The sequence below is a fragment of the Candidatus Solirubrobacter pratensis genome (assembly GCF_000425945.1).
Classification (GTDB): domain Bacteria; phylum Actinomycetota; class Thermoleophilia; order Solirubrobacterales; family Solirubrobacteraceae; genus Solirubrobacter; species Solirubrobacter pratensis.
Genome location: NZ_AUEK01000009.1, coordinates 1 through 54,779, shown reverse-complemented (window position 1 = coordinate 54,779; position 54,779 = coordinate 1). Strand labels below are relative to the sequence as shown.

Annotated in this window: 58 protein-coding genes and 2 pseudogenes (1 of these 60 running past the window's edge); 32 read left to right on the top strand and 28 right to left on the bottom strand. The window is 73.4% G+C overall.

Annotation, left to right across the window (positions count from 1 at the left end):
• Both H958_RS37135 and H958_RS37130 read left to right on the top strand, forming a co-directional pair.
• Positions 1 to 3,238, top strand: partial view of a methionine synthase gene (locus H958_RS37135; RefSeq protein ID WP_081685858.1) — the 3' portion only. It extends 314 nt beyond the left edge of the window; only the last 3,238 of its 3,552 coding nucleotides appear in the window; the start codon falls outside the window, past its left edge; it ends in the stop codon at positions 3,236 to 3,238.
• An 85-nt stretch (positions 3,239 to 3,323) separates the two neighbouring features.
• A complete protein-coding gene (locus H958_RS37130; protein ID WP_051324226.1) occupies positions 3,324 to 5,630 on the top strand; it encodes a putative bifunctional diguanylate cyclase/phosphodiesterase in 2,307 nt (768 codons plus the stop codon).
• On the opposite strand, the pseudogene H958_RS48205 reads toward H958_RS37130, so the two are convergent.
• Both H958_RS48205 and H958_RS48200 read right to left on the bottom strand, forming a co-directional pair.
• A pseudogene (locus H958_RS48205) lies at positions 5,602 to 6,243 on the bottom strand (class I SAM-dependent methyltransferase); the annotation flags it as partial. The gene H958_RS37130 and the pseudogene H958_RS48205 overlap by 29 nt on opposite strands.
• Before the next feature lie 1,606 nt (positions 6,244 to 7,849).
• Positions 7,850 to 8,308, bottom strand: a pseudogene (locus H958_RS48200) (AAA family ATPase); the annotation flags it as partial.
• Between the two features lie 35 nt (positions 8,309 to 8,343).
• Between H958_RS48200 and H958_RS0113585 the strand changes: the two are divergent.
• Entirely contained in the window at positions 8,344 to 9,228 is an 885-nt protein-coding gene (locus H958_RS0113585; protein WP_051324224.1) for a patatin-like phospholipase family protein, read from the top strand.
• Here H958_RS0113585 and H958_RS43335 read toward each other — a convergent pair.
• Positions 9,225 to 11,552: a lysylphosphatidylglycerol synthase domain-containing protein gene (locus H958_RS43335; protein ID WP_051324223.1), complete on the bottom strand. Its 2,328-nt coding sequence runs from the start codon at positions 11,550 to 11,552 to the stop codon at positions 9,225 to 9,227. The genes H958_RS0113585 and H958_RS43335 overlap by 4 nt on opposite strands.
• A 114-nt stretch (positions 11,553 to 11,666) precedes the next feature.
• Between H958_RS43335 and H958_RS0113575 the strand changes: the two genes are divergently transcribed.
• From H958_RS0113575 to H958_RS0113555, 5 genes are all read left to right on the top strand, one after another.
• Positions 11,667 to 12,353, top strand: coding sequence for a chlorite dismutase family protein (locus tag H958_RS0113575; RefSeq protein ID WP_028059070.1), 687 nt, complete (start codon positions 11,667 to 11,669; stop codon positions 12,351 to 12,353).
• A gap of 41 nt (positions 12,354 to 12,394) precedes the next feature.
• Entirely contained in the window at positions 12,395 to 13,345 is a 951-nt protein-coding gene (locus H958_RS0113570; RefSeq protein ID WP_028059069.1) for an exopolyphosphatase, read from the top strand.
• A 76-nt stretch (positions 13,346 to 13,421) separates the two neighbouring features.
• A complete protein-coding gene (locus H958_RS37115; RefSeq protein ID WP_051324222.1) occupies positions 13,422 to 14,003 on the top strand; it encodes a DNA-3-methyladenine glycosylase family protein in 582 nt (193 codons plus the stop codon).
• Between the two features lie 65 nt (positions 14,004 to 14,068).
• Positions 14,069 to 15,067, top strand: a complete 999-nt coding sequence (locus tag H958_RS0113560; protein WP_028059068.1) for a hypothetical protein — start codon at positions 14,069 to 14,071, stop codon at positions 15,065 to 15,067.
• Positions 15,064 to 16,449, top strand: coding sequence for a hypothetical protein (locus tag H958_RS0113555; RefSeq protein WP_051324221.1), 1,386 nt, complete (start codon positions 15,064 to 15,066; stop codon positions 16,447 to 16,449). Before H958_RS0113560 ends, H958_RS0113555 begins: the two co-directional genes overlap by 4 nt.
• Positions 16,450 to 16,507: 58 nt before the next feature.
• Here H958_RS0113555 and H958_RS0113550 read toward each other — a convergent pair whose 3' ends face one another.
• Positions 16,508 to 17,785, bottom strand: a complete 1,278-nt coding sequence (locus H958_RS0113550; protein ID WP_156027966.1) for a hypothetical protein — start codon at positions 17,783 to 17,785, stop codon at positions 16,508 to 16,510.
• A gap of 96 nt (positions 17,786 to 17,881) precedes the next feature.
• Positions 17,882 to 18,235 carry a HesB/IscA family protein gene (locus tag H958_RS0113540; protein ID WP_028059065.1) on the bottom strand — a complete coding sequence of 118 codons (354 nt, stop codon included), beginning with the start codon at positions 18,233 to 18,235 and terminating at the stop codon, positions 17,882 to 17,884.
• Between the two features lie 71 nt (positions 18,236 to 18,306).
• Between H958_RS0113540 and H958_RS0113535 the strand changes: the two genes are divergently transcribed.
• Together H958_RS0113535 and grxD are read left to right on the top strand one after the other, a co-directional pair.
• The gene (locus tag H958_RS0113535; RefSeq protein ID WP_028059064.1) at positions 18,307 to 18,534 is read left to right on the top strand and encodes a BolA/IbaG family iron-sulfur metabolism protein; all 228 of its coding nucleotides are present in this window, start codon (positions 18,307 to 18,309) and stop codon (positions 18,532 to 18,534) included.
• A 2-nt stretch (positions 18,535 to 18,536) separates the two neighbouring features.
• Positions 18,537 to 18,893 carry a Grx4 family monothiol glutaredoxin gene (grxD, locus tag H958_RS0113530; protein ID WP_028059063.1) on the top strand — a complete coding sequence of 119 codons (357 nt, stop codon included), beginning with the start codon at positions 18,537 to 18,539 and terminating at the stop codon, positions 18,891 to 18,893.
• Here the strand turns inward: grxD and H958_RS37110 are convergent.
• On the bottom strand, positions 18,808 to 19,347 hold the full coding sequence (locus tag H958_RS37110; protein WP_196807343.1) for an amino acid permease: 540 nt from the start codon (positions 19,345 to 19,347) through the stop codon (positions 18,808 to 18,810). The genes grxD and H958_RS37110 overlap by 86 nt on opposite strands.
• Complete coding sequence (locus H958_RS47520) at positions 19,308 to 19,460, bottom strand: hypothetical protein (protein WP_196807342.1); 153 nt, start codon at positions 19,458 to 19,460, stop codon at positions 19,308 to 19,310. The genes H958_RS37110 and H958_RS47520 overlap by 40 nt, the downstream gene beginning before the upstream one ends.
• Here H958_RS47520 and H958_RS37105 point away from each other — a divergent pair.
• Positions 19,459 to 20,100 carry a type 1 glutamine amidotransferase gene (locus tag H958_RS37105; protein ID WP_051324220.1) on the top strand — a complete coding sequence of 214 codons (642 nt, stop codon included), beginning with the start codon at positions 19,459 to 19,461 and terminating at the stop codon, positions 20,098 to 20,100. The two genes, H958_RS47520 and H958_RS37105, sit on opposite strands and share 2 nt — an antisense overlap.
• Here H958_RS37105 and H958_RS0113510 read toward each other — a convergent pair.
• Positions 20,046 to 20,762, bottom strand: coding sequence for a hypothetical protein (locus H958_RS0113510; protein ID WP_028059061.1), 717 nt, complete (start codon positions 20,760 to 20,762; stop codon positions 20,046 to 20,048). The two genes, H958_RS37105 and H958_RS0113510, sit on opposite strands and share 55 nt — an antisense overlap.
• 92 nt (positions 20,763 to 20,854) lie before the next feature.
• Here H958_RS0113510 and H958_RS37100 point away from each other — a divergent pair, with 92 nt between their 5' ends.
• From H958_RS37100 to H958_RS0113490, 4 genes are read left to right on the top strand one after another with little or no spacing between them, the layout of a single operon-like run.
• Positions 20,855 to 21,982, top strand: coding sequence for a sensor histidine kinase (locus H958_RS37100; protein WP_051324219.1), 1,128 nt, complete (start codon positions 20,855 to 20,857; stop codon positions 21,980 to 21,982).
• Positions 21,979 to 22,638 (top strand): response regulator, encoded by a 660-nt coding sequence (locus H958_RS0113500; RefSeq protein ID WP_028059060.1) that lies wholly within the window; start codon positions 21,979 to 21,981, stop codon positions 22,636 to 22,638. Before H958_RS37100 ends, H958_RS0113500 begins: the two co-directional genes overlap by 4 nt.
• The gene (locus H958_RS43330; RefSeq protein ID WP_051324218.1) at positions 22,631 to 23,227 is read left to right on the top strand and encodes a class I SAM-dependent methyltransferase; all 597 of its coding nucleotides are present in this window, start codon (positions 22,631 to 22,633) and stop codon (positions 23,225 to 23,227) included. Before H958_RS0113500 ends, H958_RS43330 begins: the two co-directional genes overlap by 8 nt.
• Positions 23,224 to 24,237 carry a winged helix DNA-binding domain-containing protein gene (locus H958_RS0113490; protein ID WP_028059059.1) on the top strand — a complete coding sequence of 338 codons (1,014 nt, stop codon included), beginning with the start codon at positions 23,224 to 23,226 and terminating at the stop codon, positions 24,235 to 24,237. Before H958_RS43330 ends, H958_RS0113490 begins: the two co-directional genes overlap by 4 nt.
• Here the strand turns inward: H958_RS0113490 and H958_RS0113485 are convergent.
• Complete coding sequence (locus H958_RS0113485; protein WP_028059058.1) at positions 24,234 to 24,587, bottom strand: PRC-barrel domain-containing protein; 354 nt, start codon at positions 24,585 to 24,587, stop codon at positions 24,234 to 24,236. The genes H958_RS0113490 and H958_RS0113485 overlap by 4 nt on opposite strands.
• A gap of 59 nt (positions 24,588 to 24,646) precedes the next feature.
• Positions 24,647 to 25,027: a hypothetical protein gene (locus tag H958_RS0113480; RefSeq protein WP_028059057.1), complete on the bottom strand. Its 381-nt coding sequence runs from the start codon at positions 25,025 to 25,027 to the stop codon at positions 24,647 to 24,649.
• 212 nt (positions 25,028 to 25,239) lie between these two features.
• On the opposite strand from H958_RS0113480, the gene H958_RS43325 reads away from it, so the two are divergent.
• Both H958_RS43325 and H958_RS0113465 read left to right on the top strand, forming a co-directional pair.
• Positions 25,240 to 26,358, top strand: coding sequence for a M24 family metallopeptidase (locus H958_RS43325; protein WP_081685855.1), 1,119 nt, complete (start codon positions 25,240 to 25,242; stop codon positions 26,356 to 26,358).
• Positions 26,355 to 27,473, top strand: a complete 1,119-nt coding sequence (locus tag H958_RS0113465) for a hypothetical protein (RefSeq protein WP_028059055.1) — start codon at positions 26,355 to 26,357, stop codon at positions 27,471 to 27,473. The genes H958_RS43325 and H958_RS0113465 overlap by 4 nt, the downstream gene beginning before the upstream one ends.
• Here the strand turns inward: H958_RS0113465 and H958_RS0113460 are convergent.
• Positions 27,467 to 28,681 carry an RNA polymerase sigma factor gene (locus H958_RS0113460; RefSeq protein WP_028059054.1) on the bottom strand — a complete coding sequence of 405 codons (1,215 nt, stop codon included), beginning with the start codon at positions 28,679 to 28,681 and terminating at the stop codon, positions 27,467 to 27,469. The genes H958_RS0113465 and H958_RS0113460 overlap by 7 nt on opposite strands.
• The gene (locus H958_RS37085) at positions 28,678 to 29,070 is read right to left on the bottom strand and encodes a YciI family protein (protein ID WP_051324298.1); all 393 of its coding nucleotides are present in this window, start codon (positions 29,068 to 29,070) and stop codon (positions 28,678 to 28,680) included. Before H958_RS37085 ends, H958_RS0113460 begins: the two co-directional genes overlap by 4 nt.
• A gap of 129 nt (positions 29,071 to 29,199) precedes the next feature.
• Here H958_RS37085 and H958_RS0113450 point away from each other — a divergent pair, with 129 nt between their 5' ends.
• Together H958_RS0113450 and H958_RS37080 are read left to right on the top strand one after the other, a co-directional pair.
• Positions 29,200 to 30,063, top strand: coding sequence for a DegV family protein (locus tag H958_RS0113450; RefSeq protein WP_028059053.1), 864 nt, complete (start codon positions 29,200 to 29,202; stop codon positions 30,061 to 30,063).
• Positions 30,064 to 30,097: 34 nt separating this feature from the next.
• Positions 30,098 to 31,237 carry an AI-2E family transporter gene (locus H958_RS37080; protein ID WP_051324216.1) on the top strand — a complete coding sequence of 380 codons (1,140 nt, stop codon included), beginning with the start codon at positions 30,098 to 30,100 and terminating at the stop codon, positions 31,235 to 31,237.
• On the opposite strand, the gene H958_RS37075 is transcribed toward H958_RS37080, so the two are convergent.
• Genes H958_RS37075 through H958_RS37065 form a run of 6 tightly spaced genes read right to left on the bottom strand, consistent with a single transcriptional unit; the run spans position 31,234 to position 34,045 of the window.
• The gene (locus H958_RS37075; protein ID WP_037410098.1) at positions 31,234 to 31,473 is read right to left on the bottom strand and encodes a DUF3618 domain-containing protein; all 240 of its coding nucleotides are present in this window, start codon (positions 31,471 to 31,473) and stop codon (positions 31,234 to 31,236) included. The two genes, H958_RS37080 and H958_RS37075, sit on opposite strands and share 4 nt — an antisense overlap.
• Positions 31,470 to 31,877 (bottom strand): phage holin family protein, encoded by a 408-nt coding sequence (locus tag H958_RS37070; RefSeq protein WP_051324215.1) that lies wholly within the window; start codon positions 31,875 to 31,877, stop codon positions 31,470 to 31,472. Before H958_RS37070 ends, H958_RS37075 begins: the two co-directional genes overlap by 4 nt.
• Before the next feature lie 2 nt (positions 31,878 to 31,879).
• Complete coding sequence (locus H958_RS0113430) at positions 31,880 to 32,470, bottom strand: hypothetical protein (protein ID WP_028059052.1); 591 nt, start codon at positions 32,468 to 32,470, stop codon at positions 31,880 to 31,882.
• Complete coding sequence (locus tag H958_RS46260) at positions 32,467 to 32,604, bottom strand: hypothetical protein (protein WP_156027964.1); 138 nt, start codon at positions 32,602 to 32,604, stop codon at positions 32,467 to 32,469. The genes H958_RS0113430 and H958_RS46260 overlap by 4 nt, the downstream gene beginning before the upstream one ends.
• 11 nt (positions 32,605 to 32,615) lie before the next feature.
• Positions 32,616 to 33,218: a TetR/AcrR family transcriptional regulator gene (locus tag H958_RS0113420; RefSeq protein WP_028059051.1), complete on the bottom strand. Its 603-nt coding sequence runs from the start codon at positions 33,216 to 33,218 to the stop codon at positions 32,616 to 32,618.
• Complete coding sequence (locus H958_RS37065; protein ID WP_037410097.1) at positions 33,218 to 34,045, bottom strand: carbon-nitrogen hydrolase family protein; 828 nt, start codon at positions 34,043 to 34,045, stop codon at positions 33,218 to 33,220. The genes H958_RS0113420 and H958_RS37065 overlap by 1 nt, the downstream gene beginning before the upstream one ends.
• 59 nt (positions 34,046 to 34,104) lie before the next feature.
• Here H958_RS37065 and H958_RS0113410 point away from each other — a divergent pair, with 59 nt between their 5' ends.
• The 4 genes from H958_RS0113410 to H958_RS37055 all read left to right on the top strand — a co-directional run bounded on the left by H958_RS0113410 (position 34,105) and on the right by H958_RS37055 (position 37,461).
• The gene (locus tag H958_RS0113410; RefSeq protein ID WP_028059050.1) at positions 34,105 to 34,470 is read left to right on the top strand and encodes a hypothetical protein; all 366 of its coding nucleotides are present in this window, start codon (positions 34,105 to 34,107) and stop codon (positions 34,468 to 34,470) included.
• Entirely contained in the window at positions 34,470 to 35,678 is a 1,209-nt protein-coding gene (locus H958_RS0113405) for an SLC13 family permease (protein ID WP_028059049.1), read from the top strand. Before H958_RS0113410 ends, H958_RS0113405 begins: the two co-directional genes overlap by 1 nt.
• A gap of 66 nt (positions 35,679 to 35,744) precedes the next feature.
• The gene (locus H958_RS37060; RefSeq protein ID WP_037410095.1) at positions 35,745 to 36,152 is read left to right on the top strand and encodes a universal stress protein; all 408 of its coding nucleotides are present in this window, start codon (positions 35,745 to 35,747) and stop codon (positions 36,150 to 36,152) included.
• Between the two features lie 10 nt (positions 36,153 to 36,162).
• Positions 36,163 to 37,461 (top strand): cytochrome P450, encoded by a 1,299-nt coding sequence (locus tag H958_RS37055; protein WP_196807340.1) that lies wholly within the window; start codon positions 36,163 to 36,165, stop codon positions 37,459 to 37,461.
• Here the strand turns inward: H958_RS37055 and H958_RS0113390 are convergent.
• From H958_RS0113390 to H958_RS0113350, 8 genes are all read right to left on the bottom strand, one after another.
• Positions 37,400 to 38,152 (bottom strand): thioesterase family protein, encoded by a 753-nt coding sequence (locus tag H958_RS0113390; protein ID WP_028059048.1) that lies wholly within the window; start codon positions 38,150 to 38,152, stop codon positions 37,400 to 37,402. The two genes, H958_RS37055 and H958_RS0113390, sit on opposite strands and share 62 nt — an antisense overlap.
• 79 nt (positions 38,153 to 38,231) lie before the next feature.
• Positions 38,232 to 39,326 carry a CaiB/BaiF CoA transferase family protein gene (locus H958_RS0113380; protein WP_028059047.1) on the bottom strand — a complete coding sequence of 365 codons (1,095 nt, stop codon included), beginning with the start codon at positions 39,324 to 39,326 and terminating at the stop codon, positions 38,232 to 38,234.
• Positions 39,323 to 40,147, bottom strand: a complete 825-nt coding sequence (locus H958_RS0113375; protein ID WP_231379255.1) for a BKACE family enzyme — start codon at positions 40,145 to 40,147, stop codon at positions 39,323 to 39,325. The genes H958_RS0113380 and H958_RS0113375 overlap by 4 nt, the downstream gene beginning before the upstream one ends.
• 32 nt (positions 40,148 to 40,179) lie before the next feature.
• Complete coding sequence (locus H958_RS37050; protein ID WP_051324214.1) at positions 40,180 to 41,352, bottom strand: sensor domain-containing diguanylate cyclase; 1,173 nt, start codon at positions 41,350 to 41,352, stop codon at positions 40,180 to 40,182.
• Positions 41,353 to 41,439: 87 nt separating this feature from the next.
• Complete coding sequence (locus tag H958_RS0113365) at positions 41,440 to 42,987, bottom strand: acyl-CoA carboxylase subunit beta (RefSeq protein WP_037410094.1); 1,548 nt, start codon at positions 42,985 to 42,987, stop codon at positions 41,440 to 41,442.
• A 7-nt stretch (positions 42,988 to 42,994) separates the two neighbouring features.
• Positions 42,995 to 43,927 carry a diguanylate cyclase domain-containing protein gene (locus H958_RS43320; RefSeq protein WP_051324213.1) on the bottom strand — a complete coding sequence of 311 codons (933 nt, stop codon included), beginning with the start codon at positions 43,925 to 43,927 and terminating at the stop codon, positions 42,995 to 42,997.
• Positions 43,924 to 44,712 (bottom strand): arginase family protein, encoded by a 789-nt coding sequence (locus H958_RS0113355; RefSeq protein ID WP_028059044.1) that lies wholly within the window; start codon positions 44,710 to 44,712, stop codon positions 43,924 to 43,926. Before H958_RS0113355 ends, H958_RS43320 begins: the two co-directional genes overlap by 4 nt.
• Positions 44,697 to 45,482, bottom strand: coding sequence for an enoyl-CoA hydratase/isomerase family protein (locus H958_RS0113350; protein WP_028059043.1), 786 nt, complete (start codon positions 45,480 to 45,482; stop codon positions 44,697 to 44,699). The genes H958_RS0113355 and H958_RS0113350 overlap by 16 nt, the downstream gene beginning before the upstream one ends.
• A gap of 33 nt (positions 45,483 to 45,515) precedes the next feature.
• On the opposite strand from H958_RS0113350, the gene H958_RS0113345 reads away from it, so the two are divergent.
• The 5 genes from H958_RS0113345 to H958_RS37035 all read left to right on the top strand — a co-directional run bounded on the left by H958_RS0113345 (position 45,516) and on the right by H958_RS37035 (position 50,313).
• Positions 45,516 to 46,700, top strand: coding sequence for an acyl-CoA dehydrogenase family protein (locus tag H958_RS0113345; RefSeq protein WP_051324212.1), 1,185 nt, complete (start codon positions 45,516 to 45,518; stop codon positions 46,698 to 46,700).
• A gap of 59 nt (positions 46,701 to 46,759) precedes the next feature.
• Entirely contained in the window at positions 46,760 to 47,587 is an 828-nt protein-coding gene (locus tag H958_RS0113340) for an SDR family NAD(P)-dependent oxidoreductase (protein WP_028059041.1), read from the top strand.
• Complete coding sequence (locus tag H958_RS37040; protein WP_051324211.1) at positions 47,584 to 47,970, top strand: cupin domain-containing protein; 387 nt, start codon at positions 47,584 to 47,586, stop codon at positions 47,968 to 47,970. The genes H958_RS0113340 and H958_RS37040 overlap by 4 nt, the downstream gene beginning before the upstream one ends.
• A 9-nt stretch (positions 47,971 to 47,979) precedes the next feature.
• Positions 47,980 to 48,837 carry a hypothetical protein gene (locus H958_RS0113330; RefSeq protein WP_028059040.1) on the top strand — a complete coding sequence of 286 codons (858 nt, stop codon included), beginning with the start codon at positions 47,980 to 47,982 and terminating at the stop codon, positions 48,835 to 48,837.
• Positions 48,838 to 48,900: 63 nt separating this feature from the next.
• Entirely contained in the window at positions 48,901 to 50,313 is a 1,413-nt protein-coding gene (locus H958_RS37035) for an MFS transporter (RefSeq protein WP_037410093.1), read from the top strand.
• A gap of 3 nt (positions 50,314 to 50,316) precedes the next feature.
• Here H958_RS37035 and H958_RS0113320 read toward each other — a convergent pair whose 3' ends face one another.
• Entirely contained in the window at positions 50,317 to 50,736 is a 420-nt protein-coding gene (locus H958_RS0113320; RefSeq protein ID WP_028059039.1) for a hypothetical protein, read from the bottom strand.
• A 22-nt stretch (positions 50,737 to 50,758) separates the two neighbouring features.
• Positions 50,759 to 51,472 (bottom strand): lysophospholipid acyltransferase family protein, encoded by a 714-nt coding sequence (locus H958_RS0113315; RefSeq protein WP_051324210.1) that lies wholly within the window; start codon positions 51,470 to 51,472, stop codon positions 50,759 to 50,761.
• Positions 51,473 to 51,712: 240 nt separating this feature from the next.
• Between H958_RS0113315 and H958_RS0113310 the strand changes: the two genes are divergently transcribed.
• Genes H958_RS0113310 through H958_RS37030 form a run of 4 tightly spaced genes read left to right on the top strand, consistent with a single transcriptional unit; the run spans position 51,713 to position 54,444 of the window.
• A complete protein-coding gene (locus tag H958_RS0113310; protein ID WP_028059037.1) occupies positions 51,713 to 51,925 on the top strand; it encodes a biotin/lipoyl-binding carrier protein in 213 nt (70 codons plus the stop codon).
• Positions 51,925 to 52,698 (top strand): enoyl-CoA hydratase/isomerase family protein, encoded by a 774-nt coding sequence (locus tag H958_RS0113305; RefSeq protein ID WP_051324209.1) that lies wholly within the window; start codon positions 51,925 to 51,927, stop codon positions 52,696 to 52,698. The genes H958_RS0113310 and H958_RS0113305 overlap by 1 nt, the downstream gene beginning before the upstream one ends.
• On the top strand, positions 52,695 to 53,162 hold the full coding sequence (locus tag H958_RS0113300) for a RidA family protein (protein WP_028059035.1): 468 nt from the start codon (positions 52,695 to 52,697) through the stop codon (positions 53,160 to 53,162). The genes H958_RS0113305 and H958_RS0113300 overlap by 4 nt, the downstream gene beginning before the upstream one ends.
• Before the next feature lie 55 nt (positions 53,163 to 53,217).
• Entirely contained in the window at positions 53,218 to 54,444 is a 1,227-nt protein-coding gene (locus H958_RS37030) for an aminotransferase class I/II-fold pyridoxal phosphate-dependent enzyme (protein ID WP_081685853.1), read from the top strand.
• Positions 54,445 to 54,779 lie beyond the last annotated feature (335 nt).

Here is a 54,779-nt window from a genome sequence, read left to right as displayed (position 1 = left end):
GGACCGCTTCGTCGCGGGCTCGATCGGGCCGACCGGCTTCCTCCCCGCCTCCGAGGACCCGAGCCTGGGCCAGATCCGCTTCCGCGACCTGGTGACGGTCTTCACCGAGCAGGCCCAGGGCCTCCTCGAGGGCGGCGTGGACCTGCTGATCGTGGAGACCGCGCAGGACATCCTGGAGGTCAAGGCGTCGATCTTCGGCATCCGCGAGGCGTTCAAGCTGACCGGCCGCAGCACGCCGATCCAGGCCTCCGTGTCCCTGCTGCCGAACGGCGGCAAGATGCTGCTCGGCACGGACATCAGCGCGGCCCTGGCGACGCTGGAGGCGCTCGAGGTCGACGTCATCGGCCTCAACTGCTCCACCGGGCCTGAGGACATGCGCGACGCGATCCGCTTCCTCGGCGAGTTCTCCCCGCTGCCCGTCCACTGCATCCCGAACGCCGGCATCCCGCACCAGGGCCCGAACGGCGAGACGATCTTCCCCGAGCAGCCCGGCCCGCTGGCCGACGCGCTGGGCGACTTCGTCGAGCGCTACGGCGTGTCGATCGTCGGCGGCTGCTGCGGCACGACGCCGGAGCACATCCGCGCGATCCACGAGCGCGTCGCGGACCACCCGGTCGGTGCGCGCCCCGCGCCGCGGCCGCCGCACGTGTCGAGCATGATCGCCGCCGCGCCGCTCGTGCAGGAGCCCGCGCCGACGATCGTCGGCGAGCGCGTGAACTCGCAGGGCTCGCGCAGGGCCAAGGAGCTGCTGCTGGCCGACGACTACGACGCGCTGCTGCAGGTCGCCGAGGACCAGGTCGAGGGCGGCGCCCACGTGCTCGACCTCTGCGTCGCGCTGACCGAGCGCCAGGACGAGGACGAGCAGATGCGGCTCGTCGCCAAGAAGGTCTCGCTCACGCAGCCGTCGCCGATCCAGGTCGACTCGACCGAGCCGGACGTGATCGAGACCGCGCTGGAGCAGATCCCCGGTCGCGCGATCGTCAACTCCGTCAACCTCGAGGCGGGCCGCGACAAGCTCGACAAGGTCGTGCCGATCGCGATGGCGCACGGCGCCGCGCTGATCGCGCTGACGATCGACGAGGTGGGCATGGCCAAGACGCGCGAGCGCAAGCTCGAGGTCGCCAAGCGCATCCACGAGCTGGTCTGCGACGAGCACGGCATGGACCCGCAGCTGCTGATCTTCGACGCGCTCACGTTCACGCTCACGACCGGCGACGAGGAGTGGAAGCCGTCGGCGGTCGAGACGATCGAGGGCATCCGGCTGATCAAGTCCGAGCTGCCGGGCGTGAAGACCTCGCTCGGCGTCTCCAACGTCTCCTTCGGCATCGGCCTCGCGGCCCGCTCGGTCCTGAACTCGGTCTTCCTCGCGCACTGCGTCGAGGCCGGGCTGGACCTCGCGATGGTCAACCCGAACCACATCACGCCCTACGCGGAGATCCCGGGCGAGGAGCGCGAGCTGGCCGACGACCTCGTGTTCAACCGCCGCGAGGACGCGCTGGAGCGCTTCATCGCGCACTTCGAGGCCAAAGGCCCGGAGGCCGAGGCCGAGAGCGCCGACCCGACCGCGGGGATGGAGCCCGAGGAGGCGCTGCACTGGCACATCCTGCGGCGCAAGAAGGAGGGCGTGGAGGCCCAGATCGACGCGTCCGTCGAGAAGATCGGCGCCGTCCCGACGCTCAACACCGTCCTCCTTCCCGCCATGAAGGAGGTCGGCGACAAGTTCGGCGCCGGCGAGCTGATCCTGCCGTTCGTGCTCCAGAGCGCCGAGGTGATGAAGCGCGCCGTCGCGCAGCTCGAGCAGTACCTCGACAAGCTCGAGGGCTACACGAAGGGCACCGTCGTGCTCGCGACCGTGTTCGGCGACGTGCACGACATCGGCAAGTCGCTGGTGAACACGATCCTCACCAACAACGGCTACACGGTCGTGGACCTCGGCAAGCAGGTCCCGATCCAGACGATCCTCGACGCCGCCAAGGAGCACAAGGCGACGGCGATCGGCCTCTCCGCCCTGCTCGTCTCCACCTCCAAGCAGATGCCGGCGGCGATCCAGGAGCTGCACCAGCAGGGCCTGCAGTTCCCCGTGCTGCTGGGCGGCGCGGCGATCAACCGCAAGTTCGGCTACCGCGTGCTCTACCCGGGCGGGACGGCGTCCGACGAGGTCTACGACCCCGGCGTCTTCTACTGCAAGGACGCGTTCGAGGGCCTGGCCGTGATGGACCGCCTGATCGAGCCCGAGCGCCGAGCCGCGCTGGTGGCCGAGATCCGCGGCGCCGCCGCCAAGCTGCGCGAGGCCGGCGAGGAAGAGGAGGTGCTCGACACGACCGACGCCTCCGTGCGCTCGGCCGCGCGCACCGACGTCGAGGTTCCCGGGCCGCCGTTCTGGGGCGTGCGCGAGATCGAGGTCGACCGCGAGGAGCTCTACACGCACCTCGACACGCACGTGCTGTTCAAGCTCCACTGGGGCGGCCGCGGCGTCAAGGGCGAGGAGTGGCGCCGGCTGCTGCAGGAGGACTTCCGCCCGCGGCTGGAGCGCATGTGGAACGAGGCCGATTACCTGCACCCGCGCGCGCTGCTCGGCTACTTCCCCTGCTACAGCGAGGGCAACGACATCGTCGTGCTCGACCCCGACGATCGCGAGACGGTGATCGAGCGCTTCACCTGCCCGCGCCAGCCCAAGGGCGACCGCCTGTGCCTGGCCGACTTCTACCGGCCGAAGGACAGCGGCGACCTCGACGTCGTGGCGCTGCAGGCCGTGACCGTCGGCGACGAGGTGACCGAGCTGATGGCGCGCCTGGAGCAGGAGGGCGAGTTCGCCGAGCAGCTGTTCGTCCACGGCCTCGGCGTGCAGACCGCCGAGGGTCTCGCCGAATGGCTGCACTGGCGCGTGCGCAACGACCTCGGCATCGGCGTCCGCCAGGGCCGCCGCTACGCCTGGGGCTACCCGTCGATCCCGGACCAGGCCGAGCACGACAAGGTCGAGCGCGTGCTGGGACTCGAGCGGATCGGCATGTCGATCACCGACGGCTACGCGCCGCTGCCCGAGCAGTCGACGCTGGCGATCGTCGCGCACCACCCGCAGGCGATCTACTTCGGCATGCGCAACGGCCGCCTGCTGCCGGACGGCTCCCCGGACGACGTGATCCGCGGCACCGCGCGCGACCCCTCGCTGTTCGGCGAGTTGGGCGACGAGGACGAGGTCGCGGCGGGCGCGGCGGGCGAAGCGGCGGCAGCTCGCTGACACCTCGACTGCAAGGTGGCGCCCCGGCGGTCGATCACCCCGGGGGTCGATGTCGCCCACTCAGGGAAGTCACTCGGTCGATGACGTGTTGCGCGCCGCCGCGCGCGGCCACGGCCACACCGGCGCTCGCGCGCGTGCGCGCAGGTCGGCCTGGCTGCTCGTCGCCGCGCTCTCGGTCGTCCTGGGATCGGCCGCCTGGATCGCGGCGCTGCACATCGCCAGCTCGGGCGAGCACCGTCGCGCCGAAGCGCTGATCGCCCTCGACCGGCGGCTGGACGATCTCCAGCTGCTCCACTGGCGCGGCGTCGCCGGCGACCTCGACGCGCAGGCCTCGCTCGTGCGCGAGACGCTGCGCTGGCGCGAGTTCCGCGGCGAGGCGACGCGCATGATGCCGAACCTCGCCGGACCGCCGACCGCGGGGATCGAGGGACTGCTGGCGCAGACCGCCAGCGAGAACGCCGTGCCGCGCCGCAGCATCGCCGAGGTGCGCGCCGCCGGCCGGCCGCTGCTGGTCCGGCTCGAGACGCTGAGCGAGACGATCGACGGGGAGGTCAGCGCCGCCGGCCAGCAGGCCAAGGCCAGCCGCGCCCGGGCGTGGCGGCTGACCGCGCTGACCGGCGCGCTCGGGCTCCTGCTCGTCAGCGTCCTGCTCGCGACCTTCGCGCGCGCCCGCCTTGCCGCGCGCAGCGCGTTCGCCGCGGCGGCACGCGCCGAGGGCGAGCGCGGCGCGCTGCAGGCCTCCTCGCGCCGCTTCCACGCGCTGGTCCGCCACGCGTCCGAGGCGGTCGTCGTGCTCGACGCCGACGGCGCGGTGACGTTCGCGACGCCCTCCGTGGAAGGGCTGCTCGGCCGCGCCGACCTGGGCGGCATCGCCCTGTCCGGCTTCGTCGCGCCGGAGGACGCCGGCCGGCTCGAGGCGCTGATCGTCGCGGCGCGCGAGAGCGGAGGCGCCGCCACCGGCGAGCTGGCGCTGGTGCACCGCGAAGGCCGCCTCGTGCATGCCGAGGTGCGCGTCGCCGACCGCCTCTCCGATCCCGACGTCGCCGGCGTCGTGCTCGCCGTGCGCGACGTGTCCGAGCGCCGCCGGCTCGAGCGCCAGCTGCATCGCAGCGCCCGCCGCGACACCCTCACCGGCCTCCCCAACCGCGCCAGCTTCGAGGACCGCCTGCGCGCGGTGCTGGCCGAGCCCGAGCCGCGCGCCGCGGTCCTGCTGCTCGACATCGACGAGTTCGAGACCGTCAACGACTCGCTCGGCCACGTCGGCGGCGACCAGGTGCTGATCACCTGCGCGGCCCGTCTGCACGCTGCGGCCGGCGACAACGTCATCGCGCGGCTGGGCTCCGACGAGTTCGTCGTCCTGCTCGAGGGCGTCACGCAGGCCGAGCACGCCGAGCGCGCCGCGCGCGAGCTGGCCGCGGCGGTCTCGCTGCCCACCAGCATCGACGGCGCCGAGGTGCCGGTCACCGTCACCGCCGGCCTCGCGCTCGCCTCCCCAGGGCTCGGCGCCGAGGACCTGCTGCGCTGCGCCGACACGGCGCTGCACATCGCGCAGTCGCGCGGCGCGGGCGAGGTGCAGGCGTACTCCCCGGCGATGCACGCCAACGCCCGCCGCCGGCTGGAGCTGCGCGCGGCGCTGGCGCATGCGGTGCGCGCGCAGACGCTCGAGCTCGCCTACCAGCCGATCGTCGACCTCGCGCGCGACGAGGCCACCGGCGTGGAGGCGCTGCTGCGCTGGACGCTCGACGGCAAGGCGATCCCGCCGGCGGAGTTCATCCCGCTGGCCGAGGCCTCGGGGCTGATCGTCCAGCTCGGCGGCTGGGTGCTGGAGCGCGCCTGCGCGGACGTCGCGCCGCTGCGCAGCCCGTCCGGCGAGCCGCTGCGCGTGTCGGTCAACGTCTCCGCGGTGCAGCTGCGCTCCGCCGGGTTCACCGCGCAGGTCGCCGAGGCGCTCGTCCGCACCGGACTCGCGCCCGACCGGCTCACGCTCGAGCTGACCGAGTCCGCGGTGGTCGATGACGTCGCCGCGGTGAGCGAGCTGTTCAGCGCGCTGCGCACGCTCGGCGTGCGGATCTCGGTCGACGACTTCGGCACGGGCTTCTCGTCGCTCGCCTCGCTCGCCGACCTGCCCGTCGACGCGCTCAAGCTCGACCGCTCGTTCATCGCCGCGATGGACGAGGGCGGCTCGCGCGAGGCGCTGGTCGCGGGCGTCGTCTCGCTCGCCGAGCGGCTCGGCCTCTCGATCGTCGCCGAGGGGATCGAGACGGCCGCCCAGCTCGCCGCGCTGCGGCGGCTCGGCTGCGGCTTCGGCCAGGGCTTCCACCTGGGTCGCCCTGGCCCGCTGGCTCAGCGCCGCCGCCCGGCGGTCACGGCCGCGCCTCGAGCACGATATTGAACGGCGTCTCGGCCGCGCGGCGCACGCGGCTGAAGCCGGCCGCGGTGACGACGTCGCTCAGGCGCGCCTCGCCGGCCTGCGCGCCGAGCGCCAGCCCGACCTCCTGCGACAGCGAGGCGGGCGTGCACAGCAGCGTCGAGGCCGCGTAGTAGATCCGCCCCACCGGGTTGAGGTTGTCCTCGACGCGATCGTTGGCGAACGGCTCGACGATCATCCACGTGCCGTCCGGCGCGAGCGCGGCGCGCAGGTGGCGCGCGGCGCCGACCGGGTCCCCCATGTCGTGCAGGCAGTCGAACATCGTCACCAGGTCGTAGCCCGCGCCGGTGAAGCCGGACGCCGGGGCGACCTCGAAGCGCACGTTCGAGAGGCCTGCGTCCGCGGCGCGCTCTCGCGCGCGCTCGATCGACCCGTCGTGGTAGTCGAAGCCGGTGAAGTGCGAGGCGGGGTAGGCCTCGGCCATCAGCAGCGTCGACGCGCCGTGGCCGCAGCCGACGTCGGCGACGCCGGCGCCGGCCTGCAGCTTCTCCTGCACGCCGTCGAGCGCCGGCAGCCAGGCGCTGACGAGGTTGGCGACGTAGCCCGGCCGGAAGAAGCGCTCGCAGCCGTCGAAGACGCCGCTCGAGCTCGCCGAGCGCCTCCAGCGCGCACAGCTCCAGGAACGCGAGGCCGCGCCGGACGGCGAGCGCCATCGCCTCCTCGGCGTGGGCGCGGCACTCCGGCTCGCGGCCCTGGCGCGCCTCCACGCCGGCGAGCCAGGTGAGCGCGGCGCACAGCGGCATCTCCTGACCGGTCTCGCGCGCGAGGCCGGCGGCCTCCTCGAACAGCGCCGCGGCCAGCGCCGGCCGATCCGAGGTGGCGGCGTCGCGCCCCACCAGCGCGAGCGCGAGCGGCAGCGTCCCGAGCGCCGCGCGGGCGCGGGCGGATGCGACGCCGCGCTCGATCAGCGCCCGCTCCTCGCCGCTGTCGCGCAGCCACAGCGGAGCCAGCGCGGCGGAGGAGAGCGAGCGCGGCTCGGCGGACAAGGTCTCCGAGGCCTCGAGGATCGCCAGCGCCTCGCGGATCCGCGCCGCGCCGTCCTCGCGCACGCCGTTGTAGAGGCTCGCGGTGCCCAGCGCCAGGTTGGCGAAGAACCGCTCGCGCTCGCCGGCGCCCGGCGACAGCAGCTCCCACGCGCGGCGCGAGACCTCGAGCATGCGGCGCGGGCGGGCGAGGTAGATGCAGGCCTCGGCGGCCTCGGCGAGCATCACGACCGCCTTGGCCGGGTCGATGCGCTCGATCGCCTGCGCGCCGGCGACGAGGATCTCGTGCCCCTGCATCAGCTCGCCGGCGCGGATCGCCGCCTGCCCGCGGAGGTGGTCGAGCTCCGCGCGCAGGTGCGGCGCGGGGGCGAGCTCCAGCGCCTCCTCGATCGACTGCAGCGCGCGCGTGGCGTGCCCGCCGAGCCACGCGGCCTCGGCCGCGTCGTACAGCCGCCGCGCGCGCTCGTCGGGCGAGTCGCTGAGCGCCGCCGCGCGCTCCGCGGCCGCCGCCGCGGAGGCGTGCGCGCTGCGGGCGCGGGCGCGCCGGGCCGCGCCGTCGAGCGCGGCGGCCACGGCCGCGTCGGGACCGAGCGCGGCGGCGGCGAGATGCCACGCGCGCCGGTCGAGCTGCGAGCGGTGGTCCAGGACGCCGGCCAGCGCCGCGTGCAGCGCGCGGCGGCGGTCCGCCGCGACCGCACGGTACGCCGCCGACCGCGCGAGCGGATGCCGCCATGCCAGGACGCCGGCGGCGATCGCCGCCAGCCCGGCGCGCTCGCCGGCGTCGAGGTCGCCGGGATCGAGGCCCGCCGCCCGGGCGGCGGCGACGATCGTCGCGAGCCGGCCGGACTCCTCGGCCGCCGCGAGCGCGAGCACCTCCTGGGCGGCGATGCCGAGCGCGTCGATGCGGCGGCGGTAGGCCGCCTCGGCCCCGGACTCGAACGCGAGCGGACCCGCCAGCGGCTCGGTGTCGAGCTCGCCCGCTCCGCGAGCGAGCTCCACGAGCGCGAGCGGGTTGCCGCCCGTCGCCTGCACGAGCCTCTCGGCCGTGCCCGGCGGCGGCGTCGGGGCGCCGTGGCTGACGAGCAGCGCGGCTGCCGTCTCGGGATCGATGCCGCCGAGCGCGAGCTCCGGCAGCCGCGCGGCGGCGAGCGCGGGCGACTCCCCGGCGCGCGCCGCGACCAGCACCGCGACCGGGTCGGCGAGCAGCCGCCGCGCTGCGAACAGCAGCGCGCCCAGCGACGACTCGTCGAGCCAGTGCGCGTCGTCGGCGAGGACGAGCAGCGGCGCGCGCTCGGCGCGCGCGGACAGCAGGTTGAGCGTCGCGGCGCCGATCAGGTAGCGGTCCGGCTGGAGCTGCGGCCCGAGATCGAGCGCGCCGCGCAGCGCCTCCGCCTGCGCCGGCGGGAGCGCGTGGAGGTCGCCCAGCGCGGGCCGCAGCAGCTCCAGCAGCCCGCCGAACGGGATCTCGGCCTCGAACTCCGCTCCACGCGCGCCGAGCGTCTCCATCCCCGCTTCGGCCGCCGCGCGCGCCGCGTACTCGAGCAGCGCGGTCTTGCCGATGCCCGGCTCGCCGGCGATCACCAGGACCCCGCTCGCGCTGAGCCGGGCGTCGGCCAGCAGCCGGTCGATCCGGGCGCGCTCCTCGGTCCGGCCCAGCACCACGCCGCGATCCTATGCCGGGTAGCCTCGCGCGTGTGAAGGCGCTCTCAATCGACGGCGGCGGCATCCGCGGGCTGATCCCGGCGCTCGTGCTGGCCGAGATCGAGCGGCGCACCGGGCGCTCGGTCGCGAGCATGGTCGACCTGATCGCGGGGACCTCGACGGGCGGCATCATCGCCTGCGCGCTCGCGCTTCCCGACCCGATGCCGGCGTCGCGGATCGCGGAGATCTACGTCCAGGACGGCCCGCGGATCTTCGAGCGCAAGCTTGCCAAGGAGATCTCGTCGGCCGCCGGCTACATCGACGAGCGCTACGACGCCAAGGCGCTCGTGGAGAGCCTGCGCTCGCACCTCGGGGACACGCGCCTGGACCAGGCGACGGTGCCGGTCATCCTCGCCGTCTACGACCTCCAGGCGCGCGCGGCCCTGCTGCTGCGGTCCGGCCGCGACGCCGTCGCGATGGTGGACGCCGCCCATGCCACCGCGGCCGCGCCGACCTACTTCGAGCCGGTGCGCCTCGGCGCGCGCACGCTGGTCGACGGCGGCGTCTTCGCCGTCAACCCGTCGGTGTTCGCCTACGTCGAGGCCGGCGGCGAGCCGGAGCTGCTGCTCTCGCTCGGCACCGGCGAGCACACGCGCCCGCTGCCGTACGAGACCGTGCGCGACTGGGGCAAGCTGGAGTGGGCCGAGCCGATCATCGACGTCGTGTTCGACGGCGGCGCCGACGCCGTCGACATCCAGCTGCGGGCGCTGGCCGGCGATGCCTACCTGCGGCTGCAGACGCGGCTGGACGAGCCCTCCGACGACCTCGACGACGCGAGCGCCGGCAACCTGGCCGCACTGCACCGCGAGGCCGAGCGGCTGATCGCCGCGCGCAGCGCGGACATCGACCGCGCCTGCGCGATCCTGACGGCCGGTTAGGCTTCGTCGACCGCGGGCTTCGGGGCCGCCGCCGGCGCGCTCAGCGAGACCGGTGCGCTGTGGAGCGCGCGCAGCCGGACCTCGCGCCACGAGAGACCCTCCTTGACCAGCGCCGGGGCGCCCATCACGACCGCGGTCGCGACTTCGACGGCCTGCAGGATGATCCCGTAGCCGAGCGCCTGGGCCGGGGCGACGCCGTACGCGCCGACGAGCACGGCCATGCACGCGGCCTGGAAGACGCCGAGGTTGGACGGCGTGACCGGGAGCACGGCGCTGACGTTGACGGCGAAGAGGACCGCCGCGGCGGCTCCGAGATCGGCCTTCTGGTCGAGCCCGAGCGCGACCAGCAGGACGTAGCACGCGACCCACTGGAACGCCCACGCGCTGAGCTGCATGCCGATCGCGATCGCACCCTCGCGCGGGCGGGCGAACACGACCAGGCCGCGGCGCGCGCGGGCGAGCGCGAGCCGGCCTTGGACGAGCCAGCGCGAGACCCGCTGGGAGCGCGACGGCAGGCCGGAGCGGATCAGCGCCGGCGCCACGAGCACGAGGGACAACACCGCGAGCGGAGCGACCGCGTACCAGACCAGCGCCTGCTGCCGGCCGGCGAAGAGCCCGATCGTCGTGAACATCACGAACCCGAGGATCACCAGCGCGACGAGGTTGATCAGCGTCTGCGAGACGAGCGTGCCGAGCACCACCGGCAGGCGGTCGCGCGCCCGGCCGAGCCGGCGCGACACCACCAGCGCGCGCGAGAGCTCACCGAGGCGGGCCGGCAGCGTCGCCGACATCAGCACCCCGATCGTGATGCCCTGCATCGCGTCGACCATTCGCGGCCGCGCATCCGGCAGCGCGGCCTTCAGGATCGCGTGCCAGGAGACGGCGCGGAAGATCATCGAGGCGCACATCAAGCCGAGACCGAGCAGCACCCAGGCGGGCTGCGAGCGCACCAGCGCGTCGCCGATCCGGTGCGGCCCGATGTGCTTGACGGCAAGGTAGGAGCCGAGCACGGTCGCGAAGGTCGCGCCGCCGAGCGCGGCGCGGCGGGCGACCCGCACGGCGACGCGGCCGCGGCTGCGGGGCGCGGGATCGAGCGACGGCAGGCGGCGGGCGGGCACGCGCGGGAGGTTGTCGGCGGGCAGCGCGCCGACCTTCACGGCGATCCGGCGCGGCGCGGTCTCCGGCTGCGTCACGGCGCGCGCGTCGCCGTAAGCCTCCACGACCTGCTCGGCGATCCGCGGCCACGCGTAGCGCTCCGCGGTGAGCGCGGCGGCGGCGCCGAGGCGCTCCACGCGCGCGGGATCCAGCGCCAGGTCGCGCAGCGTCTCGGCCAGCCGCGTCGCGTCGCCGCGCGGAACGAGCACGCCGTCGCGGCCGTCGGTCACGACGGCGCGGTAGCCGGCGATGTCCGACGCGACCACGGGCGTTCCGGTGGCGAAGGCCTCGGTCAGCACCATGCCGAACGACTCGCCGCCGAGCGACGGCGCCGCCAGCAGATCGGCCTCGCGCAGGGCGGCGACCTTCGCCGCGTCGTCGACGCGACCGAGCGCGGTGATGCCGTCGGCCTCGACGAGCAGCGGCGCGAGCTCGTCCGACGTGGAGCCGATCACGACCAGCTCGGCGGGGACCTGCGCGCGCAGCGCCTCGAAGGCGCGCAGCAGCACGGGCAGGCCCTTGCGCTCGACGGCCTGGCCGACGAACGCGATCCGCAGCGGCTCGCCCGGCGCGCGCCGGCGCACGCGCGGGACGCCCTCGGACGGCAGCTCGACGCCGTTGGGGACGATCCGGTAGCGGCCGCCGTAGAAGCGCCGGGCCGTCCACGCGGCGGCCTCGGACACGGCGATCCGCTGCGTGAGGTGGTTGAGCTTGCGCCGCGCGCCCATCAAGTTGGCGATCCCGTGCGGCAGCCTGGACTCCGAGTAGGCGTGGAAGGTGCCCAGGAGCGGCGCTTCGGCGCTCGTCAGCACGTCCCAGCCGATCGTCGGCGCGACCGGCTCGTGCACGTGCACGACGTCGAAGCCGCCTGCGCGCAGCTCGCGACGCAGCCTCGAGACGCCCGTCGGCGTGCCGGCGAGATTCGACATCGCGCCGTTGGAGGGCCAGCCGATCGTTCCGCCCAGCGGAATCAGCCACTCGGGCATCCCGCGCCGCTGCGGCCGCGCGCCGCGGTGCAGCACGGCGGTACGGCGGGTGTCCTCGTCGTAGGGCGCGAGCACCCGCACGTCATGACCCTGGCGATCCAGCTCGACGGCCAGCGCCTCGATGTGGCGGGTCACTCCGCCGGGATAAGTCCAGGAGTACGGGGATACGAGGGCGACCCGCATGCGGTGATCCTACGAAGAGCGGCGGAAGGCCACGATACGGCTAACCGACGTTAAGCACCTGCGGCCAGCGGGCCTGGGCGGGGGCGGTCCCGCCCGACCCCCTAAGCTTGAGACATGCCCGAGCGGCATTTCGTCAAATACACCTTCCTCAAGGTGGATCCTGCGTGGCGGCGTCTGGATCCCGACGAGCGCGCGCGCCACAAGCGCGAGGTGATGGCCGCGTGCGAGGACTTCGCGTCCGATCGCCTGCTGCGCGCCTTCTCGCTCGTGGGCACCCGCGGCGACGCCGACCTGCTGCTGCTCACGCAGGCCACGAACCTCGAGCGCATCCACGAGTTCCACGTCGTGCTCGCGCAGAGCGGGCTGATGGCCTGGTGCGAGACGCCCTACTCGTTCCTCGCGATGACCAAGCCGTCGGAGTACTCCGACGAGTCGCGCCTCGAGGTCCGCCCGGCGCACTCCAAGTACCTCTTCGTCTACCCGTTCGTGAAGACGCGCGAGTGGTACGGGCTGGATCCGAAGGAGCGCTGGCGGATCATGCAGGAGCACATCCGCGTGGGCCGCGAGTACCCGAGCATCGACCTCAACACGAGCTACTCCTTCGGCCTCGACGACCAGGAGTTCGTCGTCGCGTTCGAGGGCGACGAGCCCGCCGCCTTCCTCGATCTCGTGCAGCGCCTGCGCACCACCGAGGCGTCCGCACACACCAAGCGCGACACGCCGACGTTCACGTGCATCGCGATGTCGGTCGAGCGCGCGCTGAACGCGCTCGACGGCGCCTCGGTCGCCGTCGAGGCCTAGCGCCGCTGAACTTTCCGCTCTTTCTGCCGATGTCCGGGGCGATGACCCCCGCCACGACCTCACCTCGCGCCGAGCGCTACCGGCTCGTCACCCGCTCGGACTTCGACGGGCTCGTCTGCGCCGCCCTGCTCAAGCACCTCGGGATCCTCGACGACATCCTCTTCGTCCACCCGAAGGACGTGCAGGACGGGAAGGTCGAGCTGGGCCCGAGCGACGTCACGACGAACCTGCCGTACCACCCGGACGTCGCGATCTCGTTCGACCATCACGACTCCGAGGTCCTTCGGGTCGGGGGCCCGAAGACCAACCACATCATCTGGCCGGGCGCCGACTCCGCCGCCCGCGTGGTCTACGAGTACTACGGCGGGGACGCGACGTTCCCGGGCATCGAGGAGCTGATGGAGGCCGTGGACAAGGGCGACGCCGCCCAGTTCACGACCGACGAGATCCTCTATCCGACTGGCTGGGCGCTGCTGAACTTCCTGATGGACCCGCGAACCGGCCTCGGCCGCTTCCGCGAGTTCCAGATCTCCAACTACCAGCTGATGATGCAGCTGATCGATGTCTGCACCGCGATGTCGATCGAGGAGATCCTGCAGACGCCGGACGTCAAGGAGCGGGTCGATCTCTACTTCAAGCACGCCGCGGCCGCCGAGCCGCAGATCCGCCGCTGCGCGACCGTGCACCGGAACCTCGTCGTGCTGGACCTGCGCGACGAGGAGGTCATCCACCCCACCAACCGCTTCATGCTCTACGCGCTGTTCCCGCAGTGCAACATCTCGATCCACGTGCTGTGGGGCTTCCAGCAGCAGAACACGGTGTTCGCGACCGGCAAGTCGATCATCGACCGCTCGTCGCGGACGAACGTCGGCGAGCTGATGCTCAGCTACGGCGGCGGCGGCCACGAGGCGGCCGGCACGTGCCAGATCGAGCACGAGGACGCACCGCGCGTCCTGGCGGAGCTGATCCGGACCATCACGCAGGACGGATAAGGGTTTCGCCCGCCAGGGCGACGTTACCCTGGCGACCCTGCACGCGCCCGACGCCCATCTCTCCAACGACCCGGTCATGGCCGGGCTCATCAGCGACTTCGGCGGCCCGCTCCCGCTCGAGCACGACTCCAGGGGCCGGCCCGCCGACGTCTACGGCGCGCTGCTGCGCTCGATCACCGGCCAGCAGCTCTCCGTCAAGGCGGCGCGCGCGATCTACGGGCGCCTGATCGAGCGCTTCGGCGGGCGCCCGCCGACCCCGCGCGAGATCCTCGAGGACGATCCCGCCGAGCTCAAGACCGCCGCCGGTCTCTCGCGCGCGAAGGTCAACTCGCTGCGTTCGCTCGCCGAGCACGTGCTCGACGGCGAGCTCCAGCTCGACGCGCTGCACGAGCTCGACGACGCGGAGGCGATCCGCGAGCTCGTCGCCGTCAAGGGCATCGGCGAGTGGACGGCCCACATGTTCCTGATGTTCACGCTCCACCGCGAGGACATCCTCGCGACCGGCGACGCGGGGATCCGCAACGCGATCATGCGCGCCTACGGGCTCGAGACGCCGCCCGACGCCGCCGCGATGACCGAGATCGCCGAGCCGTGGCGGCCGTACCGCACGCGCGCGTGCCTGTACCTGTGGCGGAGCCTGGACAACGAGCCTGTCTGATTCCATCTCGGCTCGGCGACCTCTTCATGCCCGTCTCGCCTCGCGTCGATTACCCTTGCGCGTTCATGCGACGCGCTCTCGTCCTCGCTCTCGCGCTGTTTCTCGCCGCGGCCTGCGGCGGCAGCAAGGCGTCCTCGGACCCCGTCCAGTCGGTACCCGACGACAACGGCGTGCGCGCGGCGGTCCAGAACGCGTCGGCGCCGGCCAAGGGCGAGTTCCCCTCCGCCGCCGGCAAGTCGCTCGAGCAGCTCGCCAACACGATCAAGGCGGGTCCGCAGCTCGCCATGGCGAGCTCGGTCTTCACGGTCGGCCAGAACCGGATCGCGTTCGGCGTGATCGCCAACGACGGCGTCCCGGTCTACGGCCAGACGGCGCTCTACGTGGCGCCGTCGCCCGACAAGCCCGCCGAGGGCCCGTTCACCGCGCCGGCCGACGTGCTGCTGACCGAGAAGCGCTACCGCTCCAAGCAGGCCGCGCTCACGAGCGACCCCTTCTACGCCGTCTACGGCGCCCACGTGCCGTTCAGCAAGTCCGGCCGGTACGCGGTGCTGTCGGCGACCAAGACCTCCGGCGGCGCGCTGACCGGCGCGACGGCCACCGTCGACGTCGTCGCCAAGTCCGCGGACCCGATCCCCGAGGTCGGCACCAAGGCGCCGAAGGTCCACACCGACACGCTGGCGAGCGCGAAGGGCGACGTGACCAAGATCGACACCCGCCAGCCGCCGAGCGACATGCACGCGGTCGACTTCGCCGACGTCGTCGGCAAGAAGCCCGTCGCGCTGCTGTTCTCGACGCCGCAGCTGTGCCAGTCGCGCGTGTGCGGCCCGGTGACCGACATCGCCCTGCAGATGAAGTCCTCCTACGGCGACCGAATGGACTTCATCCACCAGGAGGTCTACGTCGACAACAACGCGCAGAAGGGCCTGCGCAAGCCGCTGCTGGAGTTCCACTTGCAGACCGAGCCGTGGCTGTTCGTCGTCAACAAGCAGGGCATCATCACGGCGCGCCTCGAGGGATCGATCGGGGTGCGTGCGTTCGAGAATGCCGTGAAGACAGGGCTGTGAGACCGACCACGCGGGCAGTCGCGGCGGCGCTCGCCGCGCTCGTCCTGCTGCCCGCGTCCGCGGACGCGCACGGGCTCGTCCAGCGCGAGGCGCTGCCGATCCCCCAGTGGCTGTTCGCGTGGGCGGCGGCGGCCGTGCTCGTGATCTCGTTCTTCGCGCTCGCCGTGCTCTGGCCGCAGCCGCGGCTGGAACATGACCGCTGGCGCCCGCTGCCCGGCGGCCGGCTGATCGCGAGCGCGCCCGCACAGGCTGCCTTCGGGCTGATCGGCGTGTTCCTGCTGGTCGTGACGATCGCGGCCGGCTACGTCGGCTCCGGCACGGCGCTGGACAACTGGGCGCCGACCTTCATCCTGATCACGTTCTGGGTCGGGCTGGTGTTCCTCTCGATCCTGTTCGGCGACGTCTTCCGCGCCTTCAGCCCCTGGCGGGCGATCGGTCGCGTGCTGCCGTCGCTGGAGCGGCCATACCCGGAGCGGCTGGGGCGGTGGCCGGCGGCGGCGGTGATCCTCGTGTTCACGTGGATCGAGCTCGTCTCCGGCTGGGGCGACCATCCCGCGCGGCTCGTCACCGCGGCGCTCCTCTACACCGCCGGGACGCTGATCGCCCAATACGTCTACGGCGTCGAGACGTGGTCGCGCCGCGGCGAGGGCTTCGGGGTCTACTACAACCTGTTCTCGCGCATGTCGGTGTTCGAGACGCGCGACGGCGTGGTCGGCGTGCGACCGCCGCTGGCGGGGCTGCCGCGCCTGGATCCCGCCGCGGGCACCGTGGCCTTCGTCACGGTCATGATCGGGACGGTGACGTTCGACGGGCTCAGCCAGGGCCCGCTGTGGCGCAACCTCTCCGCCGACATCGTGGATGCGCTGGACGGCACGTTCAGCGCCCTGACGGCGTCGCAGATCGCGTCGACGCTCGGGCTGTTCCTCGGCGTCGCGATCGTGGGGGGCTTCTACCGGCTCGGCATCGAGGGCGCGCGCTCGGTCGGCGGCGACCTGTCGGTCGAGCGGCTCCAGGCGGGCTTCGCGCACACGCTGCTGCCGATCGCCGCCGTCTACGTCGCCGCGCACTACTTCACGTTCCTGATCTTCGAGGGCCAGGCGATCAACTACCTGGCGAGCGATCCGTTCGGCCAGGGCTGGGATCTGTTCGGCACCGTCGCGTCCGGGATCGACTACTCGATCTTCCCGCAGAAGGACACCTGGTACGTGCAGGTGGCGTTCGTCGTGATCGGGCACGTGGCGGCGCTCACGCTCGCCCACGACCGCGCGCTGACGCTCTACGGCGACGCGCGACTGGCCGTCCGCTCGCAGTACTGGATGCTCGGCATCATGGTCGGCTTCACGTCGCTGGCGCTGTGGCTGCTGGCGCAGGCCGGGACGTAGGCTCCTCGGCGCGCTCGCGGTCACGGTCGCGCGCGAGGCACCGCAGGGTCTGACCCCTTCAGCAGGCGGGCTGTGGGGGCGGCGCCGCGGGCCGGCGCGCGCCGCCCCACGCGGTCCATTCGGCCAGCGTCGGCCGGGCCGCGGTGAGGTCGGTCGTGATCAGGCCGGTCGGGAAGCGGTCGTCCTGGCGGAACGTGTACTGGAACACGACCGTCACGCGCGGGTCGTTCCACCATGTCACGAGGCGGTCATGGAGCTCGCGGCAGCCCTCCTGCTCGCCGGCGATCGCGCGCGCTCCTGAGAGGTCCGAGGGCGCGGGGCCGACGCCGGTCTCGGTCATCCAGATCGTGTGCGGCTGCGGGCAGCCGCGCGCGGCCAGCGCGTCGGCGACCGGCCCGACCGGATCGGGGCCGCCGATGTAGCCGTGTTGGGACCACACGGTCGAGGCGCACACGACGTCCTGCGGCAGGGCGGCGATGAACTCCTGCACGCTGCTGGTCCTCGCGGTCGGCTTGAGGAGCCCGGCGGTCTCGCCGAGGACGATCTGGTGGTCGCCGCCGGCGCTGGAGAGCGCGGCCTGAAGCGCGCGGACGAGGTCGGCGTAGGGTGCGGCGGCGGCCGTCGGGCTGTCGCTGTCGCAGGCGCCGCGCTGCGGGCTGACGAATGCCGGGTGGTTCGGCTCGTTCCAGGCGCTCCAGTAGTGGAGGTCCGCGCCCTCCTGGGCGGCGGCGGCGAGCACGTCGGCGACGAGCTTCTGGTACGCGGACAGGGCGTCCGCACGCGGCGGGCGCGAGTGCGGCGTGGTGCCGTCGCGTTCGCAGCCGGACGGCGGCGCGGCGGCCCAGTCGGGGGTGCCGGTGAGCACGACCAGCCCCTGCCAGCCGCCCTCCCGCTGGCGCGATGCCAGCGCGCGCAACTGCTCGCGCACGCCCGCCCAGCCGAGGCACGGCGAGAGCTCCCGCATGCAGCCCGCGTTGGGCGTCGAGAGGTCCGCCGGCACGCCCGGGCTCGGCTGGATCGAAGCCCAGTCGATCACGAGCCGGTAGTACGCGGGCCGGATCGCCCCGAGCGCGTCCCGCCACCCCGACCACGGCGGAGGAACGGCGCGCGCGGCCGGCGCCGCGACCAGATTGGGGTTCGGCTCGGTCACGCCGATCGCCAGGCCCTGACCGGCCGCGGGCGGCCCCGCAGGCGTCGCCGTGGGCGACGCCGCCGGCGACGGCGTCGCGGCCGCGGGCGTCGGCGCCGCCACGGAGGCGTCGTCGCGCTGCGCGAGCGCGGCGATCACCGCGACGACCACCATCGCCAGGCATGTGGCGCAGACGAAGCGAGACATCGGCCCTCCGAGGCTACGAGCTCGCGCCGCCGGGCCGGCAGCCTCCGAGCAAGGTCGCAGCGACCAGCGCCGCGCCGGAGGCGCGGCGCAGGCGCATCAGACTGCCGAGACCTCTTCCTCGTCAGCGACGCGGAACGACGAGCCGCAGCCGCAGGCCGCGATGACGTTCGGGTTGTCGACCTTGAAGCCGGCGCCCTGGAGGCCCTCGACGTAGTCGACGACGGCGCCCTTGACATAGGGCAGCGACGGGCCGTCCACCAGGATGCGGAGCCCGTGGTCCTCGAAGACCTCGTCGCCGTCGCGCTGCGTGTCGAACGCCAGCGCATACTGGAAGCCCGAGCAGCCGCCGCCGCGCACGCCGACGCGCAGCCCGGAGGTCTGGATGTCGGCGCTCTGCGAGGAGAGGAACTCCTGGACCTTCTCGGCGCCCTTTTCGGTGAAGGTGATCACGTGTGAATGCTCCCGGGATTGCTCCTGCGCAATGCTTTACGAAGTGTAGCGGCCGCTACGCTTGGAACTTGATGCCATCGACCGACGATCTCAAGCACCGCATCGAGGCTGCCATACCCGGTGCGACGGCCGACGTCACCGACCTCACCGGCGGCGGCGACCACTTCCGCGCGACCGTCACCGCGCCGGAGTTCGCCGGTCTGAGCCGCATCGAGCAGCACCGCCGCGTCTACGCGGTGTTCGGGCCCGAGATCGGCGGTCCGATCCATGCCCTGTCCCTCGTCACCAAGGCGGACTAGTAGTGAGCGACACCAGCAACCCCATCCGCGACGCCATCACCGACGCGATCGGCGAGCACGAGGTGATCCTCTTCATGAAGGGGACGCCGGAGCAGCCCCGCTGTGGCTTCTCGGCACGCACGGTGGCGGCCCTCGACTCCCTCGGGGCGTCGTTCGCCGCCGTCGACATCCTCCCCGACCCGCGCATCCGGGAGGAGCTGTCGGCCATCTCCAACTGGCCGACGATCCCCCAGCTGTTCGTGAAGGGTCAGCTGGTCGGCGGCTGCGACATCGTCACCGAGATGTACGAGTCGGGCGAGCTGGCCCAAGTGCTCGGAGTCGAGCAGCCGGCGCCGATTCAGATCGAGAACCGGCTCTGACCTTCAGCCGGTAGGCCAGCAGCACGACGGCGACGCTCCCCAGCCCCCACCCGAGCTGGGGACGCACGTCGTCGACGAGCGCCATCGCCGCGATCACCACGACGATCGCGGCGATCGCGAACCACGTCAGGTACGGGTACAGCCACATCCGCACCTCGAGCCGCTCCGGCGCCTCGCGCTCCAGCCGGCGCCGCATGACGAGCTGCGAGACGCAGATCGCCAGGTAGACGAACAGCGCGACCGAGCCGGACGAGTAGAGCAGGAAGAGGAAGACCTTGTCCGGAGAGATGACGTCCGCGATCACGGACACGAAGCCGATCGAGGTCGCGATCAGGATCGCGCGCGCGGGCACGCCGCGGCGGTTGAGCTTGACCATCCACCGCGGCGCGTCGCCCCGGCGGGCGAGCGCGAAGTTCATCCGCGAGGCGACGTAGAGCCCGGAGCGTTCAGGCACGAGAGGACGGCGGTCAGGACGATCGCGTTCACGCCGATCACCCCGCCGAGCGAGATCATCATCACGTGGCGGCGCTTGAGGCCGCTCTGCAGCCCACCCGTGTCCTCGTCCATGCCATCGGACTACCCGGTCGTCGCCGTCATCCACCATCTGCGTCAGCCGTTCCTCGGCCACGCGGCGCACGCGCTGCGCGACGTCGAGCTGGTCGAGCACTTCGGGACGCTGCCCGCGCTGGACGACGTCGACGGGATCGTCTCGCTCGGCGGCGAGGAGTCCGTGGTGGGCGGCGGGCTCGAGGCCGAGGCGGCGCTGCTGCGCGAGGCGGTGGCGCGCGACGTGCCGGTGCTCGGCGTCTGCCTGGGCGCGCAGGTGCTGGCGCACGCGCTCGGCGGCCGGGTCGTCCGGCGCCCGCGCCGGCTGGTCGCCTGGGTGCCGCTGACCGGCGCGTGGGAAGGCGCGTACGGCCTTCACTGGAACGAGGACGGCTTCGAGCCGCCGCGGGGCGCCGTCGAGCTGTCGGCGCGGCCGGACGGCTTCGGCGAGGCCTTCCGCGTCGCGCGCGCCGTCGGCGTCCAGTTCCATCCCGAGGTCGACGCCGCCGCACTCGAGGGCTGGTACGCCGCCTGGGGCGACGTGCTCGCGCCGGCGGGCGTGACCGAGGCGGACGCCCGCACCGCGGACGCCCGCCATCTCCCCGGTCAGGCGGCGCTCTCTGAGGCGATCTTCGGCGACTTCGCGCGCAGCGTGCGCTGACGCGGCGCGGCCGGGACGGCGATCCACTCGGCGTCGCTCATGCGGGCGACGCGCAGGCCGATCGAGCCGATCGCGAGGACGAGCAGCGTCGCGCCGGCGGCCGCCGGCAGCAGGCCGGTGCCGGACGCGAGCGGGGCGAACCAGCCGAGGAAGATCGCGAACGGGACCCAGCCTCGCGCGATTCCGGCGCGCCAGGTCGCGACGCCGAGCAGCGTCAGCCCGAGCACCGTGCCGCCGATCGCGGGGATCGCGAGCGCCACCATCCCGGCGCCGCCGACCGAGTCCGAGATCGCGACCGACTGCGAGCGCGGCAGGCCCTGCGCCAGCGCGAGATCGTAGAAGTCGGTCACGAGCAGTCCGGGCAGCGAGCCGAGGCCGATCAGGGCGAGCACGCCGCCGACATGGGTCAGGCGCGGCGTCGCGCGGCGCGCGAGGTGGAACATCGCGAGCGCGGCCGGGAGCAGCAGCAGGTAGCCGAGGTGCAGCAGGATCGCGGCGACCTGAGCCTGGTCAGGATGCGCGGCGAGCGCGTCGTGGTAGGAGGCCGTCGTCGCCTCCTTCTCCCACGGCGTGGCGAGCATGCCGGCGAGCGTCACGAGCGGGCCGCCCACGAGGGCGACGACGGCCGCCCTGCGGGCGAAGCGGTCGGTATCGGAGAGCATGAGGCGAAGCTACGTCCGCGCGCACGGCTCGTCATCGGCCGCGGCGGCGATTCGCGCTCCGCCGCGCGGCGGACGCGACGATCCCCCGCGCGGTGGATGAGCGCCGCGTGATGCGCCGGTACCGTGGCCGCACCGTGGAGCGCACCCAGCGAACCGACGCCGCGATCGCCGCCGCACTGCTGCTGCTCGGCGTCTTCGAGGCACTGATCCGCGACGACGCGAACCAGTGGCTCGCGTCCGCGCTGGTCAACGCGACCGCCGTGTTCCTGCGCCGCCGCCGGCCGATCGGCGCGCTGCTGGCCGTGATCGCCGTCCAGGCGCTCGTGCACGACGCGACGTACGACACCGACCCGCTGTCGCCGTTCCTCGCCGAGCTGATCCTGCTCTTCACCGTCGGGTACCAGCTGCACGCGCGCCCGGCGCTGCTCGGCCTCGGCGCCGCCGTCGTCTACGTGGCGCTCGACTACGGCTCGGGCCGGATCGACCAGATGACCCAGGGCGCGGCGCAGATCGGCTTCTACCTGCTCGCCTGGGGCGGCGGCCGCGCCATCCACGCGCAGGAGGCGGGCCGGCGCGCCGCGGAGGTCCACGCGGTGCGGGCGGAGGAGCACGTCGCCGAGGAACGCGCGAGGATCGCGCGCGAGCTGCACGACGCGGTCGCGCACAGCGTGTCGGTGATGGTGCTGCAGGTCGGCGCCGTGCGGCGGCTGCTCGGCGACGAGCGCCCGCGCGAGCGCGAGGTGCTCGAGGGCGTCGAGGGACTCGGCCGCCAGGCGGTCGGCGAGCTGCACCGGATGCTCGGGATCCTGCGCCAGGCCGATGCCGGCGCCGAGCTGTCGCCGCAGCCGTCGCTGCGGCGCGTGGACGAGCTGGTCGAGCAGGTGCGCGGCGCCGGGCTGGACGCCTCGCTGGAGGTGTCCGGTGAGCCCGCCGAGCTGGCGCCCGGGCTCGACATGAGCGCGTACCGGATCGTCCAGGAGGCGCTCACCAACGCGCTGCGCCATGCGCCCGGAGCGCGCGTGACCGTGTCCGTCCAGTACGGTCGCGACCTGGTGCTCGAAGTGATCGACGACGGCGCCCGCGGGAACGGGCACGCTCCTCCCGGATCCGGCCACGGGCTGGTCGGCATGCGAGAGCGCGCGGCGCTGTACGGCGGGTCGCTCGAGGCCGGGCCGCGCGAAGGGCGCGGCTTCGCGGTGCGGGCGGTGTTGCCGCGGTGACGCGTGTCGTGGTCGCCGATGACCAGGCGCTCGTCCGCGCGGGGCTGACGATGGTCCTGGAGGCCGAGCCGGACATCGAGGTCGTCGGCGAGGCGGCCGACGGGCACGAGGTGCTCGACGTCGCGCGCCGCGCCGCTCCGGACGTGGTCCTGATGGACATCCGCATGCCCGGCCTGGACGGCCTCGAGGCCTCGCGCCGCCTGCTGGCGGGCTCCGAGCCGCCGAAGGTCCTGGTGCTGACGACCTTCGACGAGGAGGAGTACCTCTACGAGGCGCTGCGCGCGGGGACGTCCGGCTTCCTGTTGAAGGTGTCCCCGCCCGAGCAGCTGATCGGCGCGATCCGCACCGTCGCGGCCGGCAACGCGCTGATCGATCCCGCGGTCACGCGGCGCGTGATCGAGGCGTTCGGGCGGCGCGTGGCGGCCAAGCCGCCACCGCCGGCGCTGCAGGAGCTGACGGCGCGCGAGCTCGAGGTGCTCGGGCTGCTCGCGCGCGGGCGCTCCAACCAGGAGATCGCGTGCGAGCTGATCGTCGGCGACGCGACGGTCAAGACGCACGTCGCGCGCGTCTTGATGAAGCTCGGGCTGCGCGACCGCGTGCAGGCGGTCGTGTTCGCGTACGAGCACGGGATCGTGACCCCGGGGGACGATGCCTGAGCCTGACGTCGTCGCGTACGTGCGGGCCGCCCTGCCGGCCCCGCCGGCGCGCGTACTAGAGGTCGGCGCGGGCGACGGCACGCTGGCCGCGGCGCTGCGCCACGCCGGCTACGACGTCGTCGCGATCGACCCGGCCGGATCGCCGCCGGTACTGCCGGTCGTCCTACAGGACTACGACGCCCCGCCGCGCTCCTTCGACGCCGCGGTGGCGATCGTCTCGCTGCATCACGTGACGCCGCTCGGGCGCTCGCTGCGCCACCTCGCCGGGCTCCTGCGGCGGGGCGCGCGGCTGGTCGTCGACGAGTTCGACGGCTGGGCCTACGACGAGGCCGCGGCGCAGTGGTGGCTGTCGCACACGGGCGAGGACATGACGCCGGGCGACATGATCGCCGGCCTGCGCGAGCACGTGCACCCGCTGACCGCGATCCGGGAGGCGCTGACGGCGTGGTTCGACGTGGGCCTGCCCGTTCCCGGCGCGTACCTCTACCGCTGGAAGCTCGACCCCGCGCTGCGAGGCGAGGAGGAGGCGCTGATCGCGTCCGGGACGCTGCCGGCGACCGGCGCGCGGTTCGTGGCGGTGCGGCGGTGAACGCGCGCGCCCTGGGTCGCGCCACGCTCGCGCGGCAGCTGCTGCTGGAGCGCGCATCGCTCGACGTGGTCGAGGCGGTCGGGCGACTTGGCGCGCTGCAGGCGCAGGAGGCGCGGCCGCCGTTCGTGGCGCTCTGGTCGCGGCTGGGGGACTTCCCGGCGGGCGAGCTGATCGACGCGCTCGCCGCCAAGACGCTCGTGCGCGGGACGCTCATGCGCGGAACGGTGCACCTCGCGCGCGCGAAGGACTTCCTGCGCTGGCAGCCGCTGCTCGCGCCGCTCGGCGTCGAAGGCCTGCGCAAGGTCGTGGGCGCGCGGCTGGACGGCGCCGACGTCGACGCCGCGGTCGAGGACGTGCGCGCTCTGTTCGCGAGCGCGGACGAGCTCTCGGCCGACGAGGTCCGCGACTGGATCGCCGAGCACCGGCCCGGCGAGGACACGCGCGCCGTCGCGCGCATCGCGCTCTACTCGCTGCCGCTGGTGCGGGTGCCGGACGGCGGGCGCTGGGGCTTCACCCCGAAGTCGCGCTTCACCGACTCCCGGCACTGGCTCGGCCGCGAGCCGCGCGCGGATGCCGCGGCGCTGATCCGCTCCTACCTCGCCGCCTTCGGCCCGGCGACGGTGCGCGACGCCCAGCAGTTCCTCGGCGGCGGCGACTGGCAGGACGTCTTCGACGAACTGGAGCTCGAGCGCTTCGGCAAGCACTACGACCTGCCCGCCGCGCCGCGGCCGGGCGAGGACGCCGAGGCGCCGGTGCGCTTCCTGCCGGACTTCGATTCGCTGATGCTCGCCCACGCGGACCGCTCGCGCGTGATCGCGGACGAGCACCGCAAGGCGCTGACCACCAAGAACCTGCGCGTGCGGGCGGTCGTGCTCGTCGACGGGATGGTCGCGGGGTTCTGGAAGCTCGAGCGCAAGCGGGTCGTGGTCGAGCCCGTGCGGAAGCTGCTCAAGCGCGAGCAGGCGGCCGTGGATGCCGAGGCCGAGCGGCTGGCCGCGTTCGCGGGCTAGCGTTTCGCGAGCCGCCGCGCGCCGGACCCGGCCGGCGAGTAGTCCAGCCCGTAGTGCCGGTAGGCGGCCGCCTCGTCGTCGATCGACAGCTCCGCGTCAGGGTTGAACGACGGCGCCTTCTTGAACTCGCCCTTCGTGCGCTGCACGCGCACGAAGTCGCGGCCGACGCTCGCGTGCGCCAGCGGCACCAGCGTCAGCGACTTGCTCATCAGCCCGGTCTTGACGGCGAGAAACGACGGCTCGTCGGTCTCGCCGTCGTAGTAGACCTCCTCGAGCCTGCCGAGCTTGGAGCCTGCGGTGTCGACGACCTCCTGCCCACGCCAGTCGCTGATGTTCTCCACCGGGATCACGCCAGTCGAGACCTACCCGAGGTCCCGGCGCCGGAAGCGCCGCAGCCCCAGCGCTCCCGTCAGTCGGCGTTCGGTTCGCGTGCCTGCGCGCGGCGCTCCCACAGCGTCCGCTGCTCCTCGAGCGTGAGCCGCCGCCACTTCCGGGCCTTCGGCTGCCAGAGGAACACGTGGACGTCGACGATACTGCGGACGCCGTTCAAGACGCTCAGCGCCTCGCGTGTCCCGGCATCGTCGGCCAACACCGCCCTCGTCATCACGTCGACGATCCTGAAGCGCAGCGACGGCCTGGGCTCCGGCGGCTTCGGCTCGCGCGGCTTGCGCTTGGGCGCGACGAAGAGCGGCTCGACGCGGGGCGCGGGCCTCTTGCGCAGCTTCTCGAGCGGCACCATCTCCGCCCCGGTGCCCTTGGTCTCCGTGTCGAGGACCCAGACCCTTCCCATCGCTTACGAAATGTTAGCCCCTGTTCGGCTCCTAGACGGCCTTCACGAACCCGCAGTCGACCGCGAAGTCCGCGCCGGGTCGGCGCCCGCCTGCGCGGCGATGATGTCGGGGGCGCCGCCCTCGTCGGTCCACCACGGCGACGTGGACGACCTCGCCGTCGAGCGCGTCGAGCTCGGGCGAGCACCGGGCGACTTCACTACGGTGCGCGAGCATGACTGAAGGCATGCTGCTCGTCGGCGGCACCCGCAGCTCGCCGGAGGTCCGGCACGAGGTCGCCGCCGACATCCCCGATCCGGTGATCTGGCTGAGCCGGGGCCGGCAGGACACCGTGTGGGCCTCGCCGCTCGACCTCGAGCCGCTCCGCGCCGCCGGGGCGATCGACGACATGCGCTCCTACGACGAGCTCGGCTACTTCACCCTGCGCGCCGAGCTGCCCGCGCCGGACCTCTTCGCCGAGCTGACCCGGCGCGCCCTCGAAGCCGAGCGGCTCCGGCGCGTGCGGGTGCCCTGGGACTTCCCCATGCGCGTGGCCGACGGGCTGCGCGAGGCCGGCGTGGAGGTCATCGCGGATCCGGACGCCTTCGCCGCTCGCCGCCGGGCCAAGCGCGAGTGGGAGCTCGAAGGCATGCGCCGCGCGGCGGTCGCGGCTCAGGCTGCGTTGCTGGAGGCGGCGGCGCTGCTGCGCGCCGAGCCGGACGGGCTGACGTGCGAGCGCATCCGCGAGCGCATGACGGCGACGCTGCTCGCCCACGGCGCGGAGAGCGAGGAGATCCTGATCCACGCCGGCGCCCGGATACCGCAGGGCCATGACCTGGGATTCGGGCCGATCGAGCCCGACCTGCCGGTGCAGATCGACTGCTTCCCGCGCCACCGTGCCAGCGGCCTCTACATCGACATGTCGCGCACCTGGGTGCCGGGGACCCCCGGCGCCGCCGCCGAGCGCCACTGGCAGGACTGCATGGACGCCTACGAGGTCGCGGTGCGCGATGCCCGGCCCGGCGTCGAGGACCTCTACGCCCGCGCCTGCGACGTGCTCGAATCCCGCGGCCACCCCACCCAGCGCCGGCCGGGCGAAGGTCTCCAGAAGCCTGATCGCGGCTTCATGTTCTCGCTCGGCCACGGCGTCGGGCTCGAGGTCCACGAGGCCCCGTCGCTCGGCCGCCGCCCCGATCCGCTGGCCGAGGGGGACACGATCGCCGTCGAGCCCAGTCTGGGATACGAAGGCACCGGCTTCGTGATGATCGAAGAGACCGTCCAGGTGACGCCCGGTGGCGGGCGCTACCTCGTCGAGCCGCTGCCGTTCGGCCTTCGCCTGCCCGGCGGCGGGTGAGCGTGACCGCACCGGGGGACCTCATCTGGCCCAACGCCGAGAGCGCCGCCAACTCGGACCCGTGGCTGATCGCCAATCACGACCGCATCCGGCTGCTGCAGCCGCGGGTCCTCGCGGTCAACTTCGTCCACGGCCTGAGCGAGCCGGAGGCCCGCCGCAAGCTCGAATCGTTTTGCGCGGCGCTGCGCGAGTCGTCGCGCTGGCAGGGGTACCGCTACCCGCAGGCGCCGGCGTTCCTTGACTACCGGATCGTCGCGATCGCCGACCTGTCCGAGCCGCGCGGCGCGCACGACCGCAACTCCGCCCGCTTCCCGCGGACCGCCGACGGCGTCGGCTTCGACTACGGCGCGCTGCACGAGCTGCGGCTCCACGACGGGCTGCGCCTGGCCGAGCTGGCCGAGCGCGGGCTCGTCAACGAGGTGTGGCTGCTCGCCGACCACACCGACCGCAGCGCGCCGTGGGAGACCGTCGAGGTCAAGACCGCGTACGACCACGAGCTGCGGCCGATCGGCTTCGAGCGCCACGCCGGCAACTCCGGCGAGCACAGCGCCCCGTGGATCGGCCGCAGCCTGCGCATCCTGTTCGTCAACTTCGCCCGCGGCGTCGGCTGCGCGATGGAGAGCCTGGGCCACTCGCTCGAACGGATGGCGACGTGCGGCGCGCTCCCGTACTACGAGCGCTACTTCCGGGAGTACGCGATGCTCGACCTGGACCGCCGCTTCGGGCTTCCCTTCGAGTCCCTCTACCTGCGCGGCCCGCACCCGGTCGACTACCCGACGCCTACCACCATGCGCTACCGCACGGGCTGGCGCCGGCACCGCGTCGAGGGATACGTGGCGAGCGGCGGCAACGTCCACTTCATGCCCAACGGCCGCTGGGACTACGACCTCGAGAATCCGGCGCCGGTCCTCTCGACCATCGAGACCTGGCGCCAGCCGCGGCAGGAGGCGCGCCCGTGGACGCCCGCCGTGCTGGAGTCCTACCGGGACCTGGCGCCCGACTGCATGGGCCGGTGGGTCCTCTACTGGCGCCAGAACATGCCGGGCCTCGACAACACCGCCCTCGACGACGACGGCCGCCCGATGAAGAACTGGGGGCCGTTTCTGTTCTACTGAGTCAGCGCGTCCAGCCGGCGCTGCAGGAACTCCCGCTCGACCGGGCTCTCCGTGCGCGCCAGCGCCTCGCGGTAGGCGTCCGCGGCCTCCCCCGCGCGGCCGAGCCGGCGCAGCAGGTCCGCGCGCGTGGCGTGGAAGAGGTGGTAAGCGTCGAGATCGAGCGCGCCGAGCAGCTCCAGCGCGCGCTCGGGCCCCTGCACCTCGGCCACGACCACGGCGCGATTGAGCGCGACCACCGCGGTCGGCGACACCTCGTAGAGGCGGTCGTAGAGCCAGAGGATCCGCGCCCAGTCAGAGCCGCGCGCGTGCTCGCACGCGATCGACGCCTGCACGAGATAGGGCCCGATCCGCCCCAGCCGCCACGCCCGTGCCACGAGCGTCATCCCCTCGGCGATCTCCGCGCCGTCCCACAGCGCGCGGTCCTGGTCGGCGAGCAGGGCGAGCCTGCCCTCGGCGTCCACGCGGGCCGCGCGCCGCGAATCCTGTAGGAGCATCAGCGCGAGCAGGGAGAGCGCCTCCGGCTCATCCGGCATCAGCGCCACGAGGACGCGTCCCAGCCGGATCGCCTCCGCGCACAGCGGCTGGCGCACCGGCGGTCCGTAGCCCGCGTTGAAGACGAGGTAGACCGTCGCGAGAACCGACCTCAAGCGCTCCGGGAGGTCGGCGTCGCGCGGGATCTCGTACCGGATGCCCGCCGCCCCGATCTTGCGCTTGGCCCGCACGATGCGCTGCGCCATCGCCGCCTCGCTGACGAAGAACGCGCGCGCGACCTCGCCCGTCGTCAGCCCGCCGAGCGCGCGCAGAGTCAGCGCCACGCGCGCCTCGGGCTCGAGCGCGGGGTGGCAGGTCGTGAAGATCAGCCGCAGGCGCTCATCGGGGATCGGACTCACGAGCTGCGCTTCGTCGTCCTCGTCGTCGCCCCCGCCCAGCGCCCGCAGCTCCGCCTCCAGGGCGGAGCGGCGCGCGGCGAGCCGCTTCTCGCGCCGCAGGCGGTCGATCGCGCGGTTGCGCGCGGCGGTCACGATCCAGGCCGCCGGGTTGTCGGGCACGCCGCGCGAAGGCCAGCGCTCCAGCGCGATCAGGAACGCGTCCTGCACCGCCTCCTCGGCGCGGTCGAGATCGCCGAGGATGCGGGCGAGGACGGCGACCGCCTGTCCCGACTCGCGCCGGAACAGGTGGTCGAAGAGGACGCTCTGCGGTCCCGTCAGGACGTCGCCGCCTGGCCGGCGCTCTGCCCGGCCTCGATCGCCTCGAAGTTCATGATCGGCCGCACCTCGATCGCGCCCGTCTTGGCCTCGGGGATCTGCGCCGCCCAGTTGAGCGCGTCGTCGAGGTCCTTGCACTCGAGCAGGTAATAGCCGCCGATCTGCTCCTTGGTCTCCGCGTACGGGCCGTCGGTGAGCAGGCGCTCGCCGTCGCGCACGCGGACCGTCGTGGCGGCGCTCGTCGGCTCCAGGCCCTCGCCGCCGAGGAACACCCCGGCCTTGCTGGAGTCCTCGCCGAACTTGCCATGCGCCGCGAAGATCGCGCCGATGTCCTCCGGCGAGGCGTTCGTGTAGAGGGACTCGTCGTTGTAGATGATCGCCAGGTACTTCACGGCATCCTCCTTGTGCAGTCGTCCGCGGCGCCAGCCGCCGCGGTCCGACCCTACGACGCCCGGATGAGCCGCGCTCGACAAGCATGGCGCGTAGACGCTCGTGGACGACCCGGGATGTACGCTCCCGCGATGCCGCCGGTCAGTCTCGTAACCGACACCACGCAATATCTGCCGCGCGAGGTGATCGAGCGCCACTCGATCCACCTCGTCTCCCTGTACGTCAACTGGAACGGACGGACCGACCGCGAGGCGGACCTCCCGGACTACGACGCGTTCTACGACTACCTGCGCTCCGGGGCCGACCTGCCGAGCACCTCGCAGCCGTCGGTCGGCGACTTCCTCGCCGTCTATGAGCCGCTGATCGAGCGCGGCGACGACATCCTCTCGATCCACCTCTCGGGCGGCATCTCGGGCACGGTGCACGCGGCCGAGCAGGCGCGCCAGGCGCTGCTCGAGCAGGGTGTGGACGAGCACCGGATCGCCGTGATCGACTCGCGCAGCGGCTGCGCCGGCCACGGCTTCATGGCGCTCGCCGCCGCCAACGCGCCCGGCGGGCTGGCCAAGAAGGCCGCGGCGGCGCACGCGCTGCGGGAGGACCTGCAACTGCTGGTCGCCGTCGACACGCTCGAGTTCCTGCGCCGCGGCGGGCGGATCGGCGCGGCGCGCGCGTGGATCGGCGCGACGCTGAAGGTCAAGCCGATCCTGACGATCGAGGGCGAGATGCAGCCCGTCGAGCGCGTGCGCACGTCGGCCCGCGCGTTCGAGCGCCTGATCGAGCACCTCCGGCAGCGCAAGGAGGACGGCTGCGACGCCTTCGGCGTGCAGCACACCAGCGCGCCGGAGGTCGCGGAGCGGCTGGCCGAGCGCGGGCGCGAGATCTACGGCGCCGACCCGGTGATCCTCTCGGAGATCGGGCCTGTGATCGGAACCCACACCGGACCCGGGCTGCTGGGCGTCGCGGGCCTGCGCAGCGAGCTGCTCGGCACCGTCTGAAGGATTCCTGAGGCCCTGCTTGAATGCCGGGCGGATGGGCGTCCACATCGATCCGCCGAAGGAACCGCTGGTCGTCCGGAACGTCCCGACGTACTCGCTGCAGACGATCGTGCGCACGATGCTGGCGGCCGTCTGCCTCGCGTTCGCGCTGTATCTCGTCTACCTGCTGCGCAAGCCGATCAGCTGGGTCCTGATCGCGATCTTCCTCGCGGTCGCGCTCGCGGGTCCGGTCAACCGGCTCAACGCCGTGATGCGGCGCGGCTTCGCGATCGCGCTCGTCTTCCTCGGGCTGCTGGCGGTCCCGATCGGGATCGCCGCGCTCGTCGTGCCGCCGCTCGTCACGCAGGGCAACAACCTGATCCAGAACCTGCCCAGGTACGCCCGGGACGCGCAGGACTTCACGCAGAAGAACGCGACGCTGCGCAAGCTCGAGAGCGACTACAACATCACGCAGAAGCTGCAGCAGCAGGCGGAGAAGCTGCCCGCGCGGATCGGCGACGCCGCGACCGTGCTCGGCAACATCGGCCTCGGCCTGGTCAACTCGCTGTTCGCGCTGTTCACGATCCTCGTGCTGACGGCGTTCCTGCTCGGCAGCGGCAGGGTCTGGGTGAGCCGCATGCTGGAGCTGCGACCACCCGAGGAGGCCGCGCGCATCCGCAAGGCGCTCGACCACATGGCGCGGACGGTCGGCGGCTACGTCGGCGGCGTCCTCGCGCAGGCGACGCTCGCCGCCGTCACGGCGTGGATCGTGCTCACGATCCTCGGCGTCCCGTTCGCCGCCGCCCTGGCGATCATCATCTTCTTCGCCGACCTGATCCCGCTCGTCGGCGCGACGCTCGGCGCGATCGTCGTCGGCATCGTCACGCTGTTCAGCGACTTCCCGACGGCGACGATCGTGTGGGCGATCTTCTCGATCGTCTACCAGCAGCTCGAGAACACGCTGATCCAGCCGCAGATCCAGCGGCGCGCCGTCAATGTGCACCCGTTCATCGTGCTCGTCGCCGTGCTCTTCGGCTCGACGCTGCTCGGCGTGCTCGGCGCTCTCGTCGCGATCCCGGTCGCGGCCTCGGTGCAGATCGCGATCCGCGAGTGGTGGGACTATCGCCACGAGCAGAGCATCCAGCAGCTCGCGGGGACGACGCAGATCGCGCCGCCCCCGGAGCGGGAGACCTAGCGACGGCTGGAGCGCCGGCCCGTGAGCAGGCCGGTGAACGCGGCGATGCCGCCGCCGAGGACGAAGCCCGTGACGGCCGCGCCGATCATGATCTCGCGCTGGTGCCGGCGCAGCTGCCCGCGCCAGTCGGTCGCCTTCGTGAGCTCGCCGCGCAGCTGCTCGACGGCGACGCCGAGCTCGGCGCGGTTGGCCTCGATCGATTGCCGGATCTCCTCCGGCGAGCGGGCGGGGCTCACCGCGCGGTTCCTTCCGGCTGCTGGAGGGTCCGCTTGATCAGCTGCGCCTCTTCGATCGCCATCTGCGGCGTCGGGGGCACGCTCCGCTTGAACAGCCGCGCGGCCATGAACCCGGCGAGCCCGCCGAGCAGGAACAGCACGCCCGCGACGACGAGATAGCCGAGCCACGCGCCCGCGCCGATCAGGTCCGCGAACCCGAGCGCGAGGAAGTGCAGGAAGTAGATGAGCCCGAAGACGATGAAGATCCCGGCGGAGGTGCCGATCGCCGCCCCTCGGGCGAGGCCGCTGGCCTTCTCGGTCAGCTCCGCCTTGGCGAGCGCGATCTCCTCGCGGACGAGCAGCGAGGACCTCTCCGCGACCTCCTGGATCGCCTTGCCGAGCTCGGATGTCTGCTGGTCGGTCATGTCTAGTCGAAGATCCGCTTGAGGACGCGCGCGGCGACGAACGCGCCGGCGAACGCGAGGCCGATCTGGACCTCTGGGCGATCCAGCGGACCCTCCTCGGCCGGCGCCGGCGGCTGCGCATACGGCTGCTGCGCCGCCGCGGCGGCCGCGGGATCGGTGCTCGACCCGATTCCGGGCGACGTGAGCTGCGTGCCGCTGAGCCGCGCCGGCTCGGCCCGCGCGGTCTGCGCGCGCAGCCGCGCGGCCTCCTCGGCGTGGCGGCGCGCCTCCTCCGCCTCGGCCGCGGCCTGCTCGGCCCGCTCGCGCGCCTTGCGCTCCTTGCGCGACAGCTTCTCCTCGGTCTGCTCGGCCGACTCCACCTGCTCGTGCGCCTTCGAGGTCTCCTCCTCGGCGCGGCGCGCGGCGGTCTGCGCGACCTCTGCGCGCACGTCCGCGGCGCGCGCCTCGGCGCGCGTGCGCTGCGCCTGGGCCTCCGCCTCGGCGGCAGCCGCCTGCGCCTCCGCGCGCGCGGCCGTGGCGCCGAGGCCGGAATGCTCGGCGTCAGGCAGGGAGTCCATCTCCTGCGTGCGCTGCGGGTCGTCGTCCTCTCTCACTCGGGCGGATCCTCCCCGAAGATGCGGCGGAAAACCAACGCGGCGACCCGTGTCGTCACGATCGAGGCCAGGGCGCCGATGCCGGCGACGAGGCCGGACCAGGCGAGGCGCTTGACGAGTTCGTTGTCGGACATGGCGGCGGAGTCTATGCGGCAAGGCCGTCGCTGATCGTCTCGACGAGGTGCGCCTTGGCGCGGTCGTAGGCGTCCTCGCCCTCTTCGAGCGTGCCGAAGATCCAGCCGGTGAGCACCTGCTCGAGCGCGCCGTAGAACGTCGCCGCGGCGAACTCGGCGGGGATCTCGGTGCGGAACTCACCTGACTGCTGCGCCTTCTCCACCACGCCCTGGATGAGCCCGTAGGCCTCCGTGATCTTCCCGAGATGGGCGGCGCCGAACGAGTTCGCCGCGCGCGTGACCTCGACGATGATCACCTTCATCAGGTCGGGATCGTGACGGTAGGAGTCGATGATGAAGCCGGCGATCGCCTCGAGCTTCTGGCGCGCCGGGATGTCGTGGGCGTCGGTCTCGCGGATCGCGTCCAGCAGCACGTCCCAGCGCTCGAGGAACAGCGTGTCGAGGACCTGGTCCTTGGACTGGAAGTAGTGGTAGACGAGCCCATACGCGACGCCCGCCTCGTCGGCGATGTCCGACACGCGGCACATGTGGAAGCCCTGGCGCGCGAACACGCGCACGGCGGCGTCGAGGATGAGCCGCCGCTTGTCGACCGAGGCCTGCCTTGGCGCGGCCACTAGGCCGGGACCTCCGCGGGCCACCGGTACGCCTCTGGGCGGCGGTTGGCCAGCGAGGGCAGCGTGCGGCGGATCTCCTGCTGGCGCTCGAGGTCGAGCTCGGCGATCACGAAGGTCTCCTTGTCCGGCGCCTGGGCCAGCACGACGCCCCAGGGGTCGACGATCATCGAGCGCCCGCCGGAGCGATAGCCGGGCGCGTGCTCGCCGACCTGGTTGGCGGCGACCATGAACGCCTGGTCCTCGATCGCGCGGGCGCGCAGGAGGACCTCCCAGTGCTCGCGCGTGGTGGCGAGCGTGAAGGCGGCCGGGACGGCGATGACCTGTGCGCCCCGGACCGCGAGGATCCGGTACAGCTCGGGGAAGCGCAGGTCGTAGCAGATCGTCAGGCCGAGGCCCGTGCCCTGCGCCGTCTCGCTCAGCACGATCTCGTCGCCGGGCGCTTCGCGCTCGGACTCCCTGTAGACCTTGCCGCCGACCTCGACGTCGAACATGTGGATCTTGCGGTACGTCGCCTTGATCTCGCCGTCGGGGCCGGCGTGGATCGAGGTGTTCGCGCCGCGGTCGCCGCCGGTGCGCTCGGAGAACGAGCCGGCCACGAGGTCGATCCCGAGCTCGCGCGCGAGGTCCGAGGCCCAGCGCAGGAGCGGTCCGTCGTACGGTTCGGCGGCGGCGATCGTCTGCTCGGGCGTCCCGAGCACCGGCCACTTCTCGGGCAGGACGACGAGCTCGGCGCCGTCGCGGGCGGCGGCGCGCGTGAGGCGGTCCGCGGCCTCGAGGTTGCGGTCGCGATCAGGTGTCGACTGCAGCTGGACGGCGGCGGCGCGCATGGGCAAGGTCTCCTTCGCTACCGGATTGACCGGTCAGTCAATGAGCATATCGTCCGGGCATGAGCCTCCCGACGCGATGGTGCCGGCTGGGTGCGTTCAGCGCCCGCGCGATGGCGTGCGTCGCGTGGGCCGAGGTGGGGCCGGCGCGGGTGTCGTGGTGGGTGGTCTGGGACCGCGAGCGCGGCGTCCTGACGGAACGCCACCGGCGCTCGTGGCGCGGCGTCGCGGTGACGCGCAAAGGGGCGCGCGTGGACGGCGTGCTGTCGCTGCGCGTCACGCCCGGGCGCTCGATCGAGGCGACGTCGCGCTACGGCGGCGAGACCTGGACGCGCAAGACGCCCGGGCTACGGCGTGATGGAGCGCCACGAGGCGCGGTGGTGACGGCGCGAGACGGCGCGACCGGGGACGCGCGGCTCCGGCGCTGATGGCCGAGGCGGTCTCCTTCGTCGCGCTCGCGGCGGCGCTCGTCGCCGCGGTCGTCCGGCACGAGCGGGCGCCGGAGGCGGTCGTGGCGCTCGCCGGAGCTGCCGTGCTGATCGCCGCCGGGTTCCTGTCGTGGGACGACGCGCGCGACGAGGCGGCCGACCTCGTCCCGACGCTCGTGGTGCTGGCCGCCCTGCTCGTGCTCGGCGACGGCTGCGAGCGGGCCGGGCTGTTCGACGCGCTCGCCGCGCGGATGGCGGTGGGCGCGCGCGGCTCGGGCACGCGGCTGCTGGCGCTGGTGTTCGCCGCGGCCGCGGGCGTGACGGCGGTGCTCGGGCTCGACGCGACCGTCGTGCTGCTCACGCCCGCCGCGTTCGCCGCCGCCGCCAAGGCCCGCCTGCCGAGCCGGCCGCACCTGTACGCGTGCACCCACCTCGCGAACTCGGCGTCGCTGCTGCTGCCGATCTCCAACCTCACGAACCTGCTCGCCTTCCGCGCGTCCGGCCTCTCGTTCACGCACTTCGCCGCGCTGATGGCGCTGCCGTGGGTCGTCGCGATCGCGATCGAGTGGGCGGCGTTGCGCCGGGCGTTCGCCGACGATCTCGCGGCGACCGCCACCGCACCGCCGCACGTCGATGCGCTCCCGCGCCTCCCCCGCGCGCCGCTCGGCGTCCTCGCCCTCACGCTCGCCGGGTTCGTCGCCGCCGGTCCGCTCGGCCTGGACGCGGCCTGGCCGGCGGCGGCGGGGGCGCTCGCGATGGTCGCGTTCGAGGGGACGTCGCTGCGCGCGGTCGACCTCCCCCTGCTCGGCTTCGTGCTCGGCCTCGGGCTGATCGTGCGCACGGTCGCGAGCCACGGCTTCGGCGACCTCGTCGACGGCCTGCTTCCGGACGGCGCGGGGCTGCTCGCGCTGCTCGGGGCGGCGGCCCTCGCGGCGCTGCTCGCGAACCTGCTCAACAACCTTCCCGCGCTGCTCGTGCTCCTGCCCGCCGCGGCGGCCGCCGGGCACGCGACCGTGCTCGCGGTCCTGATCGGCGTCAACGCGGGGCCGAACCTCACCTACACCGGCTCGCTCGCGACGCTGCTGTGGCGGCGCGTGCTGCGCGAGCGCGAAGCCGAGCCGCCGCTCGGCGAGTTCCTGCGCCTCGGCGCGCTGACGGTCCCCCCGATCCTCGCGCTCGCTACCTTCGCGCTGTGGCTGGTCGTATGAGGGTGGCGATCTCGCGTCGCTGGGAGCAATCGCCCACGGGGCGATGCTCCCGGGCGAGGTGACGCGATGCGGATCCTGGCCTGGATCACCGCGGTCGGGTGGGAGTCGTGCGTCGACGCGCTGGCCGGGCTGCCCGCGCGCGAGATCACGCTGCTGCACGTCGCCGATCCCATCGTCCACGGCGCCGGCCTGCTCGGGCGCCACCCGCCGCCCGACCACTACGGGCAGCTCGCTGTCCTCGCCGCGAACGAGCTGCTCGACGCCGCGGCAGAGCGGCTCGGCGCGACGCCCGCGACCGTGCACCGCATCGCCGCGACGGGCCGCCCGGAGGAGATCGTGACCGGTGCGTGTTCGGGCGCGGACGTGCTGGTGCTCGCACGCAGCGGCCGCCGGCCCGGCCCGCACTCGCTCGAGCACGCCACGCGGTTCATCGTCGACCACGCGCCGTGTACGGTGGTGCTCACGTGGCCGTGAGCATCCTCCCGTGAGCGCGACGCTGCCGCCCGGCCCGAAGGGGCCGCGCGCCCTTCACACGCTGGGCTGGGTCACGCGGCCCGGCCCGTATGCGGCCAGGCTGCGCCGCCGCTTCGGCGACACGTTCACCCTGCGGATCGCCAACGAAGCCGACTGGGTCATGGTCTCCCATCCCGACGCGGTCCGGCAGGTGTTCACCGGCGACCCGAGCGTCCTGCACGCCGGCGAGGGCAACGCCGTGCTCAAGCCGCTGCTCGGCCCGCGCTCGGTGCTGCTGCTCGACGGCGCCGACCACATGAGCGAGCGCAAGGCGATGCTGCCGGCGTTCCACGGCGAGCGGATGCAGGCCTACGGAGACCTGATCGCGCAGATCGCGCGCCACGAGGTCGCGAGCTGGCCCGCGGAGGAGCTCGCGATCCGCCCGCGGATGCAGGCGCTGACGCTCGAGGTGATCATGCGCGCGGTCTTCGGCGTGCGCGACGAGCGCCTGCGCCGGCACGTCGCCTCGCTGCTGGACTGGACGACCGATCCCGCGCGCCTGCTGCTCGTCATCCTCGCCGGCCCGCAGCGGGTCGGCCCGCTCTTCCAGCGCGTGCGCACGCCCGTCGACGACCTGCTCACGCGCGAGATCGCCCGCCGCCGTGAGGCGCCGGACCTCGAGGAGCGCGACGACATCCTCTCGATGCTGCTCGCGCATTCGGGGATGGACGACGCGACGCTGCGCGACGAGCTGATCACGCTGCTCGTCGCCGGCCACGAGACGACCGCCACCGCGCTCGCGTGGGCGCTGGAGCGCCTCGCCCGCCACCCCACGGCGTGGGAGCGGCTGCGCTCGGGCGATGAGGACTACCTCGACGCCGTGGTCAAGGAGACGCTGCGCCTGCGGCCCGTGATCCCGATCGTCCTGCGGCTGTTGAAGGCGCCGATGGAGGTCGCCGGCTACGAGCTCCCGGCCGGCGTCGCGGTCGCCCCGAACATCCTGCTGATGCACACGCGCGCGGACGTCTATCCCGAGCCGCGCGCCTTCCGCCCCGAGCGCTTCCTCGAGCAGCCCGCCGGCACCTACACGTGGATCCCGTTCGGCGGCGGCGTCCGCCGCTGCCTCGGCGCGAGCTTCGCGCTGTTCGAGATGAAGGCGGTCCTGCGCGAGATCGCCGCCGGGATCGAGACGCTGCGACCGGACCGGGCCGGCTCCGAGCGCGTCACCCGCCGCGCGGTGACGCTCGTCCCCGCGCGCGGGGCGCGGGTCATCGTCGCGCCACGAACAGCGCCTGCGCGCCGCGCGCAACCGGTCCCGACAGGTCGCTGAGCACGGAGCTCGCGAGCCCCGCCTCCTCGACCTCGGTGCGTGCCTCGAGGCACACCCACTCGCCTGCGGGCGGCCGCAGGAGGTGGACCGACAGCTCGGTGTTGACGAAGACGTACCGGTTCCACGCGAGCGCGGCCGAGACGCCGTTGCCGGAGTCGGCGACGACCAGCACGCGCTGGAGCGGGGTCGGCTCCTTCCCCTCGACGACCTGCACGAGCAGCTTCGTCCAGACCTTCGCCGGCCCCGGCACGAGCCAGCCGCCCTCCGCCCAGCGCCACTCGACCGCGCGCGCGTAGCCGAACTCGCCGAATCCGGGCGGCGAGGGCTGCGCGGTCGCGGGGAGCGGCGGCGGCACGTGCGCCGGCGCGACGCGCTCGTCCGCCCGCCGCACGCGCCACGCGCGCGCCGTGACGACCGTCCTGCCCCCGGCGCGCAACTCGGCCGCGAGCAGCTCGACCGAGCGCCCCGGTCGCTCGACCTCCACCGCGACCTCGACCTCGCCGAGCGGGATCGGGGCGAGGATCTCCAGCGTGATCCGCGCGAGCGCCATGTCGGCGCGCGTGTCCAGCATGCCCGCGAGGAGCGCCGCCGCCGGCCCGGCGTGCTGGTGGCCCGGGTCCCACGGGCCCACGGTGTGCTCGGTCGCGCGGAAGCGCCCGTTGCCGAGCGCGACGAAGAACGCGCCGGTCATTACGTCACCTCGCCGGGGAGAATCGCCCCCTGGGCGATTGCTCCCAGCGACGCGAGCCCTCTGGGCGAGTCGTCGCCGGTCATGCGATCGCGCCCGCCTCGCGCAGCGCGGCGATCTCCTCGCCCGTCAGCCCCGCCTCGCCCAGGACAGCGTCGGTGTGCTCGCCCGGGCCCGGGGCCGCGCCGGACGTGTCGCCCGGTGTCGCCGACAGCTTCACCGGCGTCCCCAGCGCGCCGTCGAGCACCATGTCGCGCGTCAGGAACTGCGGATCCGCGAGCGCCTCGCCGAGCTCCTGCACCGGCTCCAGGCAGCAGTCGTGCTGGACGTTGAACGCCTCCCACTCCGCGCGCGTGCGCTCGAGGAGGATCGCCGCGACCTCGGCGTGCGCGTCGGACCCCGGCGGGTCGAACTGGTGGTCGATCAGGTCCGGCCGGCCCACGCCCGAGCAGAACGCGGCGAAGAACTTCGGCTCCAGCGCGCCGAGCGCGACGTAGCCGTCCGCGCAGCGGTACGGCCGGTAGCAGAGGATCCCGCCGCCGAGCGTGAGCCCGCCGCGCCGGGAAGACGGCTTCGCGGCCAGCAGCGGCAGCCAGGACAGCGCGCCGTCGGCCATCGCGATGTCGACGAACTGCCCCTCGCCCGACCGCAGCGCGGCGAGGATCCCGAACGCCGCCATCAGCGCGCCGCCGCCGATGTCGGCGATCTGGCCCGCGGCCTGCACCGGCGGCCCGTCCGCGTCGCCGCTCAGCGCCAGCAGCCCGGCGCGCGCGAGGTAGTTGAGGTCGTGGCCCGCGCGGTCGCGCAGCGGGCCGTCCTGCCCGTAGCCGCTGATCGCGCAGTAGACGAGCGTCGGATTGACCTCGCGCAGGCGCTCCCAGCCCACGCCGAGCCGGTCCATCACGCCCGGCCGGAACGACTCCAGCACGACGTCGGCACCGCGCACCAGGCGCAGGAACGCGTCGCGCCCGGCGCCGGACTTGAGGTCGAGCTTGATCGAGCGCTTGCCGCGGTTGAGCGCCGCGAACCCCTCCGGGTCGGCGCGCGTGTAGTCGCCCGCGCCGAGGTCCTCGACCTTGATCACGTCCGCCCCGAAGTCGGCCAGCAGGAGCGAGCAGAACGGCCCGGGCAGCAGCCGCGAGAGGTCGAGCACGCGCAGGCCGGCGAGCGCGCTCACAGGCCCAGCATGGTCCGAGCCTCCGCGACGGTCGCGAGCCGCCGGCCCGCGTCCGCCGCCATCCGCGCCGCGCGCGCGACCAGGTCCCCGTTGGAGCGCGCCATCTCGCCGTCCGGCAGGTAGAAGTTGTCCTCCAGCCCGACGCGGATGTTGCCGCCCAGCGAGAGCGCCGCCGCCAGCAGCGTCCACTGCGCTCGCGAGATCCCGATCACCCCCCACTGGTGCGGCACGCCGGGGACCTGCTCGGCCATGTGCGCGACGTTGCGCGCCGTCGGGCGGATGCCGCCCGTCACGCCCATCACGAACGAGACCTGCAGCGGCGGCTCGAGCGCCCCCATGTCGAGCAGCGGGTCCAGCGACGCGACGTGCCCCGAGTCGAAGCACTCGTGCTCGGGCCGGATGCCCTCCTCGCGCATCGCCGCCAGGAACGCCCGGATCGTCTCGAACGAGTTCTCGAACACCGCCGCGAAGACGAAGTCCTTGCGCCGCGAGGAGTACTTGGCGTAGTTCATCGAGCCCATGTTCAGGGCGCCGACCTCGGGCTTGAGCGCGCGCAGGTACTCGATCCGCTTCTCGACGGGGACGCCCAGCGTTCCCGTCGAGTAGTTGACGATCGCGGCGTCGCCGACCTCGGCCCGGATCGCCTCGGTGATCGCGCGGAAGTCCTGGACCTCGTGCGACGGCCTCCCGTCGGGCGTGCGCGCGTGGATGTGGATCATCACGCCGCCTTCGTCCACGATCCGGCGCGCCTCGGCGGCGTACTCCGCCGGCGTGTAGGGGATCGCCGGGCACTGCTCGCGCGACGCGAGCGCGCCCGAGATCGCGCAGGTGAGGATGACCGGGTCGGCGAGGGTCAGGCGGGTGAATCTACCCGGCGGCCGTTGCGGGCGGCCTTGGCCGCGTACATCGCGCGGTCCGCGTGGGCGAGCAGCGCGGGCGCGTCGGCGCCGTCACCCGGGAACGTCGCGACGCCGATCGCCGCGCCCAGCCTCACCTCGGCGTGCTCGAGCGCGATCGGCTCCGCCAGCACGGCGTCGACGCGCTCGCACGCCTCGGCCGCGGCGCCCGAGTGACCGCCCACGTCGGTCAGCAGCACGACGAACTCGTCGCCGCCGAGCCGCGCCACGAGGTCGCGCTCGCGCACGCAGCGGCGCAGCCGGCGCCCGACCTCGCGCAGCGCCGCGTCGCCGGCCGCGTGACCGAGCGAGTCGTTGATCGCCTTGAAGCCGTCCAGATCGAGCATCAGGACCGCGGCGGTGCGCCCTCGGGCCGCCGCCCGCGCCAGCGCGCTGATCAGCGTGCGCTCCAGTGCTCGCCGGTTCGCAAGCCCCGTCAGCGGATCGGTGTCGGCCTCCTGGCGCGTGCGCCGGTCCTGCTCGACGCGCAGCGTGACGTCGTCGTAGCTCGCGACCGCGCCGTACAGGTCGCCCGCCTCGTCGAGCAGCGGGCTTGCCTGCGCCTCGATCCACAGCAGCGTCCCGTCGCGCCGCACGAGCCGCGCGACCGCGGCCCGCACCTCCTCGCCGCGCAGCGCGCGCGACATCGGCATCTCCTCGTTGGCGAGCAGGTGACCGCGGTCGTCGAGCAGGTCGACAGGCACGCCGCTCAGCGGCCGCCCCACGAGCTCGGCGACCCGCACGCCGAACAGCCGCGCGACCGCCTCGTTGGCGAGCACCACGCGCGCGGACGTGTCGACCACCAGCACGCCCTCGACCAAGCCGGACACGATCTCGCGGTTCAGCCGCTCGGACGCCCGCAGGCTGCGCTCCGCGAGCTTGTGCACCGTCACGTCCCAGTAGGTGGCCAGCAGCGAGCGGTCCCCGAGCGGCGTCAGCTGCGCGCGCCACCAGCGCTCGCCGCGCTCGAGCTCCATCGCCCCCGTGAACTGCGCCGCGCACGCCTCGCGCAGCTCCGCGAGCCAGGGGTCGTCGCGCGGACACGCACTCGCGGCCTCGTTCGCGTAGCGGAGGGTGATGCCGAGCGGCTCGTCGCCCACCGCCTCCCAGACCTGAAGGCCGACGGGCACCGCATCGAGGACATGTCGATCTGCGGCGTGCATGACGTCGATTCGCCCGGCGCCCGTCTGTACCAGGCGAAATCCGAATGTACTCGATCACACGGGCATGACACCGTGCCGCCGCCATGGACGCTCCGTTTTCTTGCGTTCTGACAGCTCGAGCGCGTGGACGATCGTCGGCCGCGTCTCGCGCGGGTCGATCACGTCGTCGATCATCCCGTTGCGGGCGGCGACGTAGACGTCGATCAGCCCCTGGTAGGCGGCGACCAGCTCGGCGCGCTTGGCGACCGGATCCTCGGCCTCCTCGACCTGGCGGCGCATCACGATCTCCACCGCGCCCTCGGCGCCCATGACCGAGATCTCGGCGCTGGGCCAGGCGACGATCAGGTCCGGCTCGTACGCGCGGCCGTTCATGACGTAGTAGCCCGCGCCGTAGGCCTTGCGCACGACCACCGTGATCTTCGGCACCGTGGCCGAGGCCACGGCGTGCAGCATCTTGGCCCCGTGGCGGATGATGCCCGCCGCCTCGACCTTGGTGCCCACCATGAAGCCCGGCACGTCGACGAGGAACACCAGCGGGATCCCGAACGCGTCGCAGAGGGTCACGAATCGGGCCGCCTTGTCGGCCGAGTCGTTGTCGAGGATGCCGCCGAGCTGGCGCGGCTGCGACGCCACGATGCCGACGGGGCGCCCGCCCATGCGGGCGAAGCAGGTGATGATCGTGCGCGCCCACTTGGGCTTGAGGTCGAACCACTCGCCGTCGTCGACGATCAGCCGGATCAGGTCGTACATGTCGTACGGCTTGCGGTTGGAGTCCGGGAGGATGTCCAGCAGCGCGTCCTCCCTGCGGTCCACCGGGTCGCGCACCGGCCGCACCGGCGGCCGCTCCTCGCAGTTGGCGGGGAAGTAGGAGAGGTACTGCTTGATCCGCGCGATGCACTCCTGGTCGTCGGCCACCTCGAGGTCGCCGACGCCGGACTTCCGGCAGTGCACGCGCGCCCCGCCCAGCTCCTCCTGGGTGACGTCCTCGCCGATCGCCGCGCGGACCAGATGCGGTCCGGCCAGCGCCATCGAGCCCCGCCCCGACACCATCGGCACGAAGTCGGCCAGCCCCGGGATGTAGGCCGTGCCCGCCGCGCACGGGCCCATCAGCGCCGCGACCTGGGGGACGACGCCGCTCATCACGACCTCCTCGCGGAAGAGGTGGCCGGTGCCGGCGAACAGCGAGCCGACCGCCTCCTGGATCCGCGCGCCGGCCGAGTCGAGCAGCCACACGATCGGGATCCGCTTGGTCAGCGCCAGCTCGCGCAGGCGCGCGACCTTGATCTCGCCGGTCATCCCCATCGAGCCGGCCATCACGGTGAAGTCGTAGGCGGCGACCGCGACCAGCCGGCCGTCGACCTTGCCGTAGCCGGTGATCACGCCGTCGGCCGGCGCGTCCCGGCCTTCCATCGCGCGCTGGGAGAAGTGCGGCTGGGCGTGGATCCCGAGCTCGGTGAACGTCCCGTCGTCGATCAGCAGGGCGATCCGCTCGCGGGCGGTGAGCTTGCCCGCGTCGTGCTGGCGCGCGATGCGCTCCTCGCCTCCGCCCAGGCGGGCACGGGCGCGGCGCTCGGCGAGGTCCTCGGCGAGTGGTCGGAGCATCAGACGATCACCTTGCCAGGCGCGCGCCGGCGAGGCGCAGGGCGGCGTCGGCGTCGGCCGCCTCGCGCGGCAGCTCGACGGCCGCCACGCGCGCGAACACGCCGTCGCCGCGCTGCTCGACCGCGGTCGCGGCCGCGGCGATCACGCTGTCCGCCGCCGCGCCCGCGACGAGCGCGCAGAAGTGCGCGCCGCCGAGCCGGTAGACGTGGCCGTCGGCGACGACGGCGGCCTCCAGGCGCTCGGCGAGCCGCGTCAGCAGGCCATCGCCCTCCGCATGGCCGTGCGCGTCGTTGAACTCGCGCACGCCCTCGAGGTCGAGCACGAGCAGCGTCGCGTGCCGGCGGTCGTGCAGCACGACCGCCAGGTCGGCCAGCAGCGCGCGCCGGTTGCCGACGTGGGTGAGCGAGTCGTGCGTCGCCGCGAAGTGCAGCTCGGCGGCCGCCGCCGCGACCTGGCGGTTGGCCTGGCGCAGCTCGACCTCGGCCATCACGGCCGCGGCCAGATCCTCAAGCACGCCGTGATCGCGGCCGGTCCACTGGCGCGGCGCGTGGTCGACCGCGCACAGCGAACCGAGCCGGACGCCACCGGCCGTGACCAGCGGCATGCCGAGGTAGGCGATGATGCCGAAGTCCTGGATCGCCGGGTTGTCGTGCACGCGCGGGTGCGTGCGGGCGTCGACGACCTCCAGCGGCGCGCCGGCCTCGACCACGTGCCGGCAGAACGAGTGCGACAGCGGCGTCTCGCGCAGCTCGCCGAGCCCGACCGAGCTCTTGAACACCTGCCGGTCGGGCGTGACGAGGGTGAACAGCGCGACCGGCACGCCGAGCACCTCGGCGGCCAGCCGCGTGAAGCGGTCGAACGCCTTCTCCGGCGGCGAGTCGAGCAGCCCGCTCGCAGCCAGCGCGGCGAGCCGCGCCGGGTCGCCGAGGGCATCGTTCACGACAGCAGCGGCGCGAGGATGCCGGCGATCAGGTCCACGCGGCGCGCGCGCTCGGCGTCGTCCTCGGGCGCCTCGAACGCCGTCACCTCGAGCCCGATCACCGAGGCCGAGCGGCCGAGCTCGCCCAGCAGCGTGCGCAGCCCGGTGTCGCTCAGCCCATGCGGGACGGCGAACTGCGACGGCAGCACGTCGGGATCGAGCACGTCGAGGTCGAGGTGGATGTAGACCTCCTCGCTGCGCAGCAGCTCGGCGACCTCCGAGGGGCGCGCGATGCCGATGCCCGCGGTCTCGACGAGCACGCGCTCGCCGGGGTCGAGGTCGCGGACGCCGCACATCAGCACGCGGCCGGGCTCGATCGACGGCTCGAAGCCGCTGTCCCAGCGCCCGCACGCGGCCGCCAGGCACATGCCGCCGAGGAAGCCGCTGGGCGTCGTCTCCGGCGTGTTGAAGTCCCCGTGGGCGTCGAGCCACAGGACGCGGACGAGCGGCCGGTGGCGCACGACCGACTGGAACGTCGTCATGCAGATCGTGCAGTCCGAGGCCGTCAGCACCGGGAACGAGCCGGCCGAGAGCATGTCGTCGACCTGTCCGCCGGCCTCGAGGATGCAGCCGTGCGACTCGCGCAGGTCCTCGGAGAAGTCCGCGATCCTCGCGCCGCCCGGCGTACCGACGAGCCGCGCCTGCGGATCGAGCGCGAGCCCGAGCGCCTCGGCGCCCAGCGCGCCGCCCGGCGTCCGGTCGGAGGTGCGGCAGCGCAGCACCGCGACGCTCAGCGGCCGGTCCACCTGGGCTCCCGCTTCTCGAAGAAGGCCTGCACGCCCTCCTTGATGTCGTCGGTCGAGAACGCGAGCGCGAGTTGCGCGTGCAGGTACTCGAGCGCGTCGGCCAGCGGCATGTCGAGCTGGTGGAACATCGCGTCCTTGCCCATCCGCATCAGCAGCGGCGACTTGGCGGCCAGGCTGCGCGCCCACTCGTCGACGGCGGCGTCGAACTCGTCCGGCGCGACCACGCGGTTGACGATCCCGATCCGCTCCGCCTCGCGCGCGGAGATCTGCTCGCCCAGCAGCATCAGCTCGGTGGCCTTCTTGCGGCCGATGTTGCGGTAGATCAGCGCCATGATCATGAACGGGAACACCCCGACGTTGATCTCGGGCGTCCCGAAGCGCGCCGTCTCCTTCGCGATGATCAGGTCGCACGCGAGCGCGATCCCGAGCGAACCCGCCAGCACGTGCCCGTTCGCCGCGCACAGCGACGGCTTGCCGAGGCCGCCGATCAGCTTGAACAGGCGCACGAAGCGGTCAGTTGCGAAATACTTGGAGATCAGCGGGTCCTCGGACGCGAACTGGCCGAGGTCGCCGCCGGCGGAGAACACCTTCTCGTGCGTGGACGTCAGCACAACGCAGCGGACGGCGTCGTCGCCGCGCGCCTGCTCGAACGCCGCGAGCAGCTCGTCGAGCGCCTGGTCCGAGAGTGCGTTGCGCGCCTCGGGACGGTCGAGCGCGATCGTCGCCACCCCGGTGCCGGCGACGTCGTAGCGGAGGGTCTGGAAGGCCATCGGCAGCGGAGCCTAACCGGGTAACGTCACGGCATGGCCGCCAGCGACGTCCTCAAGCCCGACCACGCGGCGCCGCGCCGCCACTTCATCTTCACGGACGAGCACGAGGCGTTGCGCGAGTCGATCCGCTCCTACGTCCGGCGCGAGCTCGCGCCGCACGCGGACGAGTGGGAGCGGACGACCTTCCCGGACTCCGTCTTCCGCCGCATGGGCGAGCTCGGGTTCCTCGGGCTCTCGATGCCGGAGGCCTACGGCGGTCAGGGCGGGGACTACTTCGCGAACCTCGTGCTCGCCGAGGAGCTGTCGGGGTCGCACTCCGGCGGCCTGGCCATGGGCGTCGCGGTGCACACCGACATGGCGACGCCGCCGATCCTCCAGTTCGGCTCCGAGGAGCAGAAGCAGCGTTACCTCGTGCCGGCGATCCGAGGCGACAGGATCTCCTGCCTGGGCATCACCGAGCCCGACGCGGGGAGCGACGTCGCCGGCATCCGCACGCGCGCGGTCCGCGACGGCGACGAGTGGGTCATCAACGGCTCCAAGACCTACATCACCAACGGCCACCGCGCCGACTTCATCGTGCTCGTCACCAAGACCGACCCGGACGCCGGATACGACGGCTTCACGCTGTTCCTGGTCGACATGGACCTGCCGGGCGTGGTGCGCGAGAAGCGGCTGGAGAAGCTCGGCATGCACGCGTCCGACACGGCGCTGCTGGCGTTCCAGGACGTGCGGGTCCCGGACTCGGCCGTGCTCGGGACGGTCGGCAAGGGCTTCTACCAGATCATGTGGGAGCTCCAGGGCGAGCGGCTGATCGGCGCCGCGGGCTGCGTCGCGGGCGCCCAGGCGGCGTTCGACCGCACGCTCGGCTACGCGCTCGAGCGCAAGGCCTTCGGCCGCGAGATCGGCCACTTCCAGGTGATCCGGCACAAGTTCGCCGCGATGGCGACCAAGATCGAGGCCGCCCGCCAGCTCACGTACACGACCGCCTGGCGCTTCGCCAACGGCGAGTACCCGGTGCGCGAGATCTCGATGGCCAAGCTGCACGCCGCGCAGATGTGCTGCGAGGTGGCCGACGAATGCCTGCAGATCTTCGGCGGCGCCGGCTACATGCGCGAGTACGGCATCGAGCGCGCGTGGCGCGACCTGCGGCTCAACCGGATCGGCGCGGGCACCGACGAGATCATGCTCGACGTCATCGGCCGCTCGTACGGGCTCTAGGGTCCGCCCTAGGGCATCAGATAGTCGGGCTTCCTCGCACCGGCTAATGTTGCCGGTCCATGGGAGTCCTCGACGAGAAGGTGGCGATCGTTACCGGCTCGGCGCGCGGCATCGGCCGCGCGACCGCGGAGCTGCTGAGCGAGCACGGCGCCAAGGTGATCATCAATGACCTCGATGCGGACCTCGCCGAGCAGGCGGCGTCCGAGATCGCGGGCGAGACGGCGGTCTACGGCGGTGACCTGACCAAGCCCGGGGCCCCGGAGGCGCTGATCGAGACCGCGGTCGACGCCTGGGGCAAGGTCGACATCATCGTCAACAACGCCGGCTACACGATCGACGCGCCGCTGCACAAGATGTCCGACGAGGCGTTCCAGCGGATGCTCGACATCCACACGATCGTCCCCTTCCGCGTCGTCCGCGCGGCCGCCCCGCACCTGCGCGAGCCGGCGAAGGCCGAGCGCGACCAGGGCGTCGAGGTGTTCCGCAAGATCGTCAACGTGTCGTCCATCAGCGGCACGATGGGCAACGCGGGCCAGGCCAACTACTCGTCCGGCAAGGCCGGCGTGGTCGGGCTCACCAAGACGCTGGCCAAGGAGTGGGGCCAGTTCAAGATCAACGTCAACGCGGTCGCGTTCGGCTGGATCGAGACGCGGCTCACGGCGTCCAAGGACTCCGGCAACACGATGCAGATCGACGGGCAGACGGTCCAGCTCGGCATCCCGGACCAGATGCGCTCGGTCGCCTCCATGGTGATCCCGCTCGGCCGGCCGGGCACGCCGGAAGAGGCCGCGGGCGGCGTGTTCTTCCTCTGCTCGCCGTGGTCGAACTTCATCCACGGCCAGGTGCTCAACATCACGGGCGGCCAGTTCACGGGGATGACGACGTGAAGCTCGTCAAGGCCACCTCGGAGGAGCGCGACGTCCCGCGCGGCGTGGTGGGCGGCGCGGAGATCTCGCAGGCCACGACCGGGGCGCACAACATCTACATGGGCATCTTCCGCGTGCCCGCCGGCTCGCGCGGGCGCCCGCACTACCACGACGCGTGCGAGAGCGCGCTCTACATGCTCATCGGCAGCATCGAGATCCGCTGGGGCGACCAGCTCGAGCAGTCGCTCGTGGTCGACGCCGGCGACATGCTCTACGTGCCGCCGCGCGTGACGCACACGGTGCGCAACCTGTCGGACACCTCGCCCGCCGAGTACGTCGTCGCGCGCGACTCGCCGACCGAGGACTCCGTCGAGGTCCCCTGGGCGGACCGCCCGACGACGTAGCCTGCGGGGGTGATCCCCCGGCGGCCCAAGACGACCGCGGTCGCCGCCGCCCTCGCGCTCGCGGCCTGCGGCGGAGGCGCGCGCCCCGCGGCGTCGCCGTCCTCGCCCGCGCGGCCGGCGACGACGCCGTCGGCGCCCGCGCTCTGCGGCCCGCTGCGCTCGCGCGTCGTCGCGCACGTCGCCGCTCCCGGCCTGACGGAGGCCTCCGGGCTCGTCCTCGCGCGCGGCTCGCTGTGGACGCACGACGACTCGGGCGGCCCGGCGACGCTGTTCGAGCTCTCCACGCGCGGGAAGCTGCTGCGCGAGGTGCCGGTGCCCGGCGCTGTCAACGTCGACTGGGAGGACATCGCGGCGCGGGGCGGCACGCTCTACGTGGCCGACATCGGCGACAACGCGGCGACGCGGGAGGAGATCGCGGTGTACCGGATCCCGCCCGCCCCCGAGCGGATCGCGCTGCGCTATCCGGACGGGCCCCACGACGCGGAGGCGCTGCTCGTCGACGGGTCCCGGCTCGTGATCCTCACGAAGTCGCTCTCCGGTGAGTCGCACGTCTACACGGCGCGCGGGCCTGGGACGCTGCGGCGCGCGGGAACGCTCTCGCTCGGGCTCGGCGAGGCGGTCACCGGCGCCGATGCCCGCGGGCGCACGATCGTCGTGCGCACCTACGACCGCGTGTACGTCTGGATGCGCCGCGCCGGCGAGTCGATCGCGCGCGCGCTGCGCCGCAAGCCGTGCACAGCAGGCGTGTCGCTGCTCCGCGAGGGCCAGGGCGAGTCGATCGCGCTCGCGGCCGGCGGCCGCTCGTTCTACACGCTCCCGGAGGGGTCCAGCCCGGTCCTCCGAGAGTACGCAGTGAGTCAGCACTAACTTGGCGCCGCGCCGCTCGTCCGCGCTTGACGGATTTAGGAAGTGAGTGGACACTCACTTCCCATGAGCTCCCGTCGCCCCCACCCTGGATGGACGTTCGCGATCACCGCGGTCGCCCTGTTCATGGTCGTCCTCGACAACCTGGTCGTCACCACCGCGCTGCCGTCGATCCGCGCTGACCTCGGCGGTGGCGTCCAGGACCTCGAGTGGACGGTCAACGCCTACACGCTCACCTTCGCCGTGCTGCTGCTGACCGGTGCTGCGCTCGGCGACCGCTTCGGCCGCCGCCGCATGTTCCTGATCGGCCTCGGCCTGTTCACCGTCTCCAGCGCGGCCGCCGCGCTCGCTCCCGCGACCGGCGCCCTGATCGCCGCTCGTGCGCTCCAGGGCGCCGGCGCCGCGATCGTCACCCCGCTCACGCTCACGCTGCTGAGCGAGGCCTTCCCGCCGGAGAAGCGCGGCCTCGCGATCGGCGCGTGGTCGGGCATCTCCGGGCTCGGCGTCGCGCTCGGGCCGCTCGTCGGCGGCGCCGTGGTCGACGGCATCAGCTGGCACTGGATCTTCTGGCTCAACGTCCCGATCGGCGTCGCGCTCGCCCCGGTCGCCGCGCGCCGCCTGACCGAGTCCTTCGGCCCCGCCAAGGAGCTCGACCTGCCCGGCCTCGGCCTCGCCGGATTCGGCCTGCTCGGCGTCGTCTACGGCATCGTGCGCGGCAACGAGCTGGGCTGGACGTCGGGAGAGATCGTCGCGAGCCTGGCCGCCGGCGCCGCGCTGCTGGCGGCGTTCGTCGCCTGGGAGCTGCGCGCCGCGCATCCGATGCTGCCGATGCGCTTCTTCCGCTCGCGCGCCTTCGCCGCCTCCAACGGCGTCTCGCTCGCGATGTACTTCGGCGTCTTCGGCTCGATCTTCCTGCTCGCCCAGTTCTTCCAGGTCACGCAGCACTTCTCCCCCCTCGAGGCCGGCATCCGCACGCTGCCGTGGACGGGCATGCCGATGCTCGTCGCGCCGGTCGCGGGCCTGCTCTCCGACCGCATCGGCTCGCGCCCGCTGATGGTCGCGGGGCTGAGCCTGCAGGCGATCGCGATCGCCTGGCTGGCCGGCGTGTCGACCCCGACCGTCGCCTACTCGTCGCTGGTGGTCCCGTTCGTGCTCGCCGGCACCGGCATGGCGCTCGTCTTCGCACCGACCGCCAACGCCGTGCTCAACGCCGTCCGCCCGCAGGAGGCCGGCCAGGCCTCAGGGGCGACGAACGCGATCCGCGAGGTCGGCGGGGTGCTCGGCATCGCCGTGCTCGCGTCTGTCTTCGGCGCCCACGGCTCCTACGCGTCGCCGCAGGCGTTCACCGACGGCATGACGAGCGCGATCTGGATCGGCGCCGCCGTGCTCGCCGCCGGCGCCCTGCTCGCCCTGCTGGTGCCCGGGCGGCGCGTCGCCGCGTCCCGCGACGCGCTGGAGCCCGCGCCCGCGGCGGGGTGACGCTCAGTCCGCTTCATCGCCGCCGTGGCGGATGTCATCCGCCACGCGGCGCTTGAACGGCTCGAGCCGCTCGAACAGCTCGTCCGGATCGACCGCCTTGGACGGCTCGCGCGAGCCGACGAGCCACGGCGCGGCCTCGACCGCGGTGTTCCACGCCGTCTCGTCCGGATCGGTGCCGCCGTCGCTTGGCTCCGGCTCGGACGCCGGCTTGATCGAGTCGAGGTAGACGTTGCGGAAGGTCCCGCGGTCCTCCTCGTGGAACTCGATGTGGGCGCGGCGGCCCTCGTAGCGCTCGGCCTCGTGCCCGATCGCCGGCCGGAAGGTCGTGAACTCGCGGCCGTCGCCGTCGCGCAGGACGAAGCGCGCGTTGCCGTTGCGGGTCTGGGTCTCCTCGACGCTCTCGACGAAGACGTCGTCCTCCATGCCCGGGGTCTACCCGGAAACGTCAGGGCTTGGTCTCGGCGTAGAGCGCGCGGACCTCGGCGAAGATCGCCTCGGCCACGGCCTGCTCCTGCTCGCGGGTGGTCGTCGCGACGCGCTCGTAGGCGATCGGATCGCCGTAGTGGACGCGGATCTTCGGGAACCGCAGCCGCTTCCAGTTGCGCACGAGGTGCGAGCCGTGGATCGCGACGGGGACGATGGGAGCGCCGCTCAGCAGCGCGAGGCGGCCGATGCCGCGCCGGGGCCGGTCCGAGAGCTCGCCGGTGCGCGAGCGGCCGCCTTCCGCGTACATCGCGACGACGCCGCCTCGATCGAGCACGGAGACCGCCGTGACGAACGCCTCCTCGTCGTCGTAGCCGCGCCGCACCGGGAACACGCCTCCGGGCGAGAAGATCTTGTCCATCGGCGGCTTGAACAGCTGCGACTTGGCCATGAACTGGACCTTGCGGCGCAGCGACACGCCGAGGAAGAAGTGGTCGAGGAAGGAGGCGTGGTTCGGCGCGAGGATCACCGGTCCGGCGGCGGGCACGCGCTCCGGGTGGTACCCGCGGGCGCGGAAGAAGACCCACGCCATGAGGCTCATCAGGATCCGCGTCAGCTCATAGACGAAGTTGGGCTTCGTCGTCCGCGTGCGCTCGTGGTAGGAGTCGAAGTGCTCCTTCGGGCGCGGGTCCTTGTAGACCTGCTCCTTGAGCTTGACGAGCTCGGGCTCCGGCATCCCACGTCAGCCTAGTGCGCCCGCGGCGGACGCGGCGGACCGGGCCGTCCAGGAGTCCCGGTCCACCGCTTCCTTTCGCCGGTTCGCCGGTGCCGCGGGAGGAGAGAGTCGCGACATCCGACGTGCGCAATGGTGGCGATCCGCCGCACGTCGACCTATCGCCCAGCGGTACACACTGAGACCGGCGGGGATCGCCCTGCGGTCGATATCGTGCGCCGAAACACGAGGAGCGGAGGCGCAGTGGCGCAGGTCGAGGCCCACATCACGGGCACCGTCTGGAAGATCGAGGTCGCCGTCGGCGACGCGGTGGAGGAGGGCGACACCGTCGTCATCCTCGAGTCCATGAAGATGGAGATGCCCGTCGAGGCCGAGGACGAAGGCACCGTGACCGCCGTGCTCGTCGAAGAGGGCCAGGCCGTCTCGGAGGGCGATCCGCTGGTCGAGCTGGGGTAGTGGGCGCGCTGGAGCTCGATCATCCCGCGCCGCATGTCGCCCGGCTGACGATCTCCAACCCGGAGAAGCGAAACGCACTGGACCGGCCGATCCTCGACGCGCTCGCGGACACGCTGCCGCAGCTCGAGGCCCGCTGCGTCCTGCTGACCGGCGCCGGCGACATCTTCAGCGCCGGCTACGACATCGGCCATTTCGCGCCCGAGCGGCTGGCGCAAGAGGCGGCCGAGCTGGTCGCGAACCCGTTCGAGCGCGCGCTCGAGGCGCTGGACGCGGTCGAGGTCCCGGTCGTCGCCGCGATGAACGGGCACGCGATCGGCGGCGGGCTGGAGCTCGCGCTCTCGTGCGACCTGCGCGTGGCGGCCGAGGGCGCGCGGATGGGCATGCCGCCCGCGCGGCTCGGGCTCGTCTACTCGCACACGGGGCTGCGCCGGTTCATCGACGCCGTCGGCGCCGCGCGAACGCGCGAGCTGTTCCTGACGGGGAAGCTGATCGATGCCTCGGTCGCCCTCGGATGGGGCCTGGTGAACGAGGTCGTGCCGCGCGAGGAGGCGCCGGCGCGCGGCGTCGCGCTGGCCGCCGAGGTGGCCGGCCTGGCACCGCTCTCGCAGCGCGGCAACAAGCGCGTCCTGCGCGAGCTGCTCGCCGCCCCGCTCGACGAGCGCGTCCTGGCCGAGCTCGAGGCGCTGCGCGCGCAGGCGTTCGCCAGCGAGGACTTCGCCGAGGGCGTGCGCGCGTTCGTGCACAAGCGCGCGCCGGATTGGAGGGGCCGATGACGCCCGAAGAGCGGCTGCGCCACTTGGGGATCGAGCTGCCGGAGATGATGATCCCGGCCGGCAGCTACCTGCCGGCACGCGTGACCGGCGACCTGATCTTCGTCTCCGGCCAGGGGCCGTGGCACGCGGGCGGGCTCGTCAAGGGCAAGGTGGGACGCGACCTGACCGGCGAGCAGGCGCGCGAGGCGGCGCGGCTGACGGGGCTGAACCTGCTCGCCGTGCTGCGCCGCGAGCTCGGCTCGCTCGACCGCGTCGGGGCGATCGTCAAGGTCCTCGGGATGGTCAACTGCGCGCCGGGCTTCAACGACACACCGGCCGTGATCAACGGCTGCAGCGACCTCCTGGTCGAGGTCTTCGGCGAGGCCGGCAAGCACGCGCGCTCGGCGGTCGGGATGGCCGAGCTGCCGTTCGACATCGCGGTCGAGATCGAGCTCGTCGCGGAAGTCGTCCGGCCGGGGCCGTAGCGTCCGCCGGGCAGCCACCCGATGCCCGGGCCCGGCGCGGCCCAGGGAGGATTCAATGCTGGATCTCGAGGACCGCCTGGACGAGCTGAACCAGCTCGGCCTCCACCAGCGCATGCGGATGGTCTCAGGGCCCCAGGGCCCGCGGGTGGTGCTGGACGGGCGGCCGGTCCTGTTGCTGTGCTCCGGCAACGCGCTCGGCCTCGCCGATCACCCGCGCGTGCGCCAGGCGGCGGCGGACGCCGCGATGCGCTGGGGCGTCGGCGCGGGCGCCGCGCGCGTGTCCTCGGGCACGATGACGCTGCACCGGCGGCTGGAGGAGCGGCTCGCCGCGTTCACCGGGCAGCGGGCGGCGCTGCTGTTCGGCTCAGGCGCGCTGGCGAACCTGGGCGTGATCCCGGCGCTCGCGCGGCGGGGCGAGGTCGTGCTGCACGACGAACTCTCGCACTGCTCGATCGTCGACGGCTGCAGGCTGTCCGGCGCCGACGTGGTCGCCTACCGCCACGGCGACGCCGACCACCTCGCGTGGGCGCTGCGCCAGTGCGACGGGCGCGCCGCGCTGATCGCGACGGACGGCATGTTCGGCATGGACGGCGACGTCGCGCCGCTGGGGGACATCGTCGCGCTCGCGCGCCGGTTCGACGCACGCTTGCTGGTCGACGAGGCGCACGCGCTCGGCGCGCTCGGCCCGGGCGGCCGGGGCGCGGTCGCGGAGGCCGGCCTCGAGGGCGAGGTCGACGTCGTGACCGGCACGCTCGCCAAGGCGCTCGGGAGCTACGGCGGGTTCGCGTCCTGCGACCACGTGACCGCGCGCTTCCTCGTCCACAGCGCGCGGACGCTGCTGCACTCGACGGCGCTCCCGCCGGTCGCCGCGGCCGCCGCGATGGCGGCGCTGGAACTGCTCGAGGAGCAGCCGCGGCGGGTGGAGAAGCTGCGCGCCAACGCGGAGTCGCTGCGCGAGGAGCTCGCGCGCGAGGGCTTCGAGGTCAGCGGCGCGGCCGCGCACGTCGTGCCGCTTGTCGTGGGCGACTCCGAGCTCGCGGCGCGGATCGTCGACGTCGCGCTCGAGGCCGGCGTCTTCGCCGAGGCGATCCGCCCGCCGGTCGTGCCCGAGGGAACCGCTCGAATCCGGCTCGCGGTCATGGCCTCCCACACCCGCGCCGAGCTCCGCGAGGTCGCCACGGTCCTCGGGCGCGCCGCACTGAAGTGCGGCTTCCGCCCGGGCGCCGGCGTGCCGGTCGCGGCGGCGCACCAGGTCTTCGACGGGCTGGCCGAGGCGGCGTAGGCACGGGGGCGCGGGGGGCGGGGCGCCGCGGGGCGCGATCGCCGCCGCGGGGCGCGATCCCCCGCCGCGGAGCGCGATCCCCCGCCGCGGAGCGCGATCCCCCGCCGCGGAGCGCGATCCCCCGCCGCGGGGCGCGATCCCCCGCCGCGGGGCGCGATCCCCGGCCGCGGGCCGCAAGCACCGTTGGCGCCCCCGCGCGATCCGCGGCCGCCGCGATGCTCCGCCGCCGGCCGCCGCGATTCCGCCGCGGGCCGCGATCCCCGCCGCCGCGATTCCAGGCGGGGCCCTCGGCTACTGCGGCGATCCTCGCCGCCGCCGCGATCTACCGCTGCCCG

What these genes read in the sequence shown, in the direction of transcription:
- H958_RS0113575 (WP_028059070.1), top strand. Translation starts at nt 11,667, where the DNA reads ATGCCCGAGCGGCATTTCGTCAAATACACCTTCCTCAAGGTGGATCCT.
- H958_RS0113535 (WP_028059064.1), top strand. Translation starts at nt 18,307, where the DNA reads ATGCCATCGACCGACGATCTCAAGCACCGCATCGAGGCTGCCATACCC.
- H958_RS37035 (WP_037410093.1), top strand. Translation starts at nt 48,901, where the DNA reads ATGAGCTCCCGTCGCCCCCACCCTGGATGGACGTTCGCGATCACCGCG.
- H958_RS0113405 (WP_028059049.1), top strand. Translation starts at nt 34,470, where the DNA reads ATGGCCGAGGCGGTCTCCTTCGTCGCGCTCGCGGCGGCGCTCGTCGCC.
- H958_RS47520 (WP_196807342.1), bottom strand. Translation starts at nt 19,460, where the DNA reads ATGGACGAGGACACGGGTGGGCTGCAGAGCGGCCTCAAGCGCCGCCAC.
- H958_RS0113300 (WP_028059035.1), top strand. Translation starts at nt 52,695, where the DNA reads ATGACGCCCGAAGAGCGGCTGCGCCACTTGGGGATCGAGCTGCCGGAG.
- H958_RS43335 (WP_051324223.1), bottom strand. Translation starts at nt 11,552, where the DNA reads ATGCGGGTCGCCCTCGTATCCCCGTACTCCTGGACTTATCCCGGCGGA.
- H958_RS0113340 (WP_028059041.1), top strand. Translation starts at nt 46,760, where the DNA reads ATGGGAGTCCTCGACGAGAAGGTGGCGATCGTTACCGGCTCGGCGCGC.
- H958_RS0113390 (WP_028059048.1), bottom strand. Translation starts at nt 38,152, where the DNA reads ATGACCGGCGCGTTCTTCGTCGCGCTCGGCAACGGGCGCTTCCGCGCG.
- H958_RS37105 (WP_051324220.1), top strand. Translation starts at nt 19,459, where the DNA reads ATGCCATCGGACTACCCGGTCGTCGCCGTCATCCACCATCTGCGTCAG.
- H958_RS43330 (WP_051324218.1), top strand. Translation starts at nt 22,631, where the DNA reads ATGCCTGAGCCTGACGTCGTCGCGTACGTGCGGGCCGCCCTGCCGGCC.
- H958_RS0113315 (WP_051324210.1), bottom strand. Translation starts at nt 51,472, where the DNA reads ATGCCGGAGCCCGAGCTCGTCAAGCTCAAGGAGCAGGTCTACAAGGAC.
- H958_RS0113365 (WP_037410094.1), bottom strand. Translation starts at nt 42,987, where the DNA reads ATGCTCCGACCACTCGCCGAGGACCTCGCCGAGCGCCGCGCCCGTGCC.
- H958_RS37060 (WP_037410095.1), top strand. Translation starts at nt 35,745, where the DNA reads ATGCGGATCCTGGCCTGGATCACCGCGGTCGGGTGGGAGTCGTGCGTC.
- H958_RS0113560 (WP_028059068.1), top strand. Translation starts at nt 14,069, where the DNA reads ATGCGACGCGCTCTCGTCCTCGCTCTCGCGCTGTTTCTCGCCGCGGCC.
- H958_RS0113570 (WP_028059069.1), top strand. Translation starts at nt 12,395, where the DNA reads ATGACCCCCGCCACGACCTCACCTCGCGCCGAGCGCTACCGGCTCGTC.
- H958_RS0113510 (WP_028059061.1), bottom strand. Translation starts at nt 20,762, where the DNA reads ATGCTCTCCGATACCGACCGCTTCGCCCGCAGGGCGGCCGTCGTCGCC.
- H958_RS43325 (WP_081685855.1), top strand. Translation starts at nt 25,240, where the DNA reads ATGACTGAAGGCATGCTGCTCGTCGGCGGCACCCGCAGCTCGCCGGAG.
- H958_RS0113345 (WP_051324212.1), top strand. Translation starts at nt 45,516, where the DNA reads ATGGCCGCCAGCGACGTCCTCAAGCCCGACCACGCGGCGCCGCGCCGC.
- H958_RS37030 (WP_081685853.1), top strand. Translation starts at nt 53,218, where the DNA reads ATGCTGGATCTCGAGGACCGCCTGGACGAGCTGAACCAGCTCGGCCTC.
- H958_RS46260 (WP_156027964.1), bottom strand. Translation starts at nt 32,604, where the DNA reads ATGTCCGACAACGAACTCGTCAAGCGCCTCGCCTGGTCCGGCCTCGTC.
- H958_RS0113410 (WP_028059050.1), top strand. Translation starts at nt 34,105, where the DNA reads ATGAGCCTCCCGACGCGATGGTGCCGGCTGGGTGCGTTCAGCGCCCGC.
- H958_RS37065 (WP_037410097.1), bottom strand. Translation starts at nt 34,045, where the DNA reads ATGCGCGCCGCCGCCGTCCAGCTGCAGTCGACACCTGATCGCGACCGC.
- H958_RS37080 (WP_051324216.1), top strand. Translation starts at nt 30,098, where the DNA reads ATGGGCGTCCACATCGATCCGCCGAAGGAACCGCTGGTCGTCCGGAAC.
- H958_RS37115 (WP_051324222.1), top strand. Translation starts at nt 13,422, where the DNA reads ATGGCCGGGCTCATCAGCGACTTCGGCGGCCCGCTCCCGCTCGAGCAC.
- H958_RS37070 (WP_051324215.1), bottom strand. Translation starts at nt 31,877, where the DNA reads ATGACCGACCAGCAGACATCCGAGCTCGGCAAGGCGATCCAGGAGGTC.
- H958_RS0113450 (WP_028059053.1), top strand. Translation starts at nt 29,200, where the DNA reads ATGCCGCCGGTCAGTCTCGTAACCGACACCACGCAATATCTGCCGCGC.
- H958_RS0113550 (WP_156027966.1), bottom strand. Translation starts at nt 17,785, where the DNA reads ATGTCTCGCTTCGTCTGCGCCACATGCCTGGCGATGGTGGTCGTCGCG.
- H958_RS0113350 (WP_028059043.1), bottom strand. Translation starts at nt 45,482, where the DNA reads ATGGCCTTCCAGACCCTCCGCTACGACGTCGCCGGCACCGGGGTGGCG.
- H958_RS0113320 (WP_028059039.1), bottom strand. Translation starts at nt 50,736, where the DNA reads ATGGAGGACGACGTCTTCGTCGAGAGCGTCGAGGAGACCCAGACCCGC.
- H958_RS0113480 (WP_028059057.1), bottom strand. Translation starts at nt 25,027, where the DNA reads ATGGGAAGGGTCTGGGTCCTCGACACGGAGACCAAGGGCACCGGGGCG.